Annotated in this window: 36 protein-coding genes (1 of these 36 running past the window's edge); 22 read left to right on the forward strand and 14 right to left on the reverse strand. The window is 50.7% G+C overall.

What is annotated here, in order from left to right:
- The 10 genes from B3007_RS12315 to B3007_RS12360 all read left to right on the forward strand — a co-directional run.
- Window positions 1-693, forward strand: partial view of a type I restriction-modification system subunit M gene (locus B3007_RS12315; protein WP_301377285.1) — the 3' portion only. The gene continues 894 nt to the left of window position 1, outside the view; the window shows 693 of its 1587 coding nt (coding positions 895-1587); the start codon falls outside the window, past its left edge; the stop codon is at window positions 691-693.
- Window positions 690-1958, forward strand: coding sequence for a restriction endonuclease subunit S (locus tag B3007_RS12320; RefSeq protein ID WP_301377283.1), 1269 nt, complete (start codon window positions 690-692; stop codon window positions 1956-1958). Before B3007_RS12315 ends, B3007_RS12320 begins: the two co-directional genes overlap by 4 nt.
- A 1-nt stretch (window position 1959) precedes the next feature.
- Window positions 1960-3087, forward strand: coding sequence for an AAA family ATPase (locus B3007_RS12325; protein ID WP_301377281.1), 1128 nt, complete (start codon window positions 1960-1962; stop codon window positions 3085-3087).
- The gene (locus B3007_RS12330) at window positions 3084-6227 is read left to right on the forward strand and encodes a type I restriction endonuclease subunit R (RefSeq protein WP_301377279.1); all 3144 of its coding nucleotides are present in this window, start codon (window positions 3084-3086) and stop codon (window positions 6225-6227) included. Before B3007_RS12325 ends, B3007_RS12330 begins: the two co-directional genes overlap by 4 nt.
- A 111-nt stretch (window positions 6228-6338) precedes the next feature.
- Entirely contained in the window at window positions 6339-7478 is a 1140-nt protein-coding gene (locus B3007_RS12335; protein ID WP_301377277.1) for an ImmA/IrrE family metallo-endopeptidase, read from the forward strand.
- Window positions 7475-7969 (forward strand): DUF4411 family protein, encoded by a 495-nt coding sequence (locus B3007_RS12340; RefSeq protein ID WP_301377275.1) that lies wholly within the window; start codon window positions 7475-7477, stop codon window positions 7967-7969. The genes B3007_RS12335 and B3007_RS12340 overlap by 4 nt, the downstream gene beginning before the upstream one ends.
- Window positions 7970-8106: 137 nt before the next feature.
- Entirely contained in the window at window positions 8107-8649 is a 543-nt protein-coding gene (locus tag B3007_RS12345; RefSeq protein ID WP_301377274.1) for a hypothetical protein, read from the forward strand.
- Between the two features lie 105 nt (window positions 8650-8754).
- Window positions 8755-9303 carry an outer membrane beta-barrel protein gene (locus B3007_RS12350; protein WP_301377272.1) on the forward strand — a complete coding sequence of 183 codons (549 nt, stop codon included), beginning with the start codon at window positions 8755-8757 and terminating at the stop codon, window positions 9301-9303.
- Between the two features lie 39 nt (window positions 9304-9342).
- Window positions 9343-9723 carry a DUF3127 domain-containing protein gene (locus tag B3007_RS12355; RefSeq protein WP_068439963.1) on the forward strand — a complete coding sequence of 127 codons (381 nt, stop codon included), beginning with the start codon at window positions 9343-9345 and terminating at the stop codon, window positions 9721-9723.
- Between the two features lie 70 nt (window positions 9724-9793).
- Entirely contained in the window at window positions 9794-10489 is a 696-nt protein-coding gene (locus B3007_RS12360) for an SDR family NAD(P)-dependent oxidoreductase (protein ID WP_301377270.1), read from the forward strand.
- Between the two features lies 1 nt (window position 10490).
- Here the strand turns inward: B3007_RS12360 and B3007_RS12365 are convergent, their stop codons facing one another.
- Window positions 10491-12293 carry a beta-ketoacyl synthase gene (locus tag B3007_RS12365; RefSeq protein ID WP_301377268.1) on the reverse strand — a complete coding sequence of 601 codons (1803 nt, stop codon included), beginning with the start codon at window positions 12291-12293 and terminating at the stop codon, window positions 10491-10493.
- A gap of 148 nt (window positions 12294-12441) precedes the next feature.
- On the opposite strand from B3007_RS12365, the gene B3007_RS12370 reads away from it, so the two are divergent.
- From B3007_RS12370 to B3007_RS12385, 4 genes are all read left to right on the forward strand, one after another.
- Complete coding sequence (locus B3007_RS12370) at window positions 12442-13446, forward strand: GlxA family transcriptional regulator (protein ID WP_301377266.1); 1005 nt, start codon at window positions 12442-12444, stop codon at window positions 13444-13446.
- Window positions 13447-13606: 160 nt separating this feature from the next.
- On the forward strand, window positions 13607-15427 hold the full coding sequence (locus tag B3007_RS12375) for a PAS domain-containing protein (protein WP_301377265.1): 1821 nt from the start codon (window positions 13607-13609) through the stop codon (window positions 15425-15427).
- On the forward strand, window positions 15424-17832 hold the full coding sequence (locus tag B3007_RS12380) for a two-component system response regulator (RefSeq protein WP_301377263.1): 2409 nt from the start codon (window positions 15424-15426) through the stop codon (window positions 17830-17832). Before B3007_RS12375 ends, B3007_RS12380 begins: the two co-directional genes overlap by 4 nt.
- A 75-nt stretch (window positions 17833-17907) precedes the next feature.
- On the forward strand, window positions 17908-18801 hold the full coding sequence (locus B3007_RS12385; protein WP_297533750.1) for a Dyp-type peroxidase: 894 nt from the start codon (window positions 17908-17910) through the stop codon (window positions 18799-18801).
- A 45-nt stretch (window positions 18802-18846) separates the two neighbouring features.
- Here B3007_RS12385 and rimO read toward each other — a convergent pair whose 3' ends face one another.
- Genes rimO through B3007_RS12400 form a run of 3 tightly spaced genes read right to left on the reverse strand, consistent with a single transcriptional unit; the run spans window position 18847 to window position 25434 of the window.
- Complete coding sequence (rimO, locus tag B3007_RS12390) at window positions 18847-20223, reverse strand: 30S ribosomal protein S12 methylthiotransferase RimO (protein ID WP_301377260.1); 1377 nt, start codon at window positions 20221-20223, stop codon at window positions 18847-18849.
- A gap of 53 nt (window positions 20224-20276) precedes the next feature.
- Window positions 20277-21200, reverse strand: coding sequence for a diguanylate cyclase (locus tag B3007_RS12395; RefSeq protein WP_301377258.1), 924 nt, complete (start codon window positions 21198-21200; stop codon window positions 20277-20279).
- Window positions 21193-25434, reverse strand: a complete 4242-nt coding sequence (locus B3007_RS12400) for a PAS domain-containing protein (protein ID WP_301377256.1) — start codon at window positions 25432-25434, stop codon at window positions 21193-21195. Before B3007_RS12400 ends, B3007_RS12395 begins: the two co-directional genes overlap by 8 nt.
- Window positions 25435-25547: 113 nt before the next feature.
- On the opposite strand from B3007_RS12400, the gene B3007_RS12405 reads away from it, so the two are divergent.
- Genes B3007_RS12405 through B3007_RS12415 form a run of 3 tightly spaced genes read left to right on the forward strand, consistent with a single transcriptional unit; the run spans window position 25548 to window position 28034 of the window.
- The gene (locus B3007_RS12405; protein WP_076517166.1) at window positions 25548-26081 is read left to right on the forward strand and encodes a DUF4124 domain-containing protein; all 534 of its coding nucleotides are present in this window, start codon (window positions 25548-25550) and stop codon (window positions 26079-26081) included.
- 4 nt (window positions 26082-26085) lie between these two features.
- Window positions 26086-27219 (forward strand): tRNA-queuosine alpha-mannosyltransferase domain-containing protein, encoded by a 1134-nt coding sequence (locus B3007_RS12410; protein WP_297533755.1) that lies wholly within the window; start codon window positions 26086-26088, stop codon window positions 27217-27219.
- Window positions 27198-28034 carry a CPBP family intramembrane glutamic endopeptidase gene (locus tag B3007_RS12415; protein ID WP_301377255.1) on the forward strand — a complete coding sequence of 279 codons (837 nt, stop codon included), beginning with the start codon at window positions 27198-27200 and terminating at the stop codon, window positions 28032-28034. The genes B3007_RS12410 and B3007_RS12415 overlap by 22 nt, the downstream gene beginning before the upstream one ends.
- Before the next feature lie 13 nt (window positions 28035-28047).
- On the opposite strand, the gene B3007_RS12420 is transcribed toward B3007_RS12415, so the two are convergent.
- Window positions 28048-29523: a RimK family protein gene (locus B3007_RS12420; protein WP_297533757.1), complete on the reverse strand. Its 1476-nt coding sequence runs from the start codon at window positions 29521-29523 to the stop codon at window positions 28048-28050.
- Window positions 29524-29712: 189 nt separating this feature from the next.
- Between B3007_RS12420 and B3007_RS12425 the strand changes: the two genes are divergently transcribed.
- Entirely contained in the window at window positions 29713-30816 is a 1104-nt protein-coding gene (locus B3007_RS12425) for a GNAT family N-acetyltransferase/peptidase C39 family protein (RefSeq protein ID WP_301377254.1), read from the forward strand.
- An 18-nt stretch (window positions 30817-30834) separates the two neighbouring features.
- On the opposite strand, the gene B3007_RS12430 is transcribed toward B3007_RS12425, so the two are convergent.
- Together B3007_RS12430 and B3007_RS12435 are read right to left on the reverse strand one after the other, a co-directional pair.
- Window positions 30835-31047 carry a hypothetical protein gene (locus B3007_RS12430; protein WP_068437543.1) on the reverse strand — a complete coding sequence of 71 codons (213 nt, stop codon included), beginning with the start codon at window positions 31045-31047 and terminating at the stop codon, window positions 30835-30837.
- 51 nt (window positions 31048-31098) lie between these two features.
- The gene (locus tag B3007_RS12435; protein ID WP_297533759.1) at window positions 31099-32220 is read right to left on the reverse strand and encodes a GNAT family N-acetyltransferase; all 1122 of its coding nucleotides are present in this window, start codon (window positions 32218-32220) and stop codon (window positions 31099-31101) included.
- A gap of 68 nt (window positions 32221-32288) precedes the next feature.
- On the opposite strand from B3007_RS12435, the gene B3007_RS12440 reads away from it, so the two are divergent.
- Window positions 32289-32747 carry an HIT domain-containing protein gene (locus B3007_RS12440; protein ID WP_297533760.1) on the forward strand — a complete coding sequence of 153 codons (459 nt, stop codon included), beginning with the start codon at window positions 32289-32291 and terminating at the stop codon, window positions 32745-32747.
- Window positions 32748-32756: 9 nt separating this feature from the next.
- Window positions 32757-33551, forward strand: coding sequence for a hydroxyacylglutathione hydrolase (locus tag B3007_RS12445; RefSeq protein WP_301377253.1), 795 nt, complete (start codon window positions 32757-32759; stop codon window positions 33549-33551).
- A 16-nt stretch (window positions 33552-33567) separates the two neighbouring features.
- Here the strand turns inward: B3007_RS12445 and B3007_RS12450 are convergent, their stop codons facing one another.
- The 3 genes from B3007_RS12450 to B3007_RS12460 all read right to left on the reverse strand — a co-directional run bounded on the left by B3007_RS12450 (window position 33568) and on the right by B3007_RS12460 (window position 35527).
- On the reverse strand, window positions 33568-34155 hold the full coding sequence (locus B3007_RS12450; protein ID WP_301377251.1) for a uracil-DNA glycosylase family protein: 588 nt from the start codon (window positions 34153-34155) through the stop codon (window positions 33568-33570).
- 39 nt (window positions 34156-34194) lie between these two features.
- Complete coding sequence (locus tag B3007_RS12455; protein ID WP_301377250.1) at window positions 34195-34566, reverse strand: HU family DNA-binding protein; 372 nt, start codon at window positions 34564-34566, stop codon at window positions 34195-34197.
- Between the two features lie 139 nt (window positions 34567-34705).
- Window positions 34706-35527, reverse strand: a complete 822-nt coding sequence (locus tag B3007_RS12460; RefSeq protein WP_301377249.1) for an SDR family NAD(P)-dependent oxidoreductase — start codon at window positions 35525-35527, stop codon at window positions 34706-34708.
- A gap of 261 nt (window positions 35528-35788) precedes the next feature.
- Here B3007_RS12460 and aspS point away from each other — a divergent pair, with 261 nt between their 5' ends.
- Window positions 35789-37564, forward strand: a complete 1776-nt coding sequence (gene aspS, locus B3007_RS12465; protein ID WP_301377248.1) for an aspartate--tRNA ligase — start codon at window positions 35789-35791, stop codon at window positions 37562-37564.
- Window positions 37565-37642: 78 nt separating this feature from the next.
- On the opposite strand, the gene B3007_RS12470 is transcribed toward aspS, so the two are convergent.
- From B3007_RS12470 to B3007_RS12485, 4 genes are all read right to left on the reverse strand, one after another.
- On the reverse strand, window positions 37643-39559 hold the full coding sequence (locus B3007_RS12470) for an MFS transporter (RefSeq protein WP_301377247.1): 1917 nt from the start codon (window positions 39557-39559) through the stop codon (window positions 37643-37645).
- A gap of 118 nt (window positions 39560-39677) precedes the next feature.
- Complete coding sequence (locus B3007_RS12475; RefSeq protein ID WP_301377246.1) at window positions 39678-40556, reverse strand: hypothetical protein; 879 nt, start codon at window positions 40554-40556, stop codon at window positions 39678-39680.
- A gap of 192 nt (window positions 40557-40748) precedes the next feature.
- On the reverse strand, window positions 40749-41627 hold the full coding sequence (locus B3007_RS12480; RefSeq protein WP_301377245.1) for an alpha/beta hydrolase family protein: 879 nt from the start codon (window positions 41625-41627) through the stop codon (window positions 40749-40751).
- A 134-nt stretch (window positions 41628-41761) separates the two neighbouring features.
- The gene (locus B3007_RS12485) at window positions 41762-42562 is read right to left on the reverse strand and encodes a dienelactone hydrolase family protein (RefSeq protein ID WP_301377244.1); all 801 of its coding nucleotides are present in this window, start codon (window positions 42560-42562) and stop codon (window positions 41762-41764) included.
- 177 nt (window positions 42563-42739) lie between these two features.
- On the opposite strand from B3007_RS12485, the gene B3007_RS12490 reads away from it, so the two are divergent.
- Complete coding sequence (locus B3007_RS12490) at window positions 42740-43324, forward strand: porin family protein (protein WP_301377243.1); 585 nt, start codon at window positions 42740-42742, stop codon at window positions 43322-43324.
- Window positions 43325-43392: the final 68 nt, after the last annotated feature.

Below are 43392 nucleotides of genomic sequence, written 5' to 3' on the forward strand. Positions count from 1 at the left end.
GGTGACGACAAACCCTTCGACGCCATCGTTTCTAACCCGCCGTACTCCGTAAAATGGATTGGCAGCGACGACCCGACCCTGATCAATGACGACCGCTTTGCCCCCGCCGGTGTGCTAGCGCCCAAATCCAAAGCCGACTTTGCTTTTGTGCTGCACGCGCTCAGTTACTTGTCGGGCAAGGGCAGGGCGGCGATTGTCTGCTTCCCCGGTATTTTTTATCGTGGCGGTGCTGAGCAGAAAATCCGCAAATATCTGGTCGATAACAACAACGTTGAGACGGTCATTTCACTGGCCCCTAATCTGTTCTACGGCACCACCATCGCCGTCAATATTCTTGTGCTGGCGAAAAACAAACCCAACACCGATATCCAGTTCATTGACGCAAGTAACCTGTTTAAAAAAGAAACCAACAACAACATCCTCACCGACGACCATATCCAGAAGATCATGGCAGTGTTCGCGAGCAAAGAGAACATCGACCACTTTGCCCGCTCCGTGCCTGTGGAGGAGGTGGCCGAAAACGACTACAACCTGTCGGTCAGCTCCTATGTGGAAGCCGAAGACACCCGCGAGGTGGTGGACATCACACAGCTGAATGCCGAACTGAAAACCACGGTAGCGAAGATCACTCAGCTGCGCAGCGAGATTGATGCGATAGTGGCGCAAATCGAAGGTGAAGGAACTGAGGCATGAGTCAGCCGGATATGTCAGGGTATATGGAAAAGCTACTGGATGGGGTTGAGGTTGAGTGGAAAGCTTTAGGAGAAGTGTGCGACTTCAAAAATGGATTCGCGTTTAAGAGTAGCCTGTTTAAAGAAGCTGGCTTACCGATTGTTAGAATTACTAATGTGGATGGAAAAAATATTTCCTTAGCCGATGTAAAGTATTTTGATCCGTCGGACTATAAGGAAAATACAGCGTCTTATGAAGTTAGCAAAGGCGATATTTTGATTGCCATGTCTGGAGCGACGACTGGGAAAATTGGCTTTTACGCTCATGAAAATCCCGCCTACCTGAATCAACGAGTAGGAAAATTTTTACCCAAACCGAAAATTCTCAACAATCGATATTTATATCACTATCTTCTTTCGAAAGTTGAGCAGATTTATGTAGTTGCGGGCGGCGGTGCGCAGCCCAATCTTAGTTCAAATGCACTAATGGCAAAGATTAAAATCCCCATCCCCTGCCCAGACAGCCCTGAAAAATCCCTCGAAATTCAGGCCGAAATCGTCCGTATTCTGGACGCATTTACCGCCATGACCGCCGAGCTGACCGCCGAGCTTAACCTGCGCAAGCAACAATACAACTACTATCGTGATCAGTTGTTGAGGTTTGAAGAAGGGGAAGTGGGGTGGAAGAATCTAGAAGATGTTGCTTCATTTAGGCGTGGCTCATTCCCCCAGCCCTATGGAAATAGTGAATGGTATGACGGAGAAGGCTGCATGCCCTTCGTTCAGGTTGCGGATGTTGCTGATTTTGGCTTTCGGCTTCACCAAAAGACGAAGCAGCAGATTTCAAGGCTTGCACAGCCTAAAAGTGTATTCGTTGAAAAAGATACTGTTATTGTTTCGCTACAAGGTACGATTGGGCGTGTTGCCATTACTCAATATGACTGTTACGTGGATAGAACCCTTGCAATATTCACTAATTACAAAGTAGACATAAATAAGAAATATTTTGCTCATCAACTAAAAGCCAAATTCGATCTGGAAAAAGAGTTTGCCAGAGGAAGTACGTTGAAAACTATCACAAAGGAGGAGTTTTCAAAGTTCCAGATACCTATTCCACCTATTGAAGAACAGAATCGCATTGTCTCACTGTTGGATAAGTTCGATGTTTTGACCCATTCAATCAAGGAAGGCCTCCCCCGCGAAATCGAACTGCGTCAGAAGCAATACGAGTATTACCGCGATCTGCTGCTGAGCTTCCCAAGGCCGAAAGAAGAGGCTGTGGCATGATATGAGTAAGACACTGGATGATATCGCCTTAGAGATTTACGAGAATAGTAAAAAAGTAAAGCTTATCTATGCTTTCAACGGTAATGGGAAAACGCGCCTCTCCCGTGCCTTCAAAGAGCTGATCGCTCCGAAAAGTACCGATGATGAAAGCGTAGGCGTTGCAGATGTATCTCCAAGAAGTATTCTCTACTACAACGCTTTTACAGAAGATTTGTTCTATTGGGATAACGACCTCGACAACGATGTTGCGCCAAGGTTGAGGATACAGCCAAATTCCTTTACTGAATGGGTGTTAGTGGACCAAGGACAAGACAGGAATATCGTTACCAATTTTCAGCGCTACGCCAACCAGAAATTAACGCCACACTTTAGTGAGGATTTTTCTGAAGTAACGTTCTCGATGGAGCGGGGGGATGATGAGAGCTCAGGCTATCTGAAAATCTCTAAAGGCGAAGAAAGTAATTTCATCTGGAGTGTGTTCCAGACCGTGATCGATCAGGTTATAAGTATCCGTAATGTTGCAGAAGCAGACGAGCGAGAAACCGACCAATTTGATCAGTTGGAATATATCTTTATTGATGATCCAGTGAGCTCTCTGGATGAAAATCACTTGATTGAGCTTGCGGTCACCCTGGCAGAGCTTATTAAGTCAAGTGAATCAGACCAACTTAAGTTTATCATCACAACGCATAATCCATTGTTCTATAACGTTCTGCATAATGAGCTTAAAAGTAAGGCATGTTATTTATTAGAGCGTTATGAAGATGGGACTTTTGATCTGATTGAGAAGCAGGGTGATTCCAATAAGAGCTTCTCTTACCATCTTCATCTGAAACTCACTCTTGAAAAGGCCATCGCAGATAATTCTATACAGAAGTACCACTTTACACTGTTGCGTAACCTTTATGAGAAGACGGCTAATTTTTTGGGCTATGACAGGTGGTCGGATCTTCTAGATACCGTTCCTGGTGATAAGTCGGGGTACTTAAACCGTATTATTCAATTCAGTAGTCATCGTACATTGTCGAATGAGGAGGTTCTGCAGCCCACAGAGCCTGAGAAACAGATGGTCAGATTATTGCTGGAGAACCTGAATAACTACGGATTTTTACAGCAGGAGGCTCCATGACCGAATACAAAACCATCGCCGAATCCAATAACTTTATTGTCTTGGACCGATACAACAAAGACTGGGGCGTGGCGGAGAGCTATCAGAGCGAAGGCGATCTGGAACGTGAGCTGATTCGGGATCTGGTGAGTCAGGGTTATGAGTATCTGCCGGGCTTAAACAACCCCATTGCCATGCTGGCCAATGTGCGTGAACAGTTGCAACGCCTGAACAATGTTGAGTTTCAGGAAGGTGAATGGCAGCGCTTTGTTGAGACCTATCTCGATAAACCCAGTGACAATGTCGTTGATAAGACCCGCAAGATTCACGATGACTATATTCACGATTTTGTCTTTGATGATGGGCGTATCAAGAACGTCTACCTCGTCGACAAAAAACAGATTGCCCGTAACAAAGTTCAGGTGATTAAGCAGTTTGAACAGTCGGGTAGTCATGCCAACCGCTATGATGTCACTATTCTGGTGAATGGTTTACCGCTGGTGCAGATCGAGCTGAAAAAGCGCGGCGTTGCCATTCGTGAGGCGTTTAATCAGGTTCACCGTTACAGTAAAGAGAGCTTTAACAGCGAGCATTCACTGTACAAATATCTGCAGTTGTTCGTGATCTCTAACGGCACTGATACGCGATATTTTGCCAACACCACGAAGCGCAACAAAAACAGCTTTGACTTCACCATGAACTGGGCGAAGGCCGACAACACCCTGATTAAAGACTTGAAAGACTTCACCGCGACCTTCCTGCAGAAGCACACGTTAGTCAATGTGCTGCTACAATACTCGGTGTTTGATGTCAGCGATACCTTGCTGGTTATGCGCCCATACCAGATTGCCGCGACTGAGCGCATTTTGTGGAAGATCAAATGTGCGTACGAATCAAAAAACTGGACCGGCCCTAAAGAAGGCATGATGCCAGAGAATGGCGGCTATATCTGGCACACCACAGGTTCGGGTAAAACCTTAACCAGCTTTAAAGCAGCGCGGCTGGCTACGGAGCTGGAGTTTATTGATAAGGTGTTCTTCGTCGTTGACCGGAAAGATCTGGATTACCAGACCATGAAGGAGTATCAGCGCTTTTCGCCAGACAGTGTGAACGGCTCTGACAGCACGGCGGGTTTAAAACAGAACCTGAGTAAAGACGACAACAAGATCATCGTCACCACCATTCAGAAGCTCAACAACCTGATGAAGAGCGAAGGTGACCTGCCGGTGTACAACCAGCAGGTAGTGTTTATCTTTGATGAATGCCATCGCAGCCAGTTCGGTGAAGCCCAGAAAAACCTGAAGAAGAAGTTCAAGCGTTTCTACCAGTTTGGTTTTACCGGCACGCCGATCTTTGCTGGCAAAAATGCATTGGGCGATCAGGACACCCAAAGCGTATTCGGGCGTGAGCTGCATTCGTATGTGATCACTGATGCCATACGCGATGAGAAAGTCCTCAAGTTCAAGGTCGATTACAACGACGTACGCCCACAATTCAAACAGCTTGAAACTGAACAGGACGAGAAGAAGCTGAGTGCGTTAGAGGACAAGCAGGCGTTACTGCACCCGGAACGTATTCGTGAAATTTCGCAGTATATTCTCAATAACTTCCGCCAGAAAACACACCGCATGAAAGCGGGAGGAGCAGGCTTTAACGCCATGTTTGCGGTCAGTAGTGTGGATGCCGCCAAACTGTATTACGAGACGCTTAACCAGCTTCAGAATGAGCCTTCTTATAAAGACAGAAGTAAACCGCTCAAGATCGCCACTATATTCTCGTTTGCCGCCAACGAAGAGCAGGACGCGATAGGCGATATTGTGGATGAGAGTTTCGATGTGTCAGCAATGAACTCCAGTGCCAAGGAGTTTTTGACTAAAGCCATCGCTGACTATAACGCCTTCTTCTGCTCGAACTACAGCGTCGATAGCAAGGGTTTTCAGAATTATTACCGTGATCTGGCGAAGCGGGTAAAGAGCAAAGAAGTCGACCTGTTGATTGTGGTGGGGATGTTCCTCACCGGCTTTGATGCGCCGACCCTCAATACCTTGTTTGTTGATAAGAATCTGCGTTATCACGGCCTGATGCAGGCGTACTCGCGCACTAACCGTATTTATGATGCCACTAAGACCTTTGGCAATATCGTTACCTTCCGTGATTTAGAGCAGGCTACGGTCGATGCCATTACCCTGTTTGGTGATAAAAACACCAGAAACGTGGTTCTGGAGAAGAGCTATAAGGAATACCTCGAAGGCTTCACTGATGTGGTTACCGGTGAGGCGAAGCGTGGCTTTATGACGGTAGTCAGTGAGCTGGAGCAGCGCTTCCCTGATCCGGCAAATATTGACAAAGAGTCTGACAAAAAAGCCTTTGCCAAACTCTTCGGTGAGTATCTGCGAGTTGAAAATATCCTGCAGAACTACGATGAATTCGCCAGCCTGAAAGCCTTGCAGAACATCGACATGAGCGATCCGGATGCGGTTGAGGCCTTCAAAACTGAGCATTATCTGGACGATGACAAGCTCGCCGAACTGCAGAGTATTCGTCTGCCCGCGGACCGTAAAATTCAGGATTATCGTTCAAGTTACAACGATATCCGCGACTGGCAGCGGCGCCAGAAATCGGCAGAAGTACAAGAGAAATCTACCATCGACTGGGATGATGTAGTATTTGAGGTCGACCTGCTTAAATCGCAGGAGATAAACCTCGACTACATTCTTGAGCTGATCTTCGAACACAACAAGAAGAACAAGAGTAAGTCTGACCTCGTGGACGAAGTTCGCCGAGTGATCCGAGGCAGCCTCGGCAACCGCGCCAAAGAGAGTCTGGTGGTCGATTTCATCAACCAGACAGATCTGGATGAGATCGGCGATAAGGCCACCGTCATCGATACCTTCTTTGCCTTTGCGCAAGCCGAACAGCAGCGCGAAGCTGAAGAGCTGATTGAAACCGAGAACCTCAACGCCGAAGAGGCTCGCCGCTACATCATCAGCTCGCTTAAGCGCGAGTACGCCAGCGACGCGGGCACAGAGCTGAACTCTGTTCTGCCTAAGATGAGCCCGTTAAACCCGCAGTACCACACCAAAAAGCAGACGGTGTTCCAGAAGATCGCTGCGTTCGTTGAGAAGTTTAAAGGGGTAGGTGGGAGTATCAGTAAAGACTGATGTAGCAACCAAGTGTGATTCAGTACGAGTAGCTGTTAAAGTAACATGCGTGTTGCAAGGCTGGGAAGGAACCCAAGGTCAGTTTATAATTTGACCAATCCAGGAGGACATATGACTCAGGCCATGATTAACCCCGAAATGCTTAGCTGGGCGCGTGAACGCGCAGGCTTTGCCGTGCCTGAATTCGCGAGAAAGATGGGCAAAACGCCCGAATGGCTGCAGGAATGGGAGTCCGGTTCTCGTCCGCTGACGTTCCATCAGGCTACCCAATACGCCGAAAAAGCCTACATCCCGCTCGGATACCTGTTTCTCAGGCAGCCACCTGAAGAAACGTTGCCAATTCCCGATCTGCGAACCATCGAAAACGGCGAAGTACGCCGTCCCAGTGCTGAACTTCTGGACGTAGTGAAGCAAATGCAGGAAAGACAGGAGTGGTACAAGGATTACCTGTTTGAGAACGGCGGCGAAGAGTGCCGGGTCGTTGGGCGTTGTAAGGGGAGCGACAGCGTCGATGTTATTGTTGCCGACATGCGCCAGACCATGGCCATACCTCCACACCCTACGCGCGGCACTTGGGAAGATTATTATCGTGGTTTGGTGAAGCAGGTTGAGTCTCTGGGAATTCTGGTTATGCGCTTACCACACCTTGGTAGCCATCATCGGCGTTTTAAGGTTGAAGAATTTCGTGGCTTCGCGATGGTCGACAAAATTGCTCCCCTCATTTTTGTAAATCATGCCGACGCGCCGGGAGCGCGACTATTTACTCTTATCCATGAGCTTTGCCATGTCTGGCTTGGTGAATCTGGGGTGTCTGACGGCGATGCGAATACGCATAATCGTATTGAAGTACTGTGCAACGCTGTTGCAGCGGAATTTTTGGTTCCCGAAGAAGAGTTCAGGCAGATCTGGGATCGGGAAGTGGAATACTGGCAAGAAAACCTGAAGCCACTCGAAGCCCACTTTCACGTCAGCACCTGGGCATTGGCGCGACGAGCGATGACGCTGGGGTTTATTACTAAACCTGATTACCTGAAATACATTGCGGCAGAGAAAAAAGCACATGAAGACCGCGAGCGCGAAGGTGGCGGTGGAGGCTATTACAAGAATCAGAAATCCTGGCTGAGTGATCGCTTTAGCTTTGCTGTTTCTTCTCAGGCATTAAATGGACAGATTATGCTTAGAGAGGCTGGGCATTTATTGGGAGTGAACCCTGCTAATCTTATTAAGTTTGCAAAGGAGATCGGTGTTTGAAGTATTTAATGGATGCAAATACTTATATTGAAGCAAAGAACAAATATTATGGAATGGACTTCTGCCCCGGTTACTGGGATTGGCTCATTGATCAGTTCGCCATGGGTAATGTGGCCAGTATTGACTTTGTTGGTAAAGAGCTTGAGAAAGGCAATGATAAACTTAGGGAATGGTGTCGCTCTCATCGGGATCATTTCATTGAGTCAAACGACCTCGATACTCAGGCGGAGTATTATGAAGTCGTCAACTTTGTGATGGGCGGGAAGTATAACCCCGGTAATCGTGATGGTTTTCTCAAAGGGGCTGACCCTTGGTTGATTGCCAAGTCCAAATCAATCGGGGCTGTTTTAGTGACACATGAGGCAAGAAAGGCACCGGCAGATACCAAAAAAGTAAAGATACCGAATATCTGCGATGCATTAGGTGTGCAGTGTATCTCGACATTTGAGCTGCTTCGTACTTTGGAAGCGCGGTTTTGCAAATCTACATGATTGAATATCTGGTAATAGATTAAGCAACCTGTGCGAAAAGAGCATCTATAAAATCAGTTTATTATCAACGCCCCTCAACAATGTGGTCGGTATTGGGTACGGTATAGTTTATCAATCAGAGGGTTATTTGTTAAAACATGGCAACCTATAGGATCGAAGCAGACGTTTCTGAGTGCCAGTCAATCGTATTCGATATTGACGATTACCTTGATGTGCTCGACCCTTCTATCGGCGAGAAACAGGCAATGTTTCTTCCCATGGTTAATCTTTCTGTCGCAGAAGGCTGGTCGCCGATTGAACTGTCGTATTTTCAGAATGAAGGCACCGTAGATCTTGCTGATGTAAGTCTCTGGAAGTCGGGCCTTTTGCTGATGAACCAGAAAGGCTATGACGCTTTGCACGATGTGCTTACTGCTAATGGTGAGTTCTTGACTTGTGAACTACATGGGAAGACTGCTTTTATCTTTAACTGTCTTGAGTTGAAGCCAGAAAATGGCGCAAAGGTAAGTTACAAAGAAAAAAACGGGTGGAAGCAGTCTGTTGACGCAATTGAATTTCCCGACGGTTGGAATGAGCCGCTTTTTAAGTTTAAGAATGAGCTGACGTTTAACTTGTATGGTTCTGAAGCATTTAAAGTTGCTTACGACTCAAATGAGCTGAAGGGGCTGTGCTTTCACTAGTTTCGTAACTAGGCCACTTCATCAGGCTCTTTTCCGGCCACTCTTGGCCACGTCCTAACACCCGTTCTACTCTTTATTCATCCTTCACAATAATTTTGGCTGAGTATGATTAATAAGAAACTAGTAGTAACGGGTTGCTTTGCACTTTCATTTGTAGCGCACGCAGAGCGGCCAGTCGTCGAGCATGGTTTGATCGCGGGTGCATCTGTTCAGGTGGGTAGCTATGAAGAAGACGGTGCGGATAGCGTATCTCCTATTGGTGGGCTGCTTTCTCTTGAGAAGCCTTTGACTGATAACTTCAGCTTGAGAGCGGATTACGCCTTTGGCCTGGAGGCTGATTCTACTGAGGTAGGTACAACCGAAGTCGATGTCTCTTTGGGTAATATGTTCTCGGGGTTTGCCAAGGTTCAGACCAGTGACATCGCTGGTTTCCGGCTTTATGGCTTGCTGGGGGTGAGTAAGGCGGAATTCAGGGCCGAAGTCGTCGATACGGAAGGCGAAACCACTGATGGCGATACTGACCTGTCGTATGGCTTGGGAGTGACTGCAGGTATTAAGCCGGGCCTTACAGTGAATGGTGAATTCGTTTCTTATCTTTCTGAAGACGACTATTCCTATTCTGGTTTTAACTTCGGGCTTTCAAAGCTTTTCTGACCTCCTTACAATGACACCATCATTTACGAGGAGCACAGCATGGCCAAGGGTTTTGAAGTTACGGGAATCATCCACACCATCGGTGAGACGCAGTCGTTCGGTCAGAACGGGTTCACTAAGCGTGAGTTTGTGGTCAAACTGACCGGTGAAGGCGAGAAGGAAGAGTACCCGAACTACGTGGCGCTTGAGCTTATTAAAGATAAGTGTGCTCTGATGGACAGCTACCAGCCAGGCGATGAGATTAAGGTTCAGTTTAATCTGAACGGTCGCCTCTGGAATGCGCCGGGTAAGCCTGAGAAGTGCTTCACCAGTTTGCAGGCGTGGCGGGTTGAGCGCATGGATGATGTGCCGCAGTTTGCTCAGCAGCAGCCGGCACCATCTCAGGCGTACAATGATTTTGATGACGATGTGCCGTTCTAAGTGGGCAGTCTGAATTAATGAAGGCGCGGTGATCGCGCCTTTTTTGTGGATCGGATTCAGGAGAGTGCTAATGCGTGTGTTGATTGCCGGATCATCGGGGGCCATTGCCGAAGCTGTCGCCAAGCGAATGCGTGAGGAGGGGGATCATGTATTTACCTTGAGCCGGTCGGGTGAGCCTTCGGCGACGCACTGTGTTGCCGATCTGACCAAGCCATCTTCCGTCGAGCAGATAAAAGCATTCGTTGAGAAGTGTGGGCCTCTGGACGCGGTGTTCTGTGGCACTGGCTTGCTGCATGGTGGCTGGAATATGCCCGAGAAGTCGCTGTCACAGCTGTCGATGGATTGGCTGCAGCAGAATATGCTGGTCAACGTTCAGACGCATATTCATCTCGCTCAAGCCGTTGCGTCGCTTGTAAAACGCTCTTCCCCAATTAAGTGGGTCTCTCTTTCGGCAATGGTTGGCAGTCTGGAAGACAACGGCCTGGGTGGCTGGTATAGCTACCGTATGAGTAAGGCCGCGCTGAATATGTTTATTCGGAATTTGTCGATTGAGTGGTCGCGGAAGGCGCCAGGCAGTGTGGTTGTGGCCCAGCATCCGGGCACTACGGATTCACGTTTGTCAGAGCCGTTTCAGGCTGGGATTGCCGAGGGCAAGTTGTATACACGCGAGCAAACCGCTGAGCGCCTGGTCAATGTTATGAGAGAGCTGACGCCCGAACAGAACGGGCGTTTGTTGCATTGGGATGGAAGTGTGATTCCTTTTTGATCTAAAACCTCACTCCTTCAGTCCACCCCGGTAATTTCATTCCTTCCGCACTCAATTCAATATCATCCGGCTCCGGCTGGGCTTCTTTATCGCGGTAGGGCAGTGGTAAGTTCTCTTTCGCAACAGCGCTCAGGTACTGCTGCTGACTCTCCCGGATCTTCTCATTTCTTGCTATGTAGCTGTGCCATTCGGCTTCGGTGACGAGTGTTTTCAGGTGTTCACGGCTTGCTTGCCCGCTCAGCACCCAGGCGCTGGCGTTATTGCCTCCAAAGCCTTTGCTGTTAATAAAACAGACCGGGATATCTTCGGCTGAAACCTTGGTGTGCCTCAGCGGAATTGTCAGTTGTGACTGCTGCACGTCGGGGGCTATTTCGCTTGCTGTGGTAATGCCGGGCAGGACACCGTAGTTCCATGAGCCCAGAGTCATTAACAGCTGGTCGGCGGACGCCGCAGAGATGGAGTGCCCTAAATGGGCTTTCACCGCGCATACAGGCCACTTGCTGATGCCGAATTCTTTGGCAAGCCGGTTAAACATGTCTGATTCGGTAGTACGGTTTTGTGGAGTGCTGCTGCCGTGAGCCTGCACAAAGCTCTTCTGTAGGGCATCGTCTCCCAGTGCGGTTTTACTCAGGGTACGTTTTGCGCTGGCCATGGCTTTTCCCATGGTGATGTAGTTGCCAATGCCCGGTGCCGAGATAGAGCGTTTATAGCCATCTGCGTGGATAAATACGTCGCCAATACTCCCGAGTATATTCAGCCCAAGCTCAAGCGCTGTATCCCGACTGGTAAGCACGAAACACTGAGCCGACTCTGCCAGGGTGAAGCCAACGTTTTGAGCGAAGGGTCTGGAAGCACGGCGAAATTCAGGTTGTTGATTGTTGCTCAGACCTTCAAGTTTTTGCAGGCGCTCTTCGGTAGCGAGTGCTCCCATCGCATTAAAGCCTTCAACAATGCCCGGGATGAGCGGCGCTTCGCTGTTACCTGTGAGGACAAGCTTACGGCGCCCGCTGCGGATATCATCAAGTGCCATACGCAGGTTGTAGAGGAAGCTGGCACAGGCGCCGTTGTTGCTTCCAGTGGCTCCAGCGTTGCCAAGCAGGTAAGCGTTGATAAAGTCGGCGGGCATGGTGGATATGCCCATTGGTAACTGGCGGGATGTGTTGCGCTGGCCCATCAAGGGGGCGCACAACATGCCGCCGAACCCCTGCATATCAAGCTGACCCGCCGTCGAGCCCATATAGACGGCAATATCATCAGGGCGGAGGTGCTCTTTAATCTCATCGGCACTCATGCCCAGGTTGCCCAGAGCGTCTGCTGCAGCGTAGAGCGCCAGTTGTAACCCGCGAGGGTGATGTTTCGAGTTGTAGAGGCTGGCCACGTCAAATCCGGTCGGGATCTGACCGGCGCTTTGCACATCGCAGCGCTTGTAGGTCTCCCGATAGAGTTTGTTGGTTGCAGCTTCATCTCTTGAAGTTATACCGTTATCTATGTTCGATTCTTTCGCTTGAGCTACGTCTCCCTCCTGAATCTCGTTGAAAATCATGGCGTCCGGATTCCAGCCACGCAGGTCAGGGCAGTCTTTGTCCCAGGCACGGACGAGGGAGTTATTGAGAACCTCGTGAGGAGGTTGGTCAGTCAGGTTGGCCAACTCATTCTGCAGTTCTGTTTGCTGAACTGGAGAGAGTGCATCGTAAATAATCCGTCGATACGCCTGATGCCCGGAGGCGCGCCCTGCGGCATTGATACCGCCGAACGCGGCAATCACTACATCGGTGATTTCAGGGGAGTAGGTTGAATCTGACAAAGTGGCCTCCGGGGTATCATCAAGCTGTGTTTTGGGCATTCGCCCGAGTGTGCCCACACAGTGTGCTCCGGATTCAGTTGTTCGGAATAGAATAAAAAGGCCGTATAGTGGTATAAAAAAGACATATTCAAGGTGTCAGGAGGTATTCTTGCTAAATCGATCTGACTTTCATATCAGCGTTCTGCAGCTTGATCAGATGCTCTTATCGAGTCTGGCAATGCCACTTGAAATGCTCCATGCGGCGGTAAGCTACCATCGAACCAGAAGCCGTTCGCGATTGAGTCTGAATGTCGAATCAGTGTCCGTTACTGAGAATTGTCAGCCAATCGGTGGGCTCGAGATCGTTAGTGGAACGCCTTTGGCGGATGTAGGTAAGACCGATCTGGTGATCGTGCCTGCCATGTGGCGTAATCCATTACGAAAGTTAGATTCATCAGATCCTGTCTGTGAATGGCTCAGACACCGTTATTCCGAGGGTGCGTCTGTCATGAGTATCGGCACAGGGGCCTGGCTTCTGGCGAAGGCGGGGCTGCTTAATGGTCAGGCTGCGACCACCCATTGGCATGCTCTGAATGATTTTGAGCACGATTTTCCGGATGTTAGCCTGCAGCGCGATCACCTACTGACGCAGGCAGGGCGTATTTATTGCGCCGCCAGTATTAACTCAGGCGCTGACCTGATGATTCATCTGATCGGTACATTGTTTACCAGCGAAGTCGCAGCCTACGTTGAGCGACAGTTCTCTCCGGAAGCGCGAATGTCCTTTGATAAGAGGGTGTTTACTGAAGGAGCCCCACAGCACGCTGATGAAGCCATAGCACTAGCACAGAGTTGGTTGCACCAGCACTGGCAGGAGGCTCTGTCGATGGATCGGGTTTCTGAGATTGCCGGTTTGAGCCCCCGACAGCTAAGCCGTCGCTTCAAGAAGGTGACCGGCGAGTCTCCAGGTCAGTATCTGCAGCACCTCAAGTGTCGGTTTGGTAAGGAGTGGCTTAAGAACAGTGACCTCTCGATAGCCGAGATTGCTCAGATGTGCGGATTCAGTGATGCCAGTCACTTCGGGCGCATCTTTCGTCGTTGGCAGGGAGTGGCGCCATGTGACTACCGACGTGCAGTCCGGGCCAAGCTATTCAGCGTGAACAGTCAGTTTTAGTAAAAGAGATTAATTTTCACTTCCAGGAACAAAAGTCTGGCTGGTAATGTCTGACCAGAGGTTAAATTGGTCATTGAGGCCATTACTCTTTAATAAGAACAAAATTCGACTAACCTGATGTTACAGGGGCTATGCGGCGCGAGAAGCGCGGGAGCAGGCAATGGCGGTAACGGAACAGAGGGATTTGACGGGGCTGAAGTCCGGGGCGTTCGACGCCTTGTTGAGCTCCGAGGATATGGGGATAGCGATACTTGATAGCGGGCTACGCTATCTGGAGCTGAACTCCCTTCTGGCGAGATTTAACGGTGTATCTGTCGAAGATCATGTCGGCAGAACTGTCTCTGAGGTCCTGCCAAAGCTGGGCCCCCTGATTATTCCCATCCTGAAAGAAGTTATCGAAACCGGTGAGCCTGCACGGAACCTGGAAATTGCTGGTGAGACGCCCAGCGTAGTCGGGCAGGACTCTTTTTGGGAAGCATCGTATCTTCCGATTTTTTCTTCGCCGGGTCAGGTTGCTGGAATTCTGGTTATGGCGGTTAACCGGACGCTCGAGTATGAACTCAAACGCACTCGGGAAGAAGCTCACGAGCTTCAGCGACGTATTCTCGACAGCCTGTTTACCTTTGTCAGTATTCTCTCTCCAGACGGCCTCCTTATCGATGCTAACCGAGCACCGTTAGAGGCTGCGGGCATTGATCTCGCCGATGTCATCGGCAAGCGTTTCTGGGACTGCATCTGGTGGAATTACTCACCAAAAATTCAGATGCAACTGCGCTCAGCTGTTATCCGTGCAGGTGCGGGTGAGACTGTTCGTTATGATGTGCCTATCCGTACGGTGGGTGATACCCGCATTACTATCGATTTTATGGTTTCGCCGCTGCTTGGCGCGGATGGCGAAGTCACTCACCTCGTCGCCTCGGCAAACGACGTATCTGAACGAAAAAGTCGGGAAACTGAATTATCGCTCAGTGAAAAACGCTTCCGCCGCGTGTTTGATTCTACCGCTGATGGTCTGGTGATGATCAATGAGTACGGGGAAATCATGCTGGCCAACCCAAGCATGGCCAGCATGTTTGGTTATTCGCTATCCGAACTTTACTCCTGCTCAATCGAAGATCTTATCCCTGCACACCTCCGTGATAAGCATCGAAAGGAGCGCTCGCGTTACCAAGAAAGTCCAGTCCCACGTGCCATGGCAGCTATGCGTGAATTAATGGCATGCCGACGCGACGGTTCTGAATTTCCAGTTGAAGTTGCACTGACGCCTTTGCAGTTCCCTGAAGGGACTCGGGTTCTCGCAACAGTGGTCGATATTTCGATTCAGAAGCAGATCCAGGCGAGTCTTATCAAAGCTTTGAAAGAAAAGACGTCTCTCCTTAACGAAGTTCATCACCGGGTAAAAAATAATCTTCAGGTGGTTTCAAGTTTATTGAGCCTTCAGGCGCGCAGTGTACCCGAAGAGCTTGTAGACGCATTTCTTGAAAGCCAGGGGCGCGTGAAGGCAATGGCTCTGATGCACCAGCAGCTTTACGAGCATAAAACGTACGAGAGTATTGGCGCTGCAAAATACAGCAGCGAGTTAGTTACGCTTATTACGCGCAGTCATACGATGACCAGCAGTCAGAATATCAAAACCGTCCTTGTACCTCCCGAACGGGAAGTCTTCCTGACGATGGATCAGGCACTGCCTTTCGGTTTATTGCTTAATGAGCTCGTAACAAACTCCATAAAACATGCATTTACTGATCAGGATGTCGGTGAGATACGTATTTCAATGTCACAAGATGGTGATATGAATATTGTGGTCGTTGAGGACAACGGAAAGGGAGTCGAGGAAGGGGTGGAACTCGGCGAAACAACTTCGCTTGGATTCCAGCTCATTCCCGGATTAGTCGAGCAGCTGGACGGAGAAATAGTGTTGATAAGAAATCAAGGAACTCGCTATGAAATACGCTTTCGCAAGCAGGAGACAGAGGAATGAGTGGCGAAAAGATTCTGATCACGGAAGATGAGCGGATCACTGCGCTGGACCTGAAGATGACACTGGAAAAACTGGGTTATCTGGTGGTTGGTAGTGTTGCTTCTGGGGAGGAGTCAATTGAGTTTGCACGCCGGTTGAAGCCTGACCTGGTTCTTATGGATATTCATTTGAAAACAGCCATGATGGGTACAGAAGCCGCCCAACTGATTTCAAAAGAATTGGATATTCCTGTTATTTTCCTGAGCGCATACTCGGACAGATCGGTAATTCGTGAAGCTGGGCAGTCGACTCCTTATGGCTATCTGATAAAGCCTTATGATGCGCGTGAGATCGACGCATCCATTCAGGTGGCACTGGCAAAACATGAGGTTGATGATGAGATAAAAAAGAGTGACATGAAACTGAAGCTGGCACTTGAAGCCGCCAATATGTCCGCTTGGGAGTGGGAGCCAGAAGACAGACGTTGTCTGGCGGCGGCTGAGCAACCAGAAACGACGAATTTCGCAAGCACGATTGACGATATTATCAGTCGCGTACATCCCGATGACAGAGACTTGCTTGTTTCTTCTCTTAACAGCACTGGCCAGCTCTCACAGCAGGTTCGTTTGTTATACAAGGACACTGACGACTATCATAGTGTCGATTTGTTTGCGGCTGTCGTAACAGATAAAGAAGACCAACGTAAGGTTGTTGGTATTGCTCGCGATGTTGAGAAAGAGGCGCGCGAGCGGGAGGAGCTTCGCCAGGCCAGAGTCGTCTTTGAATCTATCTCTGAAGCGATTCTGATAACCGATTCTGAGAGAAAAGTGATCTCTGCTAATCCTGCCTTGGAAATTATCACTGGATTCACCATTGATGAAGTCAAGGGACGTGATCCGGATGAATTTCTTCACGCTCGTCGTCATAAAGATCATTTTTCTCCCAAACTGCTTGAGCAGGGTAATCATTTCTGGAGTGGCGAGGTAGCCTGCAATACCAGATCTGGTGAACGCTTCCCAGCTTGGGAACATATCTCGGGTGTTTTTGATGATGACGGTATCGTTACGAATTATGTATTCACAATTTCAGATATTGGTGAACTTCGTCGGGCTGAAAAAAACCTGCAGAGAATGGCGTTTCTTGATTCTCTGACCGGGGTCGGAAATCGCGTTCATCTTGAACGCACGTTGAGCGAATGTCTGCACGCGCAGCAAAAATCAGCAGAACCTGTGGCTGTTCTTTATATCGATCTAGACGGATTTAAGCTTGTAAATGACACCTTGGGGCATGCTGAAGGTGATCGGTTATTGCAGATTATTGCAGAGCGATTTGTCAGCTCGGTAAGAGAAGACGATACAGTTACTCGCGTTGGTGGAGACGAATTCGTCATTGTAGCACCGCACTTCAGCGACCATGAAGGGCTGCGCGTAATGGCGAATAAATTGCTTAGGGCGGTAGCTGCACCCATCACATTATCCCGTGAAGTAGTCGAAGTTTCTGCCAGTATTGGTATTGCCATCTCAGGCGGAGAGTTGATTAGCCATGAAGATGTCATTACGGCTGCAGACACTGCCCTTATGCATGCTAAGGGCGCGGGGAAAAGCTGCTTTAAGTTTTATGATTTGGAGCTGGCAATGGTTTCGGTTGAGCGAAACCGCATCGAACGCAATATTAAAGGTGCGCTGAACAGTAACGAAATCTGTGTTGAGTTTCAGCCACTCGTCGATGTCGTTAATAACCGTGTTTATGGCGCAGAGGCGTTATGCCGTTGGTATAGTCATGACCTCGGCATGATCCCCCCTGAGCGATTTATTCCGATAGCAGAGCAAAGCAATGTGATTCTCGAGGTAGGTAAAAAAGTCTTAGTAGAGAGCTTTACCCAACTGAACCACTGGAGATCACAGGGGCTGACCGAGCTTGTTGTATCGGTCAATGTGTCTGCTCGCCAGTTATCTGATAAGAATTTCCCGGCTATTATCAGCTATCTTTTAAACGAACATGATGTTCCGGCGGATAGAGTTGAACTGGAAGTTACGGAAACCGCGATTCAGAATAATAAGCACGCTAAACAGCAGCTTGACCAGTTGCGTGCTTTAGGAATACGCCTGGCCATTGATGACTTCGGAACAGGGTATTCATCATTAAGCCGTCTGAAATCCTTGCCTTTCGATCGCGTAAAAATCGATCGAAGCTTCGTTATGGATTTGCCCAACAGTGAAAGTGACATTGAGATCTGCAAAGCTATCTTTGCGCTTTGCGGCGTTCTCGGCATGAACGTGACGGCCGAAGGTATTGAGAATGAAAATCAGCTAAATACCCTTCGCCAGATGGGCTGTGGCTGTGGTCAGGGCTTCTTGTTTGGCCGCTCTATGGCTTCTCAGCGATTCGTAGAATGGGTGAAAGGTTTTGAATTAAATAACGGCTGAACTATCGGTTGTCTGGCGCTAGAATAAATAAAACCTCTGAACATACAGAGGGCGTTGACAACCGGAGCAGTGAGAATGAACCCACATCAGGCCGGCCTGTTTGAAGAGCCGGGTCGCAGTAGTCAGTATCTGGAATATCAATTTCGCTCGGCAGCTGATGCCGATTTGCGCCAAGCTCTTTCTCGGGCACTAAAGCCTGTTGATGGTGCGCGTATCATGGTCGCATTCAATCAGGCCTCCTGGAAGCGCTTAGGCCCAGGCTGGACACCCTCAGGACTATGTGACTTTACGGCGCAGTATTCCTCCAAAGGGCACGTTATGCCAGCGTCGCAGCGCGACATGTTCATCTGGGTTGTCGGCGAAGATCGCGGTGACGTAATGAATGCCGTAGTTCAAGTTACCGAGGCTCTGTCCGACGTCGCAGATCTGGAGCTCGATCTGGATGGGTACAAAACCCGTGATGCACGAATTCTTACTGGCTTCGTTGATGGTACCGGAAACCCCGGAACGGCAGAGAAAAAGCGTGCGGCAGCGCTTATTCCTGAAGGGGAGCTGGGAGCAGGTGGATCGTTTGTCCTCGGACAGAAATGGACACACAGATTGCAGGAATTTCTGAGTCTGAGTGTAAATGCCCAGGAAAACGTTATTGGCCGCACCAAAGAGACGAATATCGAACTCGAAGGAACGGCGCTGCCGCCTGAATCGCATGTCGGGCGCACTGACATTGACGTCGACGACGTACCGATGAAAATGTATCGCCGTGGTACGCCTTACGGTGGTGGAGAGGACAAGGGGCTTTATTTCCTCGCGTTTGCCTGCGACATGGATCGCTTTGTGAGCGTGATCGATAGCATGCTGGGTAAGGACGACGGAATCACAGATGCCATGATGGATTTCAGTGACGCATTGACCGGTTCATACTGGTTTATGCCGTCGCAGGTGGATCTGGATACAATGTTGGCGGGGTGACCGCCGATAGCCAGCTTGTCTGGCTAACGGCGACCCCGGAGGGTATCAACCGTTAACCGGGGTTCCCCACAGGTCATATTCGTCGGAATGCTCGATATCAACCTCAAGGAAATCCCCCGGCTGGCAATCGAAGAACTCGTTCAGGTAAACCATGCCGTCGATGTTGGGCGCGTCGGCGATTGAGCGGCCAATCGCACCTTCGTCATCGACTTCATCAATAAGCACAGTCATGCGGGTACCGACTCTTCGGGCCAGCTTACGCGTGCTGATTTCCTGCGCTTTTTCCATAAAGCGGTCATGACGCTCCTGCTGAATGTCTTCTGGCACATGGTCAGGCAGGTCGTTCGCTTTCGCGCCCTCGACGGGGCTGTACTTGAAACAACCAACACGATCGAGTTCTGCTTCTTCGAGCCAGTCGAGGAGCATCTGGAAGTCTTCTTCGGTTTCACCGGGGAAGCCGACAACGAAGGTCGAGCGCAGCACAAGCTCCGGGCAGATTTCGCGCCACTTCTTGATACGCGCCAGTGTGTTTTCGGCGTGCGCAGGGCGTTTCATCAGTTTCAGAATACGCGGACTTGCGTGCTGGAACGGGATATCCAGATACGGAAGTATCTTTCCGTCCGCCATCAGCGGAATCACGTCGTCTACGTGCGGGTAAGGGTAAACATAATGCAGGCGTACCCAAACTCCCATCTTGCCGAGCTCTTCACAGAGGTCGAGCATCTTGGTTTTTACCGGCTTGCCATCCCAGAAGCCCGTGCGGTACTTCAGGTCGACACCGTACGCGGAGGTGTCCTGAGAGATCACGAGTAGCTCTTTGGTGCCTGCATTGACGAGGCGTTTCGCTTCTTCCAGTACATCGCCGATAGGACGACTGACATGCTTCCCGCGCATATCCGGGATGATGCAGAAGGTGCAGCTGTGGTTACAGCCTTCTGAGATCTTCAGGTAAGAGTAGTGGCGAGGTGTCAGCTTCACACCTTGGGGCGGAACCAGATCCGTAAACGGATTATGTTCGGTTTGCTTAGGTGACCATTCATGAACTGCGGTCATGACCTCTTCGTAGGCTTGTGGGCCTGTTACTGCGAGAACACCGGGGTTCTTTTCTTTGATCAGCTCAGCATCGGCGCCTTTACCCATACAGCCAGTCACAATCACACGACCGTTTTCGTTCATGGCTTCATTGATGGCGTCGAGAGATTCCTGTTTGGCAGCATCGATAAAACCACAAGTGTTTACGACAACGACATCTGCGTTGTTGTACTGGTTTACTACGTCATAGCCGTCAAGCTTGAGTTGGGTCAGGATGCGTTCGGAGTCCACCAGGGCTTTCGGGCAGCCGAGAGACACGAATCCTACTTTGCCGCTGCCTGGAATTGCATCGCCTTCACCGACACTTGGATTTGAGGGGTGGTCTGTCATGGTGTGTACCTTCGCCGCCGGGGTAATTATCTCAGGGCGGCGATTGTACCTGATTAGTGAGGGGCTTTGGAGGCTGTCACTATGTCTTCCGGGTGAGCCAGTTCAGTACAGTTGCGGCCGTTTTCTTTTGCCCGGTAAAGGGCATCATCGGCTCGCTTGAGAAGATCGTTGAAATTCTCATCATGATCCGACAGTTCTGCCGCGCCAATGCTTACGGTAACAGGGATAGAGGAGGGCATGAGCTCGGATATCTGGTGGCGCATTACCTCGGCTTTGTAGTGTGCCTGATTCAGCGAGCAGGGTTCCATCAGTACGATAAACTCTTCACCGCCAAACCGTGCAACCGTGTCTTCGGTGCGGCATTGCTGCTCAAGCAGGGTCGCTACCTGTTCCAGAATCTGATCACCCACAATGTGCCCGTGCGTATCGTTGATCTTTTTGAAGTGATCAAGATCGATGATCAAGGTCGTCATGGGAGTGCTGTGGCGTCGGGCCCGGGCAAGCCGCTGATCGACCATTTCCAGCATGTAGTGACGGTTGTACAGCCCGGTGAGCTGATCGTGCATCGCCAGTTGCAGCAGTCGATCCTGTTGGCGCTTAAGTGTCACGTGCGTATCAACGCGGGCCGAGAGAATGACCGGGCGTATCGGCTTGGTGATGTAATCCACGGCGCCGATGCGAAGGCCCATTTCTTCGTCTTCGATATTGTCCCGGCCGGTAACAAATATGATGGGGATATCGCGCGTTTCGCTCATGTCTTTGAGCTCACGGCAGGTTTCGTAGCCTGAGATGCCTGGCATTTCAATGTCGAGCAGAATCAGGTCAGGCTTGTGCCTGAGCGCCATATCGAGACATTGTTGTCCGCTTGTTGCTGTCTTTACGCGGTAACGCTCCTGAAGTACCGCGGCCATGACGCGGATATTCGACGCAGAATCGTCAACGAGTAAGACAGTCGATAGCGGCATTTCATTAGGCATTCTTATTGCTCTCATTTATCTGCTGAAGCAGTGATTTAATCCTAGCCTGAGCTTTTGCGTTTTCAAATGCCGTGATCTCGTGCGCAAGCTGCCCCAGTTCTGCCTCGTAATAGGCATTCCCAAGGGGTTTAAGCATGAATTCAAGACTCTTCTGACTAATGTAGTCGTTTTGTTCTAAAGCGTGATTTATTGCAACCAGTCGTTCTTTCAGGCCAATGAGCGGTGTAGGGGCTTTGCTATTCTGGTCGCTTTCCAACAGTTCTGTCAGGCGCGCGGTTTCTTCATGCAGCTCGTCGAGAAGGTTTTCTGCGGTGCTGGTTTTACCGGTGCGGATATCCTGATCCAGGCGCGAGGCGACTTTCTGTATGGCCACCAGGCCCAGGTTTCCTGCGACGCCTTTCAGGTTGTGAGCAACCTCTCTGAGGGCATCAAAACGCCCGCCATCAAGCAGTTGAGTCATCTCCGACAAGCGCACGGGCTGTTCACTACGGAACATATCAATAAGCTGGTTGAGCAGCTTCTCGTTACCTACCACACGCTTAAGGGCCTGCTGACGATCCCAGATTGTTTCGCCAACCTGAGGCTGACTTTTCAATACAACAGCTTGTTCGCCGACCGCGGCATCATTATTGGCGTCGTCTGCCAGTAGCCATCGCTCAAGCATTGAGGTCAGCAAGCCGGGATCAACTGGCTTTGCGAGGTAGTCGTTCATTCCCGATGCCAGACACCTTTCTTTATCGCCAGTCATGGCGTGCGCTGTCATGGCTATTACGGGGGTACTCTGGTGCTGGTCACCTGCGCGGCCGTGTCTGAGTGCCCGCGTTGCCTGATATCCGTCCATTACTGGCATTTGGCAATCCATAAGAATGAGATCGAAAGGAGTTTCTTCAGAGCTGATTTTCTGAATTGCTTCTTCACCGTTTTCTGTGATGACTACCTTGATACCGAGCGCTGTCAGCATTTCTTCCGCGACCAGCTGATTAACCCGATTGTCTTCCACAAGCAGGACGCGTTTATCCCGGAATGTCGGTTTGCTGGTGCGAGTGCTTGTATCTCCCGCCTGACCAAACTCTTTACGCGTGTGGAAGTACTCCACCAGATTGAGGACGTTCAGCGGTTTTAATACATGACCGTGAAGTCGGCCGGACTCGAGTACCCGTTCTGACTGGCGGAAGCTCACTGGTACCATTAGTACTCTGAGTGCTGTATCCATGGCAGGTAGCTGAGCTAATGCTTCAGAACTGTCTCTCCAGTCTTCACCGGGAATATTGCTGCTCAAAATGAGAAGGTCGACGCTGTCTGGGTCGCCTATCAATATTTCGGAGGCGTCCGCGGTGGACCCGACGGCGTCGACGCGAGCGCCCAGGGCTTCAAGGTTCCGGCGGGTTACCTCACGCGATTTTGGGTTGTTAATAATGGCCAGTACACGAGTGCCATTGAGGCCGGGAAGCGGGGTAGCATCTGGGGCAATATCGAGCTGGATCGTGGCGGTAAATGCGCTGCCCACCGTTGGGGTACTTTCTACTGAAACCGAACCATTCATCCGTTCGCACAGGTTTTTCACGATGGCCAAGCCAAGGCCGCTACCACCAAACTCTCGCGTCGTTGAAGAATCGACCTGGTTAAACGCATTGAAAAGGTTCACCCGTTTGGTTTCATGAATACCGATGCCGGTATCTTTCACCGTGATCGATAGTTGCCACTTGTCATCGATTAGTATTTGCTCGAGCGATACAGTTACTTCTCCTTCATTGGTGAACTTAATCGCATTGCTTAACAGGTTAACAAGTATCTGGCGAACCCGGCCGGGGTCTCCGACAACGGTATTGGTGTGTAGCCGGGAGGTGTCGACCAGAAGTTCGACGGCTTTTGTCTCTGCCTGGCTGGCAAGCGACTCTGTTGCAGCTGTCAGTACGCTGTTGAGTTCGAACTCGATGGATTCAAGTTCAAGCTTATTTGCTTCGATTTTCGAGAAGTCGAGTATGTCGTTAATCAGTGCAAGCAGAGACTGCGCACTGTTTTGCGCAATACGTATCCGGTTTAGCTGATCGTCTGTGAGTGGCGTGTCTTTCAGCAGGTTGAGCATTCCCAACACGCCGTTCATAGGCGTGCGGATTTCATGGCTCATGGTCGCAAGGAAGTCACTTTTCGTTCGTGCGGCACTTTCTGCTTCCCGCTTCGCAGCTAACAAAGCAAGTTCATTCTCTTTCTGCTGAGTCACATCGCTGGTCATGCCAACGACCCGGGATCCCTGGGTATGGTCATCGGACAGTATCACAGCGGCGGTTCGAACATGACGCTCTTTCCCGTCGGCACGAACGATTCTGAACTCATAATCGAATGGCTTCGTATGCTCGATGGCGTCTTTGAGTCGGGTCACTACCCAGTCGTGGTCATCTGGGTGAATGAAGGACTCCCACTCTTTAATGCTGGGAGGTGTGACCTCAGGAGCGATGCCGTACAGCTCGCGCATACCTGCGTCCCAGGCCATCTCGCCGGTGATCAGGTTGTGCTCCCAGATACAGATGCCCGCAGACTCAGTCGCCAGCTGGATTCTCTGGTGACTGATGTTGATCTCGGTCTGTGCGAGTTTGTTTTCGGTGATGTCGAGGTGCGTGCCGATCATGCGCAGAGGCTGACCCTCATCGTCCCATTCAACGACACGTCCGGTGTCATGAACCCAGATCCAGTGACCGTCTTTGTGTCTCATCCGGGCTTCGCATTCATAGCGATCCAGTTTGCCTTCCCAGTGCTGCGTCAGAAGTTCACCTGACCGTTCAAGGTCATCCGGGTGGCAAGCTTCCAGCCAGGTGTCGATTGAGACCGGTGAAAGCTCATCGAGAGTGTACCCAATAATGTTGGCCCAGCGTTCACTGAAAGAGGTTTCTCCGGTTTTGACGTTCCAGTCCCAGAAGCCAACGGCCGTCGATTCAATCATTAGCTGATTACGCTGAGCCTCCTCGCGTTTCTCGGTTTCCTGTTCCCGTTCTTCAGTGATGTCCTGGAACGATCCGAACAGGCGGGTGCAGGTACCGTCGACCATGACGGGAGTACCCAGTGCGCGGGCCCAGATTCTTCGACCTTTCGCTGTTTTCAGTGGTAACTCGAGATCCCAGCTCTTACCTTTTTCAATAGCGCTCGCGATTGCTTCGCGGAGACGCTCTTTCGCTTCATCGCCATCGTAAAAGTCGATGCCGTTATCAACCGTGGGTATAAAATCATCCTCGACTTCGTGGATAAGGCGGGTGACTGGGGTCCAGTAGAGGTTTTCCGTTGTGAGGTCGAGTTCCCAGCCACCAATACGAGCTTGCTTACTGACGGCATCCAGTAAAAGACGGTCCCGCTCCAGTTCATTATCGGTTTCTTCGCGAGCAAGCTCGTCGCCGATCCACTTCGCAAATAATTGAATCAGCTCAATCTCGCCGGTGCTGAAAGCGCGTGATCGCGGCTCCGGGCCCGAGAAATTAATTGTGCCGTACACCTGATCTTTGAGAAACAGGGGGGCGGCGAGATACGACTCAAGACCAAAATTGGCGTAAGCAGGGTGATGCTGGGTTTCGCTATCGCCCACATGGTGGTGCGCGACCGCATGACAACCAGCGATAGTTTCAGAACAGTAGGTATTGCCTAGTTCAAAGTTGTCACCGGGCTTAAGTGCGTTTTCAGGGTTGAGGGTGAAGCGCACTGTATATTGTTCATCAACGATGTGGCTGATGATGCCAATGGGCAGATTAAATATCTCGCAGCCCAGGCGAAGGATTCGCTCAGCTTTAGTGTCTATGGTTGCCTGGCGGTCAGAAGTAATTTCATGCAAACGGCGCATGGCGTCCAGAGTGCGGTGCTGGTCTGTGACGTCGGTGCGCAGGGCCACGTAACCCGTAATCTCACCTGCTTCATCGCGTTGGGTAGAAATGGTCGTTTCTACCCAGTAGAGCTCACCGGTCTTACGACGATTGCAGATTTCTCCACGCCAGATGTCGTTATCGGCGAGTGTGTCGAACATTTCTTCGAAAAATTGTCTGCTGTGATGACCGGAGTTCACCATGTGATGAGTGCGGCCAATTAACTCTTCGCGTTCGTAGCCACTGATGTCGCAGAACAGGTCATTAACGTATTGAATGCGGCCTTCCTTGTCTGTGATGGCAACGATCGCGTGTTGATCCAATGCGTATTTCTGCAGTAACCAGTGATCTCCCGGTAGTGTATCGGGGACGCTGGGAGTGGGGTGAGGCATGTCTGCTCCGTGGTAGAAAGTATAATCCGCTTTCAAGTATAGTCAGTTCACAGGTAAGCGCAGGGCGAATCCAGGCCTTTTCGCCAACATTTCTGATAACAAGGAGTCTTAATATGCGTGGTAGTTTGCTGCTGGTTGGTATGGTCGTGGTTTCGGCTGTTCTGCCGGTGCACGCGGGGAAAGTGTATGTCTGTAAATCAGCAGCGGGCGAGACCCTGTTCTCACAGACGCCATGCCCGTCAGAATACTCGGTGAAGGAAGAACGCCAGGTCGATACCAGTAAGCCATCGAGGGGTGCTTCTGAAGCAGAGTTGCAAGGGATGGCTGATGAGCTTTCCCGCAGTAATGACAAAATTCGTGTGCAGCGTGACCTGAAAAATGCGAAGAAGAAGCTTAGCGACCTGCAACAGGAACGTGAGCGCATGATCAAAGAAAAATCCGAGCTGGCGAAGTCCATTGCGGGGCCAAATGCCCGCAACCGCGCTCAAGCCATTGTTGATGAGATGAAAACTGGTGCAGACCGCTATAATGAGCAGATACGCCAGCAACGAGAGAATATCTCCGGACTCGAAAAACGCTTGTCGGAAATTAACCAGGCGTCTGACTCCGCCAAGCAGGAGCTTGACCGCTCGCAAATGGCGATCTGAGTAAATGCCCGAGCGTCCTCTGGTCTGGCTGCTGTCAGCATATCGTTCCGAAAGTCACGCCAGTTGGGTTAACTGGCTCTCGAATCAGCAGGACTGCCCGGTGCGGCTTCGAATCTTCGAACTTCCTGGCCGCTACTTCCGCTGGCGTATCCGGGGTAACCCTTTGTCGTGGATGGCAGAATTTCGGGACGCACTCCAGCAAGAGCAGCCCCATCATATTCTCGCAACATCCATGGTGGATATTGCCACCATCAAAGGGCTGCATCCTGAACTGGCTGATATTCCCGTTACTCTCTATTTTCATGAGAATCAGTTTGCTTACCCGGTGGGTGACCGCCAGCACTCGTCGATTGACCCTCAGATGGTTCAGTTATACGGGGCTCTGACATCGGAACGTTGTTTGTTTAACTCGCGTTTTAATCTTGAGTCCATGCTGGAGGGAGTTACAGAGCTTCTGCGTAAATTACCTGACGCCACTCCCGACCATGTTGTTGATGAGTTACGAGCGAAGAGTTCGGTTTTACCTGTCGCTGTCGAGACAGTAAATACTGATACGATTCCAGCGCAAACAGGCACGATGCCGATGATTCTCTGGAATCACCGCTGGGAATACGACAAGCGTCCGGATCGATTCGAAGCAGTGCTTGATATGTTAGCTAATCGCGGCGTAGATTTTCAGTTGGCGTTGTTGGGGCCGCGACCTGAGAAGGTGCCGGGCGAACTGTCTGCAATACGTGAGAAGCACGCCGCACGGATTGTTGCCGATGGTATGGTCCCGCGGGCTGAGTATGAAACCTTATTAAAGCGTGCTCGGGTTGTGATCAGCACAGCGGATCATGAGTTTCAGGGGCTATCGATGATTGAAGCCGTGAGTGCTGGCGCAACGCCTGTAGTCCCTGACGCGTTATGCTATCGCGAACAATACCCAGGCCGCTTTCGATATACGCCCGGTAATATTGAAGAAGCCGCTGATCGAGTGAGCGACGCACTTCAGCACAGTAGCCCGGTGGATATTTCTCGTTGGACCGCGAGTCACACGGGCGAACTATGGCGTAATTTAATGATTTACTTCAGTCTGCCTGTAGGGGCTATTGAAGACACGAATGGAACAGCAGCATGGGATTTTTACACTGGCTGACGCCAGGGTTTCTTTTCAGCCAACTCAATGCAATTGATGAAGAGCGTAAACCGGCCAGTTTATCGCCTGCGGAAGAAGCGAAAGAGCGTATACGTGTCTGGCAGATTATCGGTATTGCCTGTGTGTGTCTGCTTCTGGTGCATTACGGAAAATACAGCAGTAACCTGACCGCGCTGGTGAAGTGGTTTTCCGAAGTGATGTCTGATCCCTCGATATATCGTGACTATCATCGTTACGAATACCGCGAATTACTGGGATATATCTGGTGGGGCAGCATAAACCTGCTTGGATTCCTCATTATTCCAATGCTGGCCATACGGTGGTGGTTCAAAGATTCACTGAGTGAGTATGGCTGGCAGTGGGGCAGTGTCCATCACCACTGGCGTGGCTATGTTTTGTTAGCATCGCCGATTCTTGTGTTTGCAATTATCGCCAGTTTTGGTGATGACTTTTCAAAGCATTATCCCTTTTATAATCAAGCCCATCGAAGCTGGTTTGACTTGCTGAGCTGGGAGGTTATTTATGTCCTTCAGTTTATTGCCGTTGAATTCTTTTTTCGCGGATATCTGGTAAATGGCCTGAAACGCCAGTTTGGTAGTCTGTCGATTGCGGTGATGTGTTTGCCGTACCTGATGCTGCACTTCCCGAAGCTATGGCCGGAGTCCTTCGGCGCGATTCTGTTCGGCTTTTTTCTCGGTGTACTTGCTCTTATGTCACGGTCGATTTGGGGTGGTGTTCTGGTGCATGTGTCTATCGCATTGATGATGGATGTAGCAGCCCTTCTGCAAACCAAAGGGCTACCCCAGCAGTGGTAGAAAGACCGGCGCTTCAGCGCCCGTTAATGTCATCCAACCTTGCCAGAAATGTCTGCATGATTTTCTGATAAAGTGCCGTACCTTCATGAAGGTCTTCAACGCCTTTGTCTATGCTTGGGTTGTCGTTGACCTCAATGACAACGACCCGATCACCGCTGGATTTCAGGTCAACCCCATAAAACCCATCTCCCATACAGCGCGCTGCTTTTAATGCGGTTTTGATGACTTTTTTAGGCACATCATTAATAGCAAAGGCATCAGCATTCCCAGAACTGTTCGATTTTGATCGGGCACTGTGGTTGTAAATCTGCCAATGACTTTTGGCCATAAAATACCGGCAGGCATAGATGGCTTCACCATTCAGAACACCAATACGCCAGTCGTACTCGGTTGGCATAAATTTCTGCAGTAAGAGCAAGGCAGAGCGTTGACCAAGGCGACTGATACACTCTTGTAGCTCCTCCCGTGTTTTTGCTTTTTCTACACCAATTGAGAAGGCGCCGTCTGGTACTTTCACGATGATCGGAAGTTCCAGCTCTTCGATGAGGTGATCGATGTTATAGTCTTGCTGAGTCATCAATAGCCGCGTTTCTGGTGTGTCTACCTGATGCAGTTGCAAGCACTCGTGGAGGTAGACTTTGTTAGAGCAGCGCATAATGTCGCGAGGGCTGTCGATAACGACGAGCCCAGCATTTTCAGCCTGTTGTGCAATGCGATACGTGTGATGATCGACGTTTGTCGTTTCACGGATAAAGAGTGCATCGTATTCTGCAATTCTATGGGCTTCTTTCCATGTGATCAGCTCAACGTTTAAACCAATGTCTTTACCGGCTTTTTCAAATGCAGTTAATGCGCCTTTATTGGAGGGCGGCAGTTGCTCCTCTGGGTTGACCAGAATCGCCAGATCATATTTATAACGCTTGTTGATGCGTTTAAGCCGCCATATTTTCGAGCTGAACGTGTCCAGAGACTCTGCAAACCGGGTCTGATCGCTTTCGTTGAGCTCGTTGATTGCAACGACGTTTAACGAGGCGATGATCCACAGGTTTTCGTGCACGCGTTGAAGCTTGGCATCGAATACAGGGAAGGCAAATGTCTCGAACAGTTTGCGGGCAACTGGCTTCAGAGAAGCGTTCTCTGTTTGTCCGAAATACACGCGTAGGTGCACAAGGTCTGCGTTATTTTTGCCTGAGCGTCGGTCAGCTTCGAGAATGCGGCTGGTTTTCGTCGGAAGCGGCTGCCCCTGCTCGAAATTGTTTAGTTCACGAATGGCACGAACGCCGGGGAACACCTGGCCGCCGCGCGCCTCAGCGAGAAGCGAGCCGTAGTATCCCGTACTCAGATAAGAGTAATCCGAGCATAGGTTGATAACATAGCCGCGAGCCTCGGTCTGCCCAGCCAGAAAGTCGCCAATGGTGATGACCTGACGGGTTGGGTAGTAGGGCTGCCAGTCACTGAGCTGGTCAACGAGTACGAGCAGTGGCTTCATGTATTGGTGACTCTTTGTGTATTAGAAAATGAAAAACTGAGCCAGATGATAGTTCTCGCTGGCGCATCACAACATCAAGTTTTTCTTCTCGTCTGGAGTGATATTTCTCGTGAGCACAGCCGTAGCGATTCGCTGTGTTCAGTTCTACTATGCGCCTTCAGATTGCTGTTTCATTTTTAGGTTCAGTATATGACGTTTCGTTTAGCCACATCGGCAGATGTTCCCGCGTTATCGGCTATTGAAGAGGAGGCTTTCCCGGGCGACCGGCTGACGCCTCGTCGTTTTCGCCATTTCATTCGTTCCAGCCACTCTGAATTATGGGTACATGAAGACGAAAAGGGCCTTCAGGCCTACATCCTGGTGCTGTTCCATCGCGGTACCTCGCTGGCGCGGCTCTATTCCATCGCGGTGGCAGCTATGGCACGAGGGCGCGGTCTGGCGCGTCAGCTACTGGATCATGCTGAGTCTCAGGCCATGCTCCGCGGAGTATTTTTCATGCGCCTGGAGGTTCGTGATGATAATGAGGGCGCTCTGTACCTCTATGAATCTACCGGGTATCGGAGAATTCGCTTCCTGCCCGGTTATTACGAAGACGGCAGTGCGGGCTGGAGACTGGAGAAACACCTGAGCACGATGCGTGTCGTTCCTCAGGAGTTGCCTTTCTACGGTCAGACAACGCCTTTTACGTGCGGTCCGTCAGCGTTGATGATGGCGATGCGCAGTCTACAGTCAGAGTTTCAGTTGTCGCGTATTTGTGAACTGAATATCTGGCGGGAGGCGACAACCATTTACCTGACGACTGGCCATGGAGGTTGCTCTGCTCAGGGGCTGGCTCTTGCAGCTCAGACTCGCGGTTTTGATGCCAGCATCTGGGTGTCGGATGAGTCGGTGCCTTTTATTGAGGGCGTCCGGAATGAGCATAAACGTGAAGTTCTGCGCCTTGTCAGTGATGACTTCAGTCAGCGCTGCGAACGCGCGGGGATATCCACTGAGGTGTCGCAATTTACGGTTGAGACACTCAGAGAGGCATTAAAGTCTGGCCATCGTATTCTGCTCTTGATCAGTACGTACCGGATGAACCGGAACAAGGCACCGCACTGGGTGTGGTTGGTCGCGATGGATGAAGATTTTGCTTACATCAATGACCCGGATGTCGATGATACGCTGGATCAGGCGGCGGTCGATAATATCTATGTGCCTGTGAGTCTGGAGAATCTGGCGGCGATGTGTCAGTACGGCAGCCGTCGTTACATGGCTGCTGTCTTAATATCGGGAACGGGACGTCCTTTGTAGAAGCCGCCTGACGATAGGTTAGTGGCTGGTATGGATATACGGCTCAGTTTTGCTGGCGTCCACCCTGTCATCCAGTTCTGGTGCGCGCTCGGCACGCAGCGCTACCCACGCGGCTACGTCTTCGCGCCACTCTTCTGCCGGGCGCAACTCTGGCGCAGCCAGAAGTTTTGCTTCGGTACCGCGTGATGCGAATACAACAATGTCCTGAACTTTGTACGCTCTCATAGCCATGATAATTACCTCCGGGTGGGGTTATAGCAAAGCTGGGATGAGACAGCCAGGTCAATCCCGCCTGAACGGCAGTCTTTCTGAGGCGGCAGTGGCATATTCTTCAATGTACGCCGCTTCTTCACGTGTAAATCTGCCAATAGCGTCGTGAAATTCCGGATGTGCGAGCCAATGGTAGCTTCGTGTGAACTCGGGGGCGAAGCCACGGCTGATCTTGTGTTCTCCCTGAGTGCCCGGGTTAAACATACCCAGGTTCTTCTCGATGCAGAACTCAATCCCCTGGTAATAGCAGGCCTCGAAATGCAAGGCATCGTAGTCGCGTAGACAACCCCAGTAGCGGCCATAAAGTGCGTTATCGTCGAAGAAACAAAGGGCGGCAGCGCATGGGCCTTCTTCGTCTTCTGCGAGTACCAACATCATCGAATCTGCCATGGTCTCACGGAGTTGGTGAAAGAAACTGGGCGTAAGGTAAGGATGAGAGCGTCTGCGGTAATAGGTATCGCAATAGCAGTGGTAGAAGATATCAATCATTTCGGGTGTGATGCCTTCGCCTTCGAAGCGTGACACCTTTAAGCCCTGTCCTGTGATCCGGCGGCGCTCCTTCAGCAGGTTTTTACGTTTACGGCTTGCGAACGTTGCCAGAAAGTCGTCAAAGGAGCTGAAGTTATTGTTCCTCCAGATGAACTGGCAGCCTTTTCGTTCCGATGCGCCAGCGTCCGGAGTCAGTTCGCCAGCGGAGAAGTTCATGTGCCAGCCACTCAGCCCCTTACTCGAGCAAAAGTCTGATAAGCCCTGGGCCAGGCTTTGGGTGTCGACCGGGGTGCTGCTTAACCATCGTGGGCCCGGAACAGGCGTGAAAGGGACGCCCAGTAAAAGCTTCGGGTAATACTGCATGCCATAACTGGCGTAGGCCTCAGCCCACTGCCAGTCGAATACGTATTCTCCGTAACTGTGGTCTTTAATATAGGCAGGGAGAACAAGATTGGGAGTCCCGGTGTCATCAAGGCTGATCAGGTGGCTCGGCGTCCAGCCTGTATCTACAGAGACGGAGCCGCTGGACTCCAGAGCACGCAAGAAATCGTAGCGCAGAAACGGCCCAGCATTAGCTGGTAAGAGTGCATCCCACTGGTCTTTCGGAATGGCGTTTATGGCCGGAAGAGCAATGAACTCGGGCATTTATAGCGAACCTCTAGTGACCTTACGCGTATGGCGATTTATCATGAAAACAATCAACAGGAGAGATTATGTTCCGCTTAGATGAACGCCTGCAAGCCGACACCGTGTATTTGGGCCGCTTGCCTTTGTGTAAAGTACTTATGATGAAGGATCGCCGTTACCCTTGGGTGATTCTTGTGCCATCCCGCTCTAACGTTTTCGAGTATTACCACCTGAAGAAAGAAGACCGCCTCCAGCTAATGGAAGAGTCTGCATTTGTAGCAGAGAAGATGGCTGATCATTTCGCATCTGATTCCATGAACATCGCCGCGCTCGGGAATGTTGTTGCCCAGCTGCATGTTCACCATGTCGCACGATTCAAAACTGATCCTGCGTGGCCCGGACCGGTCTGGGGGCATAGTCCTGCAGAAGCCTATTCTGACGAAGAGCTGGAAGCGCGCTCAGAAGAAATGATTAATTTATTGAACAGTCACTTCATTAAAGAGTCTGAAGCAGACGACGATATTCAGGACACTGTGTACTGGTAAGAGGTGAATGTGGAAGTTTTTCGACGTTACATGAACAACCCGTTACGTAATTTCAATTACCTGATTGGTTGTGAAGAAACTCGAGAAGCCATCGCTCTGGACCCTTTAGATGGTGATGCGATGGTGGCCCTGGCAGAAGAGCAGGGTTACACCATCAAATATATTATTAATACGCACGAGCATCATGATCATGTCGAGGGTAATCCTGCGGTTGTGGCGGCCACGGGCGCGGAAGTTATTGCGCATCAGAACGCCATGGCGAGAATACCTGATGTAGATCGTGGCGTGGTTGCGGGTGATGTGATCGAACTCGGCTCACTGAAACTTCATGTCCTTTTCACCCCCGGGCACACGCCTGTCCATTTGTGTCTGCTTGTCAAAGCAGAAGACAACGGCGGAACGCCGGTCCTTTTTTCTGGTGATACGTTATTTAATGCCTGCGCCGGTAACTGCCGAAATGGTGGTGATGTTGACGAAATGTACGATTCATTTGTTTCACAGCTTATGCCATTACCGGACGATACTCTGTTGTATCCGGGGCACGACTACATGAAAAATAATCTGGCATTCGCATTAACGCGTGAGCCGTCGAATAACGATGCCAGCAAGTGGCAGAGTAACGTTGCCGATACGCAGCCCGATGACATGCCTGTCATGACCATGGGGCAGGAGCGTTTGTACAACCCTTTCTTGAGGTTACATCATCCTGCTGTCATTGATGGTTTAAAAGCAGAGTTTCCGCATCTGGGATTAAGCGATCGCGATGTATTTAAGGCACTCAGAAAGCTTCGGGATCAGTGGTGAGAAAGGATTGAGGTGCTCAGTCACTAAGAGCAGCCCGCACTTTACTACGCAATTCGGGCAGCACCGTGCTTTCAAACCAAGGGTTTTTCTTTAACCAGATCTGGTTTCTCGGGGACGGATGTGGGAGCGGAAAAAAGGGCGCCTTAGTTTCTGATGCATGTTTGACCCGCTCGGTAACCGTATTATGACCATCTTTTAAGTACGACCTCTGTGCATACTGGCCGATAAGCAGAATAAGCTTCAGATCTGGCAGGTGCTCAAATACCTGGTGGTGCCATTTCGGTGCACACTCTTTGCGTGGGGGCAGGTCGCCCGATTTTCCTTTGCCCGGGTAACACAGTCCCATCGGCATAATAGCTATCTGGTTCTCGTCATAGAAATCGTCATCGGAGAGCTGCAACCACTGGCGCAGTTTATTGCCGCTCGGATCATTCCATGGAATACCAGTTTCGTGAACACGTGTGCCAGGTGCCTGGCCAATAATTAATATCTTTGCAGTACTGGCGACTTGAATGACCGGATTTGCTCCCAGTGGTAAATCATGGGCGCATAAGTCGCAGTTGCGAATTTCGGTCAGCAGGTTTTTTAGAGGGGTGTCGGGCATAACAAAAGAGGGCCGAAGCCCTCTCTGAGAAGATGTGACTTAAAGAGCCATATCCTTCAGCTTTTTCAGCGGCAGAACTTTAACCTTGGTTGAAGCAGGCTTCGCTGCAACATCCATCGTCTCGCCTGGGCGGAATGGGTTTGGCACGTTTTTACGGGCTTTCTGCGCTGGCTTCTTAACTGTTTTGATTTTCAGCAGACCAGGCAGGGTGAATTCACCAACGGCACGCTTCTTAATGTGGCGCTCGATTACGATACCCAGTTCGTCAAGCACGGCGCTGACTTCTTTCTTAGACAGGCCGGTGTTCTCTGCAATTTCGTTCAGAATCTGAGTTTTGGTAAATTTTTCACGAACGGCTGTAACTTTACGGGCCGGTGCGGCTTTAGCCGTCGTTGGTTTCTTTGCTGCCATAGTGGTTTTTCCTTTTCTTGAGTAAGCGGCTGCCCGAAATGCGTAGAGAGATGAGTGCTAACAGGCCCTTCGATTCTTAAGCAAAAAAAAGGGGTTAGCAACCCGCTAACCCCTGTTTTTTTAGGCATAGATCACGAAATCAGCCTAATTTTTTCAATGCCCAGCCAAAGATGTCAGAGTAGCGCACTGGGAACAGGCGTTGGATGCGATCCATCAGGCGCGCATCGCTACCGATCAGAATGCGGCGTTTACCGCCTTTAACGCCTTCAAGAATGGTGTCAGCGGCTTGCGCTGGGGTCGTTTTAGCGATTTTCTCGAAGTGTTTCGCCTGCTGCTCCAGCGTCTGGTTTTCGCCAGTCATACTGGTTTTCATGCGGCCATTGCGAACGATGTTGGTCTTGATGCCACCCGGGTGAACGGTGGTAACAAAGACGTTGGTGCCCTTCAGCTCCTGACGCAGTGACTCAGTAAAGCCGCGAACTGCAAATTTAGTGGCGTTGTATGCCGCTTGCGTCGGTAAGGCAATGATGCCGAAGATGCTTGAAACATTGACGATGGCAGACTCAGGACGTTCTTTCAGCAACGGCAGGAACGACTTGGTACCGTAGACGACGCCCCAGAAGTTGATGTTGACGATCCACTCCATGTCTTCATAGCTCATACGCTCGACGGTTTCAGACAGAGCAACACCCGCGTTGTTAATGATCATATCGACCTGACCATGGTCCGCTTTTACCTGTTCTGCATAGGCTTCCCATGCACCACGATCTGCAACGTCGAGTTTCTGCAGGGTGACTTTGCCAGTACCACGCAGGATAGATGCGGTCTCTTCCAAAGCTTCCATGTTAACGTCCGACAGAGCGAGATTAGCGCCCTGCATGCTGAGTTGTTGAGCGAGTGCGCGGCCGATGCCGGACGCTGCGCCGGTGACAACAACGACTTTCTCTGAATAAGACTGCATAGCTCGAATACCTTCTGTTGATTGTTATTTCTGTATGGCTGCAAAGCTTACTGTGTGCCCATGCTATCTCAAGGTGTGAAAGTGTCATGGAACAGTGAAATAGTACCCTTACGACCCTATCCAGACGGTTAACGCGGCTGGTCAGATCCGCTATAATGCGCGGCTTTTACTGACTTGCCGGCGGAACTCCACCGCGCCAGGCGGATTTCGATGACAGGGAAGGGCGTTCAGCGGCCTCCCAGACTGACTTAGGACCGAACGATGCGCACACATTACTGTGGTGATATCAACGAAACACTGATTGATCAGACCGTAACCTTCTGCGGTTGGGTACATCGTCGCCGTGACCACGGTGGCGTCATCTTCCTCGACGTACGTGACCGTGAAGGTCTGGTACAGGTCGTTTTCGACCCGGATACCGTTGATGCATTCAACACCGCTGACAGTGTTCGCTCAGAGTTCGTTGTTCAGATTACCGGTCGTGTTCGTGGCCGCCCTGAAGGCACCACCAACGAGAACATGAAAACCGGCATGATCGAAGTGCTGGGTAAAGAGATCAACGTTCTGAACAAGGCAGCGACGCCTCCATTCCCACTCGACGGTTACACCGACGTGGGTGAAGACGTTCGCCTGAAGTACCGTTACATGGATATGCGTCGCCCTGAAATGCAGGACAAGCTGCGCTTCCGCTCAAAAGTAACCTCTGCGGCCCGTCGTTTCCTGGAAGACAATGGCTTCCTCGATATCGAAACACCGATCCTGACCCGTGCAACCCCAGAAGGTGCGCGTGACTACCTGGTACCTAGCCGTACTCACGAAGGATCGTTCTTCGCATTGCCGCAGTCACCACAGCTGTTCAAGCAGCTGCTGATGGTTTCTGGTTTTGACCGTTACTACCAAATCGCTAAGTGCTTCCGTGACGAAGATCTGCGTGCTGACCGCCAGCCAGAATTCACCCAGATCGATATCGAAGCGTCTTTCATTAATGAAGACGAAATCATGGGTATGGTTCAGGGCATGATCAAAGACATCTTCGCGAAAGAGCTGAGCGTCGACCTGGGTGATTTCCCACGCATGCCGTTCTCCGAAGCGATGAACAAATACGGTTCTGATAAGCCAGACCTGCGTATTCCGATGGAGCTGGTTGATGTTGAAGAATTCCTTCAGGACATCGACTTCAAAGTATTCGCAGCCCCTGCGAAAGATCCGAAGTGCCGCGTAGCAGCCTTAAAAGTACCGGGTGGTGCTGAGCTGTCTCGCAAGCAGATCGACGAATACACCAAATTCGTTGGTATTTACGGTGCGAAAGGTCTGGCCTGGATCAAGGTCAACGAAATCGAGAAGGGCGTCGAAGGCCTGCAGTCTCCGATCATTAAGTTCATCGGTGACGACAACACCATGAAGATCATGGAGAAGCTGGACGCTAAGAACGGCGACATCGTGTTCTTCGGTGCAGACAAAACTAAGGTCGTGAACGAAGCCCTTGGCGCACTGCGTTGCAAGCTGGGTGAAGACCTCAACATGTACACCAAAGAGTGGGCTGCTCTGTGGGTTGTTGATTTCCCAATGTTCGAAGAGAACGACGACGGTTCAATGACTGCGCTGCACCACCCATTCACCGCACCAAGCTGCTCGCCAGAAGAACTGGAAAAGGCCCCATTGGAAGCACTGTCACGTGCCTATGACATGGTACTGAACGGCTGCGAACTGGGTGGCGGTTCTATCCGTATCCACGACGAAGCGATGCAGGAAACGGTATTCCGTGTACTGGGTATTTCTGAAGAAGAGCAGCGCGAGAAATTCGGCTTCCTGCTCGATGCACTGAAGTTCGGTGCGCCACCACACGGTGGTCTGGCATTCGGTCTGGATCGTCTGATCATGCTGCTGACTGGCGCGACCAGCATCCGTGAAGTGATTGCCTTCCCGAAAACTCAGTCGGCGGCGTGTGTGATGACACAGGCTCCGGGTGAAGTGAGCAACACGCAACTGCGTGACCTGCACATCAAACTGCGTGAGAAAGCAAAACCAGCGGAATAATCTGCCGGGTTTGTTAATTCCTCTTTAAAAACGGGCGCCCACTTATCGAGTCGGCGCCCGTTTTCTTTTGTAGCAAGGTTACAGTCGATCGCCTCGTAATTCAGCGACTTTCTCTTTTAAGTAGCCTGGGCTAGCGTCTTCTGCTTGCACGGTATCTCCGACAACCATATCGATCTTCGACCAGAACCGTTGCGGTAATCGTGTAAGGGCAGGGCGGTCTTTATGGCTGAAGAAACTGCCCCACAGTCCACGCAGTGCCATTGGTATGACTGGCACCGGCGTTTCATCGAGTATCCGGCTGATGCCATTTTTAAATTCGTCTATTTCACCAGTTGTTGTGAGCTTTCCTTCCGGGAAAATACACACCACTTCGCCAGCTCGAAGTTCTTCAGCGATTCTCTCGAATGCTTTTTCATACCCTTCAGGGTCGGCTTTTTTACTGTCGATCGGGATCGCTTTTGCCGTGCGGAAGATGAAGTTCAGCACCGGCATGTTGTAGATGGGCTTAAAGGTAACGAAGCGAACCGGGCGGCGGCACGCGCCTCCAATTAACAGAGCATCTACGAATGACACATGGTTGCACACGAGCACACAGGCGCCTTCATCCGGAATTTTATGCAGGTTAATGTGGTTTACCCGGTACATGGTGTGCGTAAGCACCCAGATGATAAAGCGCATCGCAAATTCAGGGATCGTACGATAAATATAGATAGAAACCAGCGCATTCAGGATCGCGAGGATCATAAAGAACTGTGGTATTGAGAGGTCTAGTACGCCCAGAACAATAATCCCTGTAATGGCTGACGCGACCATAAACAGAGCATTCATAATGTTGATTGCGGCGATCACCTGAGATCGGTGCTGAGGTTCAGAGCGTGCCTGAACCATAGCGTACAGAGGAACGATGTAGAAACCGCCAAAGACACCGATCATCAGAAAGTCAAAGACGATACGAAGGTTCCACGGTGAGCTTAAAAACTCCCCAGCGTTAATCAGTTCGGTGCCAATGGCGGGTAAGTCCTGCAGGAATAAGTCGATACCAAATATGGTCAGACCAATCGAACCGAGAGGTACGAGGCCGAGTTCTACTTTATGCCCTGACAGACGCTCACATAGCAGCGAGCCCAATGCGATACCAATAGAGAAGGTCGCCAATAAAACCATGACGACACTTTGATCTCCGCCTAGGAAGTCTTTAGCGAAGCCGTAGATCTGGGTCAGGTAGGCAGCGCCCAGAAACCAGAACCAGGAGATAGCGAGCACAGCCAGAAAGATACTTTTTGTCTGGCGGGCGTAACCCAGCGTGCGCCAGGTTTCGGTAATCGGGTTGAAGCGAACCTTCTGTGTCGGGTTGGCGGCAGGTGCAGAAGGAATCTGGCGGCTGACCAGATACCCAAGGCAAGACACACTGATAATCACAGCGCTAACCCATATCACTCCGTCTTCTCGGGTGGCGATTACACTGGCGATCAGCGTACCAGTCAGAATGGCAAGGAAAGTCCCCATCTCAACCAGAGCGTTACCACCAACGAGTTCGTGGTTATCCAGATGCTGAGGAATGATGCTGTATTTTACTGGCCCAAAGAACGCAGACTGTGTCCCCATCAGAAAAAGCAGACACATCAACCCCGCAGTGGCACTGAAGTAAAAGGCACAGGCGCCGAGCACCATAATGACGATCTCAAGTAACTTGATACGTCGTATCAGGTAAGATTTTTCGTATTTATCAGAAAGCTGACCAGCCAGTGCCGAGAACAAGAAAAAGGGAAGAATAAACAGCATCGCCCCCAGGTTATTCATCAGGCTCAGGTCCATCGTGCTGGAAAGCAGACCGAAGGTGATCATCGCCATCAGCGAGTTTTTGTAGACGTTATCGTTGAAGGCGCCTAGAAACTGAGTAAAGAAGAAGGGCGCAAAGCGTCGGCTCTTAAGAAGGCTGAACTGAGAGTGATCACGAGGATCGGGTGTGCCGTTGGGCGTCTGTTGGTCAGACATTAAAACATCCTGTCGTGCGGAAATTTGGTGTACCGAAAATACCACCAGTTCGACGTCAGGCCAAATTACAAAGAAGCCCGCGTTTAAGCGGGCTTCTTTGTGTTCACGTAATGTCGACTTACTTCTGGTAGTCGTAGGCTGAGAACCAGCCTTCTTCTACGTGTTCTTCGTGCTCAGCGCCATCAAAGTAGCTGTAAGCGCTGGTGTCACCCTTCAGCTGAACTTCCAGGAATGCAGTAACCAGCGTACGGAATTTCTTCTTATATTCCGTTTCTCCGTTCCCAAACCAGTGGAAGTGGCTACCGCCTGCATACATAGCAAGACCGCGTTCTGTATTAGGTGAAAGCTCAGAATAGTAGCGTTCAGTGGCGTAGGCCAGTTCGTCGAACTCACTGCCCAGCATCAGGATAGGAGACTCGATCGCTTCGAAATCAACACTGTAAGCACCTAACCAAGGAGCTAGTGCAATCGCGCTGGTGTGCTGGTCGACCATTTCTTCAGCTGCGAGGATAACGCCGCCACCACCCATGGAGAAGCCCATCAGGTTACGTTTAGTGAGGTCGATCTTGCCTTGCAGTGGGCTGCCTGAGCGTGAGTTCTCGTCTTCGAATTCAGCAAAACCGCCAAACTGCGCGTCGCGCCAGCCCGGTGGAACACCCAGGGTGTTATTAGGCGTCATAGTCAGCACAGCGTAACCATGTGAAGACAGGTGCTCTGCCAGCCATTCCATCTGCTCTTTAGTGTTAGTGAAACCCCCAGTCAACGTCGTTGCTGGGATTGGGCCACCGCTCAGGTCGCAAGGGTAGGTCATACGCGCTGACGCGTAGCCGTCATTCTCGAGATTTGCTTCATATGAGCAGATCTCGAAGTCTCCCGGCACACCCAGAGCCTGGCCTTCTGGTGAAGGATCAGGATCACCGCCGCCAAAGCAGCCAGCGAGCGCAATTGATGCCGTGAGAGGAAGGGCGCGGAATGCGCTTTTCAGAGATACAGACATGTCGTTTACCTTTAGTTATTTTTGTAAGGAACGACTCCAGAATATCAATCTGGACTGGGCAGGCTCGTCATATGTGGCCATGAAAAGCTATTTGGACGCAGGAGTCCTAACTATGGCCATATTTGAATGGTCGGTGTTTCTGGGGCACAAAAAAGCCCGCGTTAAGCGGGCTTGAGAGGGTCGAAGTGTGCGTTACTTCTGGTAGTCAAACACTGAGAACCAGCCGTCTGCTACGTGTTCGTCGTGCTCAGCGCCTTCAAAGTAGCTGTAGGCTGAGTCGTCGTCTTTCAGCTGAACTTCCAGGAAAGCAGTCACGAGTGTACGGAATTCTGCCTTCTCGTCCTGGTTGCCAGAACCGAACCAGTCGTAGTGACTAGCACCGGCAAACATGGCCAGGCCACGTTCAATATTGCTTGGCAGCTGCGCGTAGAAGTCTTCGGTGTAGTAAGCGAGTTCATCTTCTTCACTACCCAGCATCATGGTTGGTACTTTGATGCCGTTATAGTTGACGTTGTTATCGCCTAACCAAGGTGCAAGTGCGATGACGCTGGCTGGATCTTCACCCATGTCAGCGGCTGCCAGCAATACGCCTCCACCGCCCATAGAGAAGCCCATGATGTTGCGCTTATCCAGGTTGATCTTGCCTTGCAGCGGGCTGCCAGCACGGTTGTTTTCATCTTCAAGCTCAGCAAAGCCGCCCAGCTGTGCACTGCGCCATACCGGTGGTTGGCCAAAGCGGTTGCTTGGAGTCATGGTCAGAACAATATAGCCGTGGCTGGTCAGGTGCTCAGACAACCACTCCATCTGCTCTTTTGAATTGGTAAAGCCGCCGGTCAGAGTTGTCGCCGGGAATGGACCTGCGCTCAGATCACATGGGTAGGTCATCCGGGCTGACGAGTAACGGCTGTTTTCCAGGTTGTTCTCGTAAGAACAGATTTCATAATCGCCTGGGTTAGTCAGAGCCTGACCTTCTGGGGCCGGATCTGGATCTCCACCACCGAAGCAGCCTGCCATAGCGACAGAGGCAGCGAGTGGAAGAAAGCGGAGCGTGGACTTGAATGAAACAGACATATATTCACCTGTGTTGTTTTTATTCTTAGTGATGACAGGGTACCAAGCTGAATGAGGCTTTCACCCAATAATTGTACGTACGTTCATAAGTGGAACGAATTGTCCTATTTGTGTCCATTTAAGGTACCTGACCCTCAGAGCTCGTGACTGATACGGGTGAAACGGTCGGGTGATTGCCTTTCAGCTTCGCTTAATACCTTTGCCGCTGAACTGCTTTCTTTCAGGTGGTAATCCAGCCAGGCAAGCGTCAACTCGATGTAGCTATCACGGTTTGTTGTGATCTCTGGTCGGTACCACTGTTGGTGACGGCCATTCTCATACACAGCAATAAAGCGCTGAGCCGTAGATGCTTCTACGTGCTGGTATATTTCCTCGATGGATTCGTTCGTAACCAGCAAGTCCTTAGCGCCAGCCAGGATCATAGTCGGAGCGGTAGGGGATACGTTTCGTTGTTCTTTCAGCAAAAACGGCGCAAACGCGGCGAGGGCTTTAACGTCATCTTTCAGAATGCTCCCTGCGAGTAGGGTACCGCCACCGCCCATCGAAAACCCGGCGATTCCACGAAGGTTGGTATCAATCAGACTCTTTACTGGGGAGCCTTCTTCTTTAGTGGTGGCTACCAGCGTTTTCTGACCTCTGAGGTGCGCATCGCGCCATTGCTCAACTTTTCCGTACTTATCTGTCGGGGTCATCGCCAGAACTACATACCCCGAATTGGCAATCGCCTCAGCCATCCATTGCAGTTTGTGATAGGTATTCGAATAACCACCCGTCAGCGTAATGGCAGGTAGAGGAGTGTCTGCATCACAGGGGTAAAAATACGCTGCTTCTGAATAATTTTCAGTCGACGGGACTTCAATCTGACAGACGTCGGCTGCAGAAAAACCCGAAAAAAGCAGTGCAGATCCAAGGACGAAATAATTTTTTAAGCGCATATTTTTCTTATTTTAAAAGTGAAAACAGCCGCTGAGCATAGGCCCAGCCTGACCCGAAGTCAAAATGCAGAAAGTTCCTGAAACAATCCGTTGCGTTGTTTCAGTGAACGAATTTTCCTCCCAAGCCTCACACTTTCACATGTTTAACGACCTCGTTCATGAGGCAAGGAATCAAATATGAAAAAGCTAACTATCCCAGCAACGACTGCACTTCTTACTGCTGCTATGTATGGCACACCAGCAATGGCAGAAGGCGAATATGATGCAGATGCATTCGTCGGTGGTTCAATCAGTTACAGCAAACTGGAAAACCTCTCTATCGGTGGCGAAGAAGTCGAGGAGCTGGGTGATGCAGACGAATTTGACGACGACCGCACAAGCTGGAAAGGCTTTGCCGGTGTGTGGCTGAACGATTACGTGGGTATTGAGGGTCAGTACCTGAATCTGGGTGAGTATAAAGAAGGCAGCTTCCAGTTTGACCCAAGCGGTTTAACGGCGTCACTGATGCTGGGTCTTCCTGCTGGCGACCACACTCGTGTATTTGTTAAAGGTGGTCAGTTCTGGTGGGACGCTGATGTAAAAGGCCCACTGGGCTACAGCGATGAGCGTGAAGGTACCGCCATGTTTTACGGTGTGGGCACATCCATCGCGCTGCTGGATAACCTGAACCTGCGCCTTGAGTATGAGCGCGCTGATTTTGACGAAGATAACGTAAAAGCGGATGTTGATTTTGCTTCAGCAGGTCTTGCGTTAATGTTCTGAGTCGTTTGACGACATAAAACGAGCAAACATAAAAAACCCGGCAATTGCCGTAATGCTGTTCACTTAAG

The sequence above is a fragment of the Thalassolituus sp. UBA675 genome, from assembly GCF_002297765.1.
Classification (GTDB): domain Bacteria; phylum Pseudomonadota; class Gammaproteobacteria; order Pseudomonadales; family Oceanobacteraceae; genus Thalassolituus.

What these genes read in the sequence shown, in the direction of transcription:
- B3007_RS12320 (WP_301377283.1), top strand. Translation starts at nt 690, where the DNA reads ATGAGTCAGCCGGATATGTCAGGGTATATGGAAAAGCTACTGGATGGG.
- B3007_RS12325 (WP_301377281.1), top strand. Translation starts at nt 1,960, where the DNA reads ATGAGTAAGACACTGGATGATATCGCCTTAGAGATTTACGAGAATAGT.
- B3007_RS12330 (WP_301377279.1), top strand. Translation starts at nt 3,084, where the DNA reads ATGACCGAATACAAAACCATCGCCGAATCCAATAACTTTATTGTCTTG.
- B3007_RS12335 (WP_301377277.1), top strand. Translation starts at nt 6,339, where the DNA reads ATGACTCAGGCCATGATTAACCCCGAAATGCTTAGCTGGGCGCGTGAA.
- B3007_RS12345 (WP_301377274.1), top strand. Translation starts at nt 8,107, where the DNA reads ATGGCAACCTATAGGATCGAAGCAGACGTTTCTGAGTGCCAGTCAATC.
- B3007_RS12350 (WP_301377272.1), top strand. Translation starts at nt 8,755, where the DNA reads ATGATTAATAAGAAACTAGTAGTAACGGGTTGCTTTGCACTTTCATTT.
- B3007_RS12355 (WP_068439963.1), top strand. Translation starts at nt 9,343, where the DNA reads ATGGCCAAGGGTTTTGAAGTTACGGGAATCATCCACACCATCGGTGAG.
- B3007_RS12360 (WP_301377270.1), top strand. Translation starts at nt 9,794, where the DNA reads ATGCGTGTGTTGATTGCCGGATCATCGGGGGCCATTGCCGAAGCTGTC.
- B3007_RS12375 (WP_301377265.1), top strand. Translation starts at nt 13,607, where the DNA reads ATGGCGGTAACGGAACAGAGGGATTTGACGGGGCTGAAGTCCGGGGCG.
- B3007_RS12380 (WP_301377263.1), top strand. Translation starts at nt 15,424, where the DNA reads ATGAGTGGCGAAAAGATTCTGATCACGGAAGATGAGCGGATCACTGCG.
- B3007_RS12385 (WP_297533750.1), top strand. Translation starts at nt 17,908, where the DNA reads ATGAACCCACATCAGGCCGGCCTGTTTGAAGAGCCGGGTCGCAGTAGT.
- rimO (WP_301377260.1), bottom strand. Translation starts at nt 20,223, where the DNA reads ATGACAGACCACCCCTCAAATCCAAGTGTCGGTGAAGGCGATGCAATT.
- B3007_RS12395 (WP_301377258.1), bottom strand. Translation starts at nt 21,200, where the DNA reads ATGCCTAATGAAATGCCGCTATCGACTGTCTTACTCGTTGACGATTCT.
- B3007_RS12400 (WP_301377256.1), bottom strand. Translation starts at nt 25,434, where the DNA reads ATGCCTCACCCCACTCCCAGCGTCCCCGATACACTACCGGGAGATCAC.
- B3007_RS12405 (WP_076517166.1), top strand. Translation starts at nt 25,548, where the DNA reads ATGCGTGGTAGTTTGCTGCTGGTTGGTATGGTCGTGGTTTCGGCTGTT.
- B3007_RS12410 (WP_297533755.1), top strand. Translation starts at nt 26,086, where the DNA reads ATGCCCGAGCGTCCTCTGGTCTGGCTGCTGTCAGCATATCGTTCCGAA.
- B3007_RS12415 (WP_301377255.1), top strand. Translation starts at nt 27,198, where the DNA reads ATGGGATTTTTACACTGGCTGACGCCAGGGTTTCTTTTCAGCCAACTC.
- B3007_RS12420 (WP_297533757.1), bottom strand. Translation starts at nt 29,523, where the DNA reads ATGAAGCCACTGCTCGTACTCGTTGACCAGCTCAGTGACTGGCAGCCC.
- B3007_RS12425 (WP_301377254.1), top strand. Translation starts at nt 29,713, where the DNA reads ATGACGTTTCGTTTAGCCACATCGGCAGATGTTCCCGCGTTATCGGCT.
- B3007_RS12430 (WP_068437543.1), bottom strand. Translation starts at nt 31,047, where the DNA reads ATGGCTATGAGAGCGTACAAAGTTCAGGACATTGTTGTATTCGCATCA.
- B3007_RS12435 (WP_297533759.1), bottom strand. Translation starts at nt 32,220, where the DNA reads ATGCCCGAGTTCATTGCTCTTCCGGCCATAAACGCCATTCCGAAAGAC.
- B3007_RS12440 (WP_297533760.1), top strand. Translation starts at nt 32,289, where the DNA reads ATGTTCCGCTTAGATGAACGCCTGCAAGCCGACACCGTGTATTTGGGC.
- B3007_RS12450 (WP_301377251.1), bottom strand. Translation starts at nt 34,155, where the DNA reads ATGCCCGACACCCCTCTAAAAAACCTGCTGACCGAAATTCGCAACTGC.
- B3007_RS12455 (WP_301377250.1), bottom strand. Translation starts at nt 34,566, where the DNA reads ATGGCAGCAAAGAAACCAACGACGGCTAAAGCCGCACCGGCCCGTAAA.
- B3007_RS12460 (WP_301377249.1), bottom strand. Translation starts at nt 35,527, where the DNA reads ATGCAGTCTTATTCAGAGAAAGTCGTTGTTGTCACCGGCGCAGCGTCC.
- aspS (WP_301377248.1), top strand. Translation starts at nt 35,789, where the DNA reads ATGCGCACACATTACTGTGGTGATATCAACGAAACACTGATTGATCAG.
- B3007_RS12470 (WP_301377247.1), bottom strand. Translation starts at nt 39,559, where the DNA reads ATGTCTGACCAACAGACGCCCAACGGCACACCCGATCCTCGTGATCAC.
- B3007_RS12475 (WP_301377246.1), bottom strand. Translation starts at nt 40,556, where the DNA reads ATGTCTGTATCTCTGAAAAGCGCATTCCGCGCCCTTCCTCTCACGGCA.
- B3007_RS12480 (WP_301377245.1), bottom strand. Translation starts at nt 41,627, where the DNA reads ATGTCTGTTTCATTCAAGTCCACGCTCCGCTTTCTTCCACTCGCTGCC.
- B3007_RS12485 (WP_301377244.1), bottom strand. Translation starts at nt 42,562, where the DNA reads ATGCGCTTAAAAAATTATTTCGTCCTTGGATCTGCACTGCTTTTTTCG.
- B3007_RS12490 (WP_301377243.1), top strand. Translation starts at nt 42,740, where the DNA reads ATGAAAAAGCTAACTATCCCAGCAACGACTGCACTTCTTACTGCTGCT.